Consider the following 47,901-nt stretch of genomic DNA (forward strand, 5'->3'; position numbering starts at 1 on the left):
CGCTCTAGTGGGAGGCCGCGAGCCCCGGCCCGATGCCGCACTCGGTATCACTGGAGAGAATATCACCGTATTCTAGTAGAACTGGCGTATGTGCATATTCCGTGCTTGCCAAGGTTGGGGTCGAGGGTTCGAATCCCTTCGCCCGCTCCAACACTATAGTGCTTCTGGCGATCGGGCTCAGTCCCGAACGCCAGAAAGCGTGCCAAGATCCCATTCATCATGATCTTCGTCTCGCCGCGGCGCTCGCCGGGGAGAACGTCGATCGACTGGATCATGGGACGCAGGACGGCCATCGCCTCCCGCCGGGCCTGGTCATCACCCTCCATCAGCCGCGATAGCTCGCCGACCGCCTTTTTATAGGCGTCGACCGCGCGCGGGTGCAGCAGCACCACGTTGTCCTCTTCCTCGATGGTGGCCAGCTTGGCGGTGACGTCGTCGCGCTCGCGCTCGAGCTTGGCCAGCCGATCGCCCAAGACCTTGGAATAGCCGTGCTCGGCGATGGCGTCGGCGAGGTTGGCGATCTCCTTCTCCAGCGCCGGCAGCCGCTTCTTCAGGTCGGCCTGGCGGCGCCCGCTCTCGACCTGCAGGCGCTTGCGCTCCTCATGATAGGTCTTGAGGTATTCGGCCAGAACCTCGGGCGCCAGCAGCTTGGCGGTGATGCCGTCGAGCACGCGCTGCTCGAGGTCGGCGATCCTGATCGTGTGTCCATTCGAGCATGCCTCGGCGCCGGCTTCCTTGCGGCGGGTACAGGCCATGCGGTCGCGATTGTTGACGGTATAGGAAGCGCCGCAGCAGCCGCAGCGCACCAGGCCCGACAGGATGTGCTTCGGCCGCCGCAGCCGATGCGTGGGGTAATGCTTGTTCTGCTGCTTCAGGCGCTGCACGCGCTCCCACAGGGCGTCGGGGATGATGCGCAGCTCGGGCATCTCCTTGACCACCCACTTGTCGGGCGGGTTCATGCGGATCTGGTACTTGCCGGTCTCGGGATCCTTGAACTTGCTCGAGCGGTTGAACACCATCCGGCCGGTGTAGAGTTCGTTGTAGAGGAAGCCCGTCTGGCGTTGACGGTTTCCGTTGATGGTCGACGCGAACCATTCGCCGCCGCTCGGCGCCGGGATGCCGCGGCGGTTGAGGTCGGCGGCGATGGCGCGCGGGCTTTCCCCCCTGGCGAAGCGGTCGAAGATCTCGAAGACGACGGGCCCCTGCTCCGGGTGGATCTCGCGCAGGCCCTTGATGACCTCGCCCCTGGCGTCGAACTCGCGCTTCAGGCGGTAGCCGTAGGCCAAGCCTGCCTGCGCCAGCCCCGCCTCGGCGCGCCCGATCTGGCCGCGCTTCACCTTGGCGGCCAGCTGCTTCAGGAACAGGGCGTTCATGGTGCCCTTGAGCCCGATGTGCAGCTCGTTGATCTCGCCTTCTTCGGAAGTGAACAGCTTGACGCCGAGGAACTCCAGCCGCTGGTAGATGGTGGCGGTGTCCGCCTGGTTGCGCGACACGCGGTCGAGGGCCTCGGCCATCACCGCGTCGAAGCGCCCGCTCTTGGCGTCCTCGAGCAACCGCATGCAGGTCGGCCGGGTGATCAGGGCGCCGCCCGAAATGGCGTATTCGGGATAGACCTCGGCGACCTCGCCCCCCATCTCGGCGATCTTGGCGCGGCACAGCCGCACCTGATCGTCGATCGAGTGCTCACTCTGGTTGTCGTCGGAATAGCGGGCGTAGATGGCGAAACGCATGAACGGTTAGTCCCGGGTGGTGGCCAGCTTCCGGGCCTCCTCCTCCTCGCGATGATGAGCCCGTGCCACCGCACGCGCAATGATCCTGGCGAGCTCAAGGATGCCCTGCTCGGGATCTGGCGGCGGCGACACGGGGTCCGCAAGGGGAGAAGTGACACGACGGGGCATGGTGGGTGGGCCTACTCCGCCGCCGCCGAGGCCGCGATCGCGGCATCCTCGATGTCACGCTGCGCCGGCAGCAGGATCTCGGGGATGGCGACCTGATAGTGACGGGCCAGCGCCACCACCAAGGGCGAGATCCCGCCTTCGCTCCAATAGGCGACGTTGAAGCCGGCGGCGATCGTCTCGGCGATCGCGGTGGCCATCGCCTCTTCCGGCATCTGCAGCAGGATCGCCCATATGGTCGCGGGATCGCTGTCTTCCTTGAAGTTGTGGCGGCCCGACCACTGAGCGACGGGTCCGACATGGCCGGCGAGTTTCGACAATGCGCCGCCGTTGACGAGGTTCTTCAGGAGCCCGTCCCCGCTCAGTCCGCGCGCCGGCGACTTGTGCCGATGAGTGGCCCCGAGTTCGTAGAAGTAGAGCCGCATGGCCATGGCCGGGTCGGATGCGATAAGGGGCTGCAGGTCGGCCCGCAGGCGCTCGCACGCCTTCTGTCGGGCTTCCTGCTGCTCCTGCTCCGCGCGGCGCCGTTCGACCTCGGCCGGGTCTTCGTGGCGGTTCTCCCTCTTGGCAAGGCCCTTATGGATTTCGACGATGCCGCTGTAGTTGCTGAAATGGACCACGGCGCCGGCGGTCCCGTCATCGACCTGGTCGTAGCGGTAATGCGAGAACGAGTAGCTCTCCTCGAACTCGGCCCATGCCCACACCTTCTTCAGCTCGGCGGCTTTGGCCTTGGCAGCGGCCCGCTGCAGCTCCATGAACTGCTTCTTGTCGGCGAAGTACCGCGTTCCCGTCTCGGGGTTCTCGACGATCTGGCCGGTGTATGCGGCTTCCTCGAACACGGCCCGGCTCACCGGCACCAGGTCGCCGGTGATCGCTTCGCGCAGGCGCTCGGCGCTCCAGGCTCCGACGCCCTTCTTCAGCAGGTCCCTCTGCTGTTTGAAGTCGGCCATGGTGAGGTGGCGCGCATGGGTGAAGGTGATCTTTCCATCGCGCAGCGCCTGCTGGATCTCGGGCGCCAGCCGCTCGACCAGCGCGAGGCGCTGCTGGACGAACCGCTGGCCCTTGGGCTTGCCGATCGCCTCGGCGATAGTGCGGGTGGTCCACTTCGCCGGATCCAGCTGCTGCAGTTGGGCGAACGCGGCAGCTTCCTCCATCGGGTTGACATCGACGCGCTGCAGGTTCTCGAGCAGCGCCAACGCCAGATGCTGGGCGGCGTCGGCCTGAATGATCCGAACGGGCACCCCGTTGTCGCGGATCTCGATGGGGAGGCGGGCTTCGCTGGCCATCAGCTCGAGGGCTCGCCAGCGGCGCTCGCCGGCGACGATGCGGAAGAGGTCGGGCTTCTCCTCATCGGGTCGCACGACCAGGTTCTGCAGCAACCCCTGGGCGGCGATGCTGGCGGCAAGGTCGCGGATGCCTTCGTCGTCGAAGGTGCGGCGCGGGTTTAGGAGCGACGGCTGGATCTGCAGCAGGGGAATGCGCCGCAGGGCGGGATCGCTGGTCGCGGCCGCCGGCGCGGGGGTGTCGCCGGCGGGGGCGTACTTGCCGTGGCGCAGGCGGGAGATCAGCGAGGCGTCGACGCCGTATTCCTTGGCGAGGCCGGCATTGGTGAGGTCGGGGTCGGCGGCCAAACGGGCGCGGATCTCGTCCATCTGTTCGGGGGTGAGCTTGCTCTTGGGAGGCATGGTCGGTCTCCTAGCGAACGGCGTTCGCCGGGTCGGCGTCGGCGTTGAGGGTGACGGGGCGGCGGGCCTGCATGGCGAGGGCCGCCGGGTAGAGGTCGCGGATCTCGTCGGGGTGGAAACCGCGGCGCTGCAGGGCGGCGTCGGTGACGGTGCCGTGCAGGAACAGCTCGGCCGAGATGGCGGCGGCCAGGTCGCGGGCGCGGGCGTAGCGGTTGGCGGGGAGCTTCGTCATGGCGCGCCTACCAGCCCGGATACAGGGCGACCAGCTGGTGCCAGTCGGCACGGGCCTGGTCGTCGGCGCGGATGACCGGCAGCGCCTCGGCGGCGTGCCAGTTGGACCAGCGGCCGAGCCAGGTCTTGTCGTCGGCCGCGCCGCGGTACAGCGTCACGATGGTCGCCACCAGCATGCGCTGCAGATCGCTCATCCCCTTGATGGCGGCCTTGAAGGCCTGCATGTCGCGGTCGCCCTGGGCGCCCTCGGCGTAGCCCAAGGGGCGGAAGGTCTCCAACCGCTTGGGCTGGTCGGGTTCGAAGTAGAAGCAGCCCCACAGCTGGTGACGGTTGCACAGCTGGGCGAGATGCGCCGCGAACGGCCCGCGGTTGCTCCAGAACGGGGGCTCGACCTTGGCGCCGCCGATCGCGGCCAGGGCCATGGCCTCGTCCTCGTCCATGTGCGGCCGCTTGGCGACCAGGTCGACCAGGCGCGTCTTGGGAAAGCGGCCGCGGGCGAAGGCCGGGCTGATGGCGGCGATGGCGGCCAGCGCCACGGGCATGCGGGAGTGATGGACGTAAGCGGTCTCGGCTAGGCTCATGTCGGTGAACTCGAGCGAGCCGTCGTCCTGCAGCTCGATGCCGAACTCGGCAAGGATGTCTTCGGTGCTCATGGTCGTGTTGCCCCTCCGTGGGCGAAAGCGGGTCCCCTACTGGAAAAGAAGCCCCCGGCAACGTCCGTTGGTACGCCGGGCGGCGAAAAAAATTTTCAGCCGGGGTTGGTGGTGGCGGGTCGGGGCCTATGGCCCCGGGCCCGGAGATTGACCTGGGTGGCGAAGGCATCGGCTTCGCGCGGGCTGAGGCAGGCCATCTTGATGACGGGGCCGTCCCCGTCGGGCGACGGCCACCAGGTCAAGAGCCCGGCCGCCTGCAGCTGGGCGAGCGAGGCCTCGACATAGACGAGGCCCCGATCGGTGATGACCCGGGCGGTCATGCGCCGGCGTCCTTACCGGGCTCGACGCCGTCCATGGCATCGAGAGCGGCGTTGTATTCCACCCAGGTTTGGAGCGACCACGGGCGCGCGCCCGTTGCGTCCTCCTTCAGGCAGTTGCCGTGGTAGGCGGCCATGAACGCCCGCAGCCCGTGCTTCCCGTAGTGAGCGGGATTGGCCTTGGCCGCTGCCAGGAATTCCCGGAGCGGGGCCGTCATCAGGCCCTCGCCGCGCGGCCCACATGGCAGGCCGTGCCCGACGCCGGTTTCCATGCGTCCGAGGTGGCCCGGATTGTCGGTCCACCAGCAGGTGTTCATAGCGAAGTACGCCGTCGGCTGAACGCTGCGCTTCACCTGGTCGAAATCGACTATTGGGACGATGAGGATCATGCGAAGAACCAGTCCAGAGGGCGGCCGACGGCGGTCGCGATGGCGTGAAGGCGGGACGCCGAGACGCGGTTGCGGCCGCGCTCGTACATCCGCACCTGAGCCCAGGTGACGCCGCATTCGCGGCCGAGGCGGTCGAGGGTGAGCCCGCTGGCGATGCGGGCCTCCCGGATGCGGGCGCCGATCTGCCGGTCGACCGGGCCGACGCGCGGGATGAAGGGGCGCTTGCGCTCCATGGGCTCCCCCTATTCGCCCTCGGCGACCGGCCCCGCCTCATCGGCGGAGACGATCTCGACGCGTTCGACCGGGTATCGCAGGATGTTCCCATCCTCGAACTCGACCAGGTCGCCAGCCAGCCAGTCCGGGTCGCCGGACGCGGGCGCCACCTGGCGGCCGTTCCAGCACCATCCCTGGAAGGGCTGGGTGTCGACGATCTTCCCGCCCTCGATGTCGAAGCGCAGGAAGTCCTGGCCGTGGTCGGCCAGGTGCAGCCGGATGCGATCTCCCATGGCTCGCCCCTACTCGGCCGGCGCCGGCGTGGGCGCCAGCGACTTAATCAGGGAGTAGATGCCATCGCGGGTGTTCTCGTCGGCGATGGACTTGAAGTTTCGCACCAGTTCGAGGGTGCGACGGTCGGCGAACTCGCCGCCGTCGAAGGTGTGCGACGGCGGCGCGGTGCCGGCGACCACGGCGGCCGGGCTGGCGGCGGCGACGGCGGCCGGCATGTCGTCGAAGAAGAAGCTGACGGGCACGTCCAGCACCCGGGCCAGATCCCACAGGCGCGAACCGGAGCAACGGTTGGCGCCGCGCTCGTACTTCTGCACCTGTTGGAACGTCAGCCCCAGCTTGTGGCCGAGGGCCTCCTGGCTGATCCCCAGCAGCACCCGACGCAGCCGGATGCGCGAGCCGATATGGACGTCGACGGGGTTGGGGGCGCCGTCATCGAGACGGCCGCGAGAGGTGCGACGGCGCTTGGACGCAACCGGCACACGCGACGGGACAGATGCGGACATGGAAACGGAACTCCATCAGGTTGTGATGGAGGGACAATGTCACGTTACGTGACACGCGGCAAGCGCCATTTGTCACCCTTTGTGACATTGGGCTCGCCACGGTGTGGTGATCCGCTTTGAGCCCGATAGCGCCTTATGGGAAGTTCAACCATCAATAACCGTTTGGGTGAATGCGATGGTGATCCCGGACCTATTTAGGTTCAGGCGAGAGTTCCCTCTCATTCGGACCTTCTTTGTGAAGCTGGGTCTGGTGCAGCGCTCGACGCACGTAGTTGGGCTGTCGCTCGAAGCTAACAACGGTGAGCTGCGCCTGCGGAACTACACTCGAGACAGTGAATACGCCAGCGATCGCGCGGCGCAAGAGGCGCGACGTCTGCTGGCGGCTCAGTATGTCGTCATCCCAAATGACCGTGAGATATTGGACCAGCTAGGCCGATGGTTCATTGACCTGGCTAAGCGCGACTGAGCTGCCTTACCCGCCAGCCTGGGAAGATCTGGACAATAGAGGTTCGATCTTGGTGGCCAGCGAATGGGGCATGCCGCCGAGCTGCCCTCGGTAGATCCAATCCAGCGTCACGCCGTACCTGTCAGCTAGGCGCACCACTGCCAGCGGATCTGGCATGCGGTCGCCTCGCTCCCAGTTGGTGTAGGCCGTGCGCGTTACGCCGATGCTGAGTGCCAGCTGTTCCTGCGTCAATCCGAGCGCTTCCCGCGTCGCTCGCAGACGCTGGCCAATCACCCGCATGGCGTCTGGTTTGTCCATATCTTGGGGCATGCTCACAAACTGTGACACCCCATCTTGAGGCGCACGCCACTTTTTTGTGTTGCCTGATGTCACAATGGGTGACATGTATATTGCCCATGCAGACTATAACCTTCGACGATCTGGTGCGCTCCTTCGGTGGCCCCGCCCGCATGGCGGAGACGCTGGGACTTGTCCGCACCGCAATCCCAAACTGGCGTCGGCGTGGTCGCATTCCACCCTCGCAATGGGCGGCAATTGTCGATGCTGCTGAAGCGCTTGGTATCCCCGGGGTGTCATACGACGCCCTTCGGCACATTCGGTACATGCCCGAGCCAGCGCAGGAGGTGGCTGCATGAGCTTCGCCGCTGTCGAGATGACGGGGGTTGCCGCCCCCGCCGATCCCATCAACCGCAACCACAACCGCGTTCGAGCATGGAACAACGCGGGCGGAACTTCGATGGGAAACTCCACGGTCACTTTGCGCAACCATGAGGAGTGCCCGGGCGACCGCTGGGCGGCGGCGCTGCGGCGTCGCTTCCCCGGCCAGCGGCCGGGCACCCTCGACACCAAGGCCTGCGCCATCGCCTTCGGGGTGTCGGCGCGCACCGCCGAAGGATGGGGCGGCGGGCAGGCTCCCAACCTCAAGCACCTGGTGCGGGCGTGGCGCCTGTTCGGGTGGGGCGTCGTCGCCGAGGTCCTGGGGGATGACGCCGCCGACGCCAGCCTGGCGCTCGACCGCGAGCTCGCCGAGCTCGAGGGAAGGCTGAAGCTGCTTCGCCACAATCTCGGCCAGGTTGGCACGAGGACGCGCCGATGATCGGCGTTTGGCGATGGGCGTTGGCCACCGCGCTGGCGCTGGTGGTCCTGCGGGACCGGGCCGCGCTGGCGCTGGCCAAGGGCTTTGCGGCCGCCGCCGCCGCGTTGGAGCGGGGGGTTCGCCGCCGGAAGGGAGGGGACGCATGTCGAAGGGACGCTGGCAAGCGTTGACCTCGGCCGGGACGGTCGGCACCTACGCCACCCGCCAGGCCGCGATGAACGATCTCACTCGGATGCGCCGATTGAGCGGTGCCGTGGTGCGCCATCTCGGGACCGGCGAGCGCTGGGAATGGCGGCGTGGCACCTGGATCAAGACCGATGCCGGTCGGAAGGCGGGCGCGGCATGAACCTCTCCGATCCGGCAGCCTTCCCCACGGCAATCGTGGCCCTCCTGCTCGCTCTTGCGGGGTGTCTGCTATGAGCGCGGGATTGAAAGAGGGCGCCGGCCGCCCCGCCAACCCCGGCGCCACCCACGCCGAAATCGTCGCCCTTGCCTGCCGCAAGGGCATCACCTTCCAGGCGGCGCTCCGCCTGGTGGCCAGCCGGTCCGATGAGGATGCCGGGGCGAACAGGGGGGATGCCGCATCCCCCAGCACACCAAGTCGGCCTGCGCGGCCGGCGCCGCGAGGGCGGGCGCCGGTGCGTGTCACTCCCACCCCGGCTGCCGAGGGCGTGCCCCCGGCGGACATGGGCAAGGCCGACATTGCGGCGACCTCTGCGCAAACTGCGGCCGGCGGGGGAGGCCCACGTTCGGAAGGGCACGGTGCTCCCGCCGCCGGCCGGCTTCTCACCCCCGAGGATCTCGACGCCATCGTCGAGCGGGCGTGGCGACGGACCATGGCGCGGCTGCGGCCCGACCTGGCGATCGCAGTGGGCGTGCCGGTGGAACCTACCCCCCCCGGCGGCGCTTGCGAGCCGGAGGCGGAAGGGCCGGCGAACGCCGTTCGCGTGGAAGAGCCCGCATCGGCGCCGCGTGTCCAGCTGGATCCCGACGCCGTGGCGCTGGCCGTGGTTGACCATAGCGATCTGCACCTCGCCGAGCCGCCCCCGATCGTTCGGGCGGTTCCGCCGGCTGCGGTGGTGGAGGCGTCTTGCCACCAGAAAAAAACCAAGCGATGCGGCGGTGGGGCACCGCCAGGCCAGGACAAGCCGGGGCGCCGAGCCCGGCCCGCGGAACAGGCGGGCGACGCGCACGGCTTGACCGGGACGGCCGCATCAAAGCCAGCCGGGACCGATCCCGGCCCGCAGCCGACCATTTCCGACGTCGTGGATACCGTCTCCTGTCTGGCGGCGTCGGAGCCGGAGGTGGCGCGTCCTTCGCCACCTCCGGCAACCATCCTGGATCTGCCGCCGGCGCCTCCGCCGCCGGTCGCGCCCGACGTCGTCAAGCCCGATCGTGCGGCCGAACTGGCGCAGATCGAAGCCTTCCTGGCGACCAAGGGCGCCAGCCGGGAGCCCGATTTCGGCGAGCTGCAGGAGGCCTATCGCGTCCTGAAGCGCCACGGCTACTGGCTGGCCAAGGCACCACGGGCCAGCCGCGGGCCGGTCATCTACCTGGTCAACGGCGGCGGGCGCTATCTGGCGAAGGAAGTCCGTGCCCTGGCGGCCAAACTGGAAAAGGAGCACGCGCGTGGAACGACAGCGGCTGCCTAATCGGCGCCTGTGCCTGACCGAGACCCTGGAATGGTGCGAGCACACCTGGCTGATGAATGTCGGCTTCGACGTCGATGGCCGGGTGCGCGAGGTCTTCATCGACGGCAACAAGGTAGGGTCGCTGTTCGAGGGCCTGCTCGACGACGCCTGCGTGCTGGTGTCGCACCTGCTGCAGATAGGGCGCACGCCCGCCGACCTGGTGCGGCGCCTGGGCGGATCGGAAGCCGAGCCCGCCAGCCCGATCGGCCTGGTCGCCCGCCAGCTGGCGCGGCTCGAGGCCGATGCCGGCGTCATCGTGCGCGAGGTCTATGCCCTCGCCGGCCAGCGGGGAGCGGCGGAATGACCGATTTCGACCCCACGGGCTTCGCCATCACCGAGCAGCGGCCCGGCGAGCTGCACCGTTTCTTCAACCACGCCTCGCGCCTGGTCATCGCCGCCGTCGTCGAGAGCGCCCGCCGCGGCCGGGTGTGGCCCGAGCTGCAGCGCGCGCTCGAGGACGCCGGCTTCGAGATCCGGCGCCGGCAGCAATAGGGGGGCATCATGAACCCGATCCTGATCGTTAAAGATGCTGGTCACGGCACCGCCCCACCCTGCCCTGCCGCGAAATTCGGCCCGGGCGATGTCGTCAAGGTGCGTCGGCGAGCCCACCTCAAGCACCTGCCCGGGCAAGCGGCCATCGCGGTCGTGGTGCCGCCCGGCTTCCCGGCCGAGCACGCCTTGGCGGATGCGCGTCATGAGCCGCGGCCGCTGATGACCACCATCCCGTCTCGTTCAATCACCTACATCGTCGCCTTCGACGGCAACCCCACCCCGCATCTGTTGCGGGAGACAGACTTGATCGCGACTGGCCTGCCAAAGGTGCCTGTGGGTTGGGCGGACGAGCCCGCAATCGACGCCTCGATGGAGGCTTCGGCATGACCGCCTTTTCCCACGTTATGGTCGACCTGGAAACTATGGGCGCAGCTCCCGGGTGCGCCATCCTTTCCATCGGCGCAGTGGCCTTCGATCCGGTCAATGGGCGGATGGGGCCCGACTTCTACACCGCCTTGTCGCTAGACAACTGCGTCACCTGGGGTTTGACCATCGAGCCAGGGACGGTGCTGTGGTGGATGAGGCAGTCGGAAGCCGCCCGCAACGAAGCCATGGGCGGCGACCAGATGTTACCCCTGGCGCTGGCCGACTTCGCCGCCTGGTTTTCCGAATATATCGGCGCCCAGTATTTCTGGTGCCATGGGGCAACCTTCGACGCTCCCATTCTCAGTGCGGCCTACCAATGTGTGGGGCGGGAAACACCGTGGAAGTTCTGGGACGTGCGGGACACCAGAACATTGTACGACCTTGCGAGGGTGAAGCCCGACCGCGCGATCGGCACCCATCACAATGCCCTCGACGATGCCCGTGCCCAAGCGATGGCGGTAGTCGAGGCATATCGCCGCCTCGGCCTCGTGCCGACCACCTGTGCGGGGGCGGCCAATGCGTGACCTTTACCTCGTCGACGCGTTTCGCGACACCAGCCCGGCGGTCATCGCCCATTTCGGCTGGGGGGGGGATGGCACCTGCGGGGTGTTCATCGTCTCCTCTCCGGTCGACCGGGCGCCGCTGCGGGTGATCGCCAGTGTGGGCGAAGGATGGGACCATGTGTCCGTCAGCCGGCGCAACCGCTGTCCCAACTGGACCGAGATGGAGCACGTCAAGCGCCTGTTCTTCCGCGAGGACGAAACGGCCATGCAGTTGCACGTCCCGCCGGCCGACCACGTCAATCTGCATCCCCACTGCCTGCACCTGTGGCGCCCCCACAACGTCGAGATCCCGCGTCCTCCGGCCGACATGGTCGGTCCTGTCGGCGGGTGAGCCATGGACGCGCTTGAGCTCCTCGAGCAGCGGTCGGTGCTGCAGCGCTGGGTCGAGACCTATACCGGCACGCAGGGGCGGGCGCCGTTCGTGCGTGAGGCGGCGGCCGCCCTGCGGATGACCGAGGCTGCGATCGCCGAGCTGGTCGACGACGCTTTCTGGATGTACCTGGCCCATCCCGGCCGGGCGCTGGGCGCGCGCACCATCGAGCTCGAGGGGGAATGATGGCCGCTACCCCCCCCTGCCGCGGTACCGCCCGCCGAGAAAATCCAATCTTTTGCCTGTCACGGCCGAAAGGAGAGACAGGCATGGCCATTGGTAGCGGGTCGGGGGTGTCGTTGCGATGACGCCCGCGGACTGGCAGGAACTCTATGACCTGGGATTTTCCATCTTCCCCCTGCAGCCCAAGGGGAAGCGCCCGGCGCTGAAGTGGGAAGAGTACCAGGCGCGGCGGCCGACCGAGCAGGAGGTGGCGCGCTGGGCGTCGGGCGCCGGCCGGCCGAACGCGTTCAACGTGGCGGTGGCCACCGGGCAGATCTCGGGCGTCATCGTGCTCGACACCGACACCGAGGAGGCCGAAGAGGAGGTGGCCAAGCGGGGCACGCCGGCGACGCCGACCGTGCGCACCGCCAAGGGCCGCCACCGCTATTACCGCCATCCCGGCTTTGAGGTCCGCAACTTCGCCCGCCGCATCCCCGGCACCGACCTGCGCGGCGACGGCGGCTATGTGGTGGCGGCCGGCTCGATCCACGAGACCGGCGTGGTCTATGAATGGGAGGTCCATCCCCGCGACGTTCCCTTCGCCGATCCGCCCGACTGGCTGCTCGAGCTGCTGAAGCCCGCTCCGGTGTCGGAGCCCCCCCCTCCCCCGGCTCGGCCGACCAATGAGAACGCCTATGCCGAGGCGGCCTTCGACAAGGAATTGTCCAGCCTGCGCCGGGCCCAGCAGGGCGGCCGCAACGACCAGCTGAACCGCTCGGCCTTCAACCTTGGCCAGCTGGTCGGCGCCGGCGCGCTCGAGCGCGGCATCGTCGAGCGGCACCTGCTGTCTGCGGCGATGGCCATCGGCCTGACCGAGGACGAAAGCCTGGCCACCATCAAGAGCGGCATCGAGGACGGCATGGCCGATCCGCGCCGCATCCCCGAGCGTACGGCCCGGCGCCAGCGCGTCGGCGGGGTGATGGCGCCCTATCCCGACGAACCGCCGCCCGATTATGAGGAGCCGCCCCGGGGTGGCGGCGGCTATTCGCAGACCTATTCGCCGCCGGCACCGGTGGCCGACATCGAGGAAGAGCGGCGCCGGCGGCGGCCGCCGGGCCCCGAGCCGGTGCGGCTGACGGCGCTGGATCCGATCGCCTGGGCGGGCAAGCTGCCGCCCGACCGCCAGTGGATCGCGCACGACTGGATCCCGTGCCACACCACCACGGCGCTGTACGGCGACGGCGGCGTCGGCAAGACGCTGCTGGCGCAGCAGCTGCTGACGGCGGTGGCCAGCAACCGCGCCTGGTGCGGCCTGCAGGTGAAGCAGGTCAAGGCCATCGGCTTCTTCTGCGAGGACAGCGCCGACGAACTGCACCGCCGGCAGGACGCCATCTGCCGCGGCCTCGACCTCGGCCTCGGCGATCTCGAGGACTTGCGGTTCTTCTCGCGCGTCGCCGACGACAACCTGCTGATGACCTTCGACGCCGACGGCACCGGCCGGCGCACGCCGCTGTGGGAGGCGTTCCGCCGCGCGGTCCTCGACTTCGGTGCCCAGCTGGTGGTGGTCGACACGGCAGCCGACGTGTTCGGCGGCAACGAGAACATCCGCAACCAGGTGCGCCAGTTCATCGCCATGCTGACGTCGCTGGCCATGGAGATCGACGGCTCGGTCATCCTGTGCGCCCATCCCTCGGTGTCGGGCATCGCCAGCGGGCACGGCTTCGCCGGCTCGACCGCCTGGAACAACTCGGTGCGCTCGCGCCTCTATCTCACCCGCCCGGGCGACGAAGGCGACCAGGAGGACGCCGACACCAACGAACGCATCCTCACCCGCATGAAGGCCAACTATGCCGCCTCGGGCGAGGCCATCCGCCTGAAATGGGACGATGGCGCGCTGATGCCGATCGAGCGCGAGACCGGCTTCTTCGGGGCGATGGAGCGCGGCCGCGCCGAGACCGCGTTCATCGAGGCGCTGCGCAAGCTGGAGAAGCAGGGGCGCGAGGCCTCGCCCAGCGTCAACGCCGGCTCTTACGCGCCCAAGCTGATCAAGGCCATGCCCGAGGGCAAGGGCCACCGCCTGGAGGATCTGCGGCGGGCGATGGAGACCCTGTTCGCCGACGGCCGCATCACCGTGGTCGAGGTCGGGCGCCACAAGTCGAAGAGGATCGTCGTATGCGACAAGAAGTGACCTTGGCGCGAACGGCGTTCGCCTCCCTGCTCCGGTGTGCTCCGGTGTGTTTCCAACATCCTGAAGGCACAGGAGTTTTCGGCTTTGCCCGGGGCCGCTCCGGTGTCCGCCGCCCCCGCCCGGCCGCTGGCTTCCGGGGTCTCCTGCAAGCCATTGATCGGGCTGGCCTTTCCGCCTCGGACTGGGGGCTTCCGCTCCGGTGTCGGGCGCCCGCCCGCTCGGCCCGCTGTCTGGTGGTTGCCGGGGTCGGATTGCAAGCCATTGAGCGGGCTGCGTTTCCGGCGATGCACGCTCCGCGCGAGGATGGGGCGGGGGCGGCTTGGGACAGGAGTCCGGTGTTCCGCAAGCCGTTGATTTCGTTCTGTTCCGCTGTGTCTCGCCGGAATGCTCCGGTGTCTCGCAAGCCCTTGTTTTTCCTTAACAATCCTATGCTCCGGTGTGTCCCTATAGATACTACGTATCTATTACCAGGGGCCCGCCCATGTTGCGGCGGGGCCCCTTGTGCCTCCGTGGATACAGGGCGCTCGGCCGGAGCGAATAAAAAATGGGGGTGATATTCGGATGACCGACATCGCCAAGGGCATGAAGACGGCCGTCGCCACCGTCGCCGATCCGGCGGCACCGCCGGTCGAGGCGCCGCAGCAGGCTCTCCTGCCGCTGCTGCCCGCCGACCAGGTGGCGGAGCTTCCCGAGGGCACAGCGGAGCGGCGGGCGGCCATCGCCAACGCACCGCGCGGCCGGGGCCGGCCTCCCGGGGCAATCAACAAGACGACGGCGGCGTGGCGGGACTACCTGCTGTCGCGCTACCGCTCGCCGCTGGAGGCGCTGGCCGAAACCTACTCGCGGCCCGTCGAGGACCTGGCGCAGCAGCTCCAGTGCAAGCCGGTCGAGGCCTTCAAGATCCAGGTCCAGGCGGCGGCCGAGCTGGCGCCCTACCTGCACGGCAAGATGCCGGTCGAGGTCAACCTGCAGGGATCGGCGCCTATCTTGCAGATCGTGGCGCCCGAGGCGGCGATGGCCTTCTACCAGGTGCAGGGCGGTGGCGCCGGGCCGCTGCTCGACATGCCGGTCGGCGAGGTGGTCGACGGTACAACCGCGCGTGCTTCCGAGGGGGATGATGATGCGTCCGGGCAACAGTAAAGGGCAAGTGAAACACCAGGGCGCCTCGGCCTCGGCGGAGGTGCTTTTACTGGCCTTGCGCGGGGTGTCGCGCCTGGGCGCCGTCGAGGACTTCGCGGGCACTTCGCGAGGACTTCGCGTTCGGCGACATAATAGCCATTATGACGTCTACCTTCGAGCGAGCAGCGACGACCTGGCGCCGGCCGCGCCCGACCTGGCTCGCCTTGATGCGGCCGGGCGATGCCGGGCGAACGCGGAGCGGGCGACCCCCCCCAATCGCCGAGGCCGGTTGTCTTCCCCCCGGGGAAAAAGGGCCCCGGAATTTCCGGGGGACCTGACCGACCGGACACCGGAGCCCCTGGGCACCGGAGAGCGGAGCGGCCTGCCGGCGAACGGCGTTCGCACAGCGGAGCGGGGCCGGTCATGAGCGGGCAACGCAAACCCTACATGCCGCCGGGCCCGGTGAGCTCGGCCTTCTACGGCTCCCGCGCCTTCATCGAGTTCGTCCAGGGGCCGCTGGGCTCGGGCAAGTCGACGGTCTGCGGCGCCAAAGGGGTGCTGGTGACGCAGTGGCAGAACCCGTCGCCGGTCGACCGGGTCAAGCGGGCGAAGATCATGGTGGTGCGCGACACCTACCGGAACCTGGAAAAGACCACTCTGCCGACCTGGTTCAAGCTGGTGCCGAAGGATGTCGGGCACTTCACCGGCGGATCCGGCGGCGTGCCGGCCGTCCACACCATCCGCTGGGACTTCCCCGAGGGTGGCCCGGCCCGGGCGGCCGAGATGACGATGGAGTTCGTCGGCGTGGGCGAGCATCGCGCCGAGGACGTGTTCTCCTCATGGGAAGGCACCGCCGTCTGGATCAACGAGGCCAACCTCGTGCCCGAGGAGGTGATGAACTACGCCCTGCAGCGCCCGGGCCGCTATCCCGGCGCCGACCACGGGCTGTGCAATTGGTGGGGGGTGTGGGCGGATTTCAACGCCCCCTCGGTGACGAACTGGACCTACCGCTGGATTAGCCGCGGCCAGTCGGGCGGGCTCGAGAAGCAGCTGCGCGACGCCGGCGTCGACCTCGACGCCCTGCTCAAGACCCACACCAAGGTGTTCGAGTATTTCCGCCAGCCCGGCTGGGGCGAGCCCGGCACCGAGAACCTGCAGCACCTGCCCGAGAACTACTACGCCCTGCAGGCGGCGATCTTCACCATGAACGGGCAGACCCACTACATCACCACCAAGCTCAAGAACCAGTTCGGCCCCGACCGTTCGGGCAAGGTGGTGTTCCCCGAATTCGCCGACCATCGCCATGTGGCGCCCGAGGCCCTGGCGCCGATCCCCGACACCGTGCTGAAGATCGGCGCCGACGCCGGTCTCACCCCCGGCGCCGTCATCACCCAGGAAGACCCGAAGGGGCGCATCCTGGCTCTCGACGAACTGGCGCCGCCGTCCGGCGAGGTGTGGGGTGCCAAGCGCTTCGGCGAGGAGCTCAACCGGCTGCTGGCCCGCAAGTATCGCGGCTGGCGGTGCGAGGGCTGGTGCGACCCGGCTGCCGGCGCCCGGTCGTCCACCGATGAGCGCTCGTGGGTCGACGTCATGCGCTCCGTCACCGGCATCGCCTGGCGGCTGGCCCCCACCAACGGCCTGCTGAAGCGCCTCGAGGCGGTGCGCGCGCCGCTGTCGCGGCTGATCGACGGCGACGTCGCCTTCCTGCTCTCCCCCACCTGCGAGCGGCTGCGCGAAGGTTTCAACAGCACCTACCGCTTCCGCAAGCTGCAGGGCTCCGAGGAGAACTACACCGAGGAGCCCGAGAAGGGCCCGGCCTCGCACCTCCAGGACGCGTTGCAATACGCCATGCTCGGCCATGGCCAGCACCTCGAGGCCGAGGGGCGCCGCGGCGCGGCGGCGGGCAACAGCCGCCCGGTGCAGGCCTCCGTCGACTGGGATCCGCTGGCATGACGCGCTGGCTCATCGTCTTCTGCGACGCCAAGGCCGCCCCAGGAAATGCGCGGCTTTCGCTGCGCGACCATATGATCGAAATCATGTTCCGCCGCATGCGGCCGGGCTTCGGACATTGCTTCGCCGCCCGGCCCCTTCCCGGCGGCCCGTGGTTGGTCGTCGAGCCGTTGTCGGTCGGGCTCGACGTCCACATCGCTTCGGCCGACTTCCCCCACTGGTTCGACGGCGAGCTCGCCGCCGGCCGCTTCCGTGCCGTCTGGGCGAACGCCGTTCGCCAGGTCGAGGCCCGCTTCCTGGGTCTCGGCGTCCTGTCCTGTGTCCGTGTCGTCGAGGCCTTGCTGGGCCGCAAGACGGGTGCCCTCACCCCCTACCAGCTCTACCGCAACCTGACCCGAGAGGAGGAACCCATGGGTGGTTTCTTTGGCGGCGCTCCCAAGGCGCCGGAACCCGATACCAGCTACATCGACGAACAGCGGGCGAAGAACGCCGAGAAGGAGGCGCAGCTCGAGCGCGAGAACGACGCCCGCCGCCGGTCCCGCCGCGGCCGCGCCGGCGCCGGCCGCAACCTGCTGCGCTTCGATCCCGAGGCCGGTGCCCCGGCGTCGACCGGCGACACCGACAAGATCGGCGGTTGACCGTGTCCGCCGCCAAGCCCGGCAGCTCCGCTGCCTTTGGACGGTCGGGCGGCTCCGCCGCCGGGGCCGCCCGGGATCCCGTGTTGCGCCGCTACGACAAGGCCAAGGGCCGGCGCGACGCCTTCAACGCCCTGTTGCAGGACGGCTACGACCTGGCCCTGCCCGGCGCCGACCCGACCGGCACCCGTCCCGAGGGCGCCAAGTCGGACGTCCAGCTCTACGAGGGCCAGGGCATGCGCTCCGTCACCACCCGGCGGGCGCGCATGCACAACCAGCTGTTCCCGCCCTTCGACGACGCCATCGTCGAGTTCGAGCTCGAAGGCCTCGACGCCGACGACATCGAGGACGATGCGCTGTTCGAGAAGGTGCAGGAGCATCTCGCCAAGCAGGCCCGCAAGGCGCAGCGCGCCGTCACCAACTCGAACTTCCATCTCGAGATCCCGCTGGCGCTGGGCGACAGCCTGGTGAGCACCGGGGCGCTGATGGTCAACCAGGGGCCGTCGCTGCTGCGTCCCCTGGTGTGCGAGGCGGTGCCGATCGCCCAGCTGGTGCCCGAGGAAGGGACCTTCGGCATCCTCGAGACGGTGTTCCGGCCGCGGTCGGTGCCGTTCCGCGACATCGAGATCCTGTGGGACGACGCCGCGATCCCGGCCGAACTGGCCGAGAAACACAAGGATGATCCCGACGCCAACGTCGCGGTGCTCGAATGCCAGATCCACGATCCGCGGAAGGAGACCTACCAGTACTTGGTCTACGTGGCCGAGGGCGAGCGGCGCATCGTCGAGCGCACCTACACCTCGCCGCCGATCATCGCCTTCCGCATGGGCAAGTTCACCGGCGAGGTCCTCGGGCGCGGGCCGGTGTTGTGGTGCCGGGCCGACCTGAAGACGGCCAACGCGGTCAAGAAGATGCACCTGCAGCATCTCTCGATCGCCGCCGCCGGGATCTGGCAGGCCGACGACGATGGGGTGATCAACGTCTCGAACATTCGCCTGGTGCCGGGAACCATCATCCCCAAGGCGGTCGGCTCCCAGGGCCTGCAGCCCCTGCAGTCGCCGGCCCGCTTCGACGTGTCGCAGATGCACCTCGAAGAGCTGCGCCGGGGCATCAAGGAAACCATCGAAGGGCCGCCGCTCCCCGGCTACGACCAGGACCGCCCGGTCGCCTACGCCTTCCAGGCGGCGGAACGCAATCGCGCCGAGGTCGAGGTGCCGCAACACCTGCGGCTCTATTTCGAGCTCGACATGCGGTTCTGGCGCCGGGTCATCGACATCCTGTCGAACCCCGCCATGGCCGGCAGCCCCTACGCCATCGAGCTGTTCGAGCTGGATGGGCGGATGGTCCGGCCGATCCCCAAGAACCCCCTGGTGCGCCTGCAGGAGAACCAGAAGGCGCTCCAGGCCATGCAGGCCCTGCTTGAGGTCCTGCAGATCGCGCCGAACGCGGCGCAGCAGCTGGCGGACACGCCCAAGTTCCTGCGCCGCTACCTGCTGATGCGGGGCTTCCCCGCCGACTGCCTGGTCACCGCCGACAAGCTGCGAGAGCTCCAGCAGCAGGCCGAGCGCGAGCGGGCCGCGATGATGGCCGGCGCCCAGCAGGGGTTCTCGGCGGCGGCGCAGATCGGCGGCACCCCCGAGGGCCAGGCGGTGGTGCAGACCGCCGCCAAGGCCATGGGGGGCGCCAATGGCTGACGTCGATCCCTGGCTGTTCCCCGAGGCCGGCGAGACCGCCGAACTCGAGCAGGGCTTCCGCGATCTCGCCCGGCTGTTCGCCCGGGTGTTCCGCGGCAAGGACGGCAAGGAAGCCCTCGCCTGGATCCGGGGTGTCACCATCGAGAAGGTGACGGGCCCGGGCTACGACCAAGCCGCGCTCAAGCATCTCGAAGGCCAGCGTTTCCTGGCCGCGCGCATCATCAAACTGGTTGAGGAAGGACGGAAGGAATGAGCGAAGAAGCCATGGTTGACCTCGGCGCCGCCGAGGCCCCGAACCCCGCGGCGGCCGATGCGGTCGCCACCCCCACTGCCGCCGCGGCCGCGGCCGGCGATGCCGCCAGCGCCGGGGCCGCCGCTGCGTCGCCGCGCACCATCGAGGTCGAGGGGCAGCAGTTCGAAGTCCCCGAGCAATACTGGGACGCCAAGGCCAACGCCCCCAACATCGGCGCCCTGGTCAAGGCCAACCAGGACATGCGCACCAAGCTCGCCGCCCGGGCGCCGGAAGCCTACGACCTGACGGTGCCGGAGGAGTACAAGGCCGCGCTCAACCTCGACCCCAAGGATACCCTGGTCGCCGAGGGCCTGGGCATCCTGAAGGAGGGCAACGTCGACCAGGCCACCGCCTCGAAGCTGCTGGCCTGGATGGGCAAGCGCGAGGCGGCGATGGCGCAAGCCGACGCCGAGGCTGAGGCGGCGGCGGCCGCAGCCAAGACCAAGCTGGTCGAGACCTTGGGTGGCGAGGCGCAGGTCGCCGACCTCAACAAGTGGCTGACGGCGGTCGCCGGCGGCCAGCCGGTGCGCACCACCATCGAGGGCGCGCTCGCCCTGGCCAAGTGGCGCGCCAGCCTCGGCGAAAAGGGGGTGCCGTCTGCCCGCGACGTCCCCGGGGCGGCGGCGCCGCTCTCCCAGGAGCAGCTGCGGGCCATCATGGCCGAGCCGGATTACTGGTCCAACCCGGCCAAGCAGAAGCAGGTCGCCGAAGGCTATGAACGGCTCTTTCCCTCGGGTGGCGCCGACAGCCTCAAGCCCGGGGTGCTGTAGGGGCTTGACAGCCGCCTGAAAGTTTGAAACGAGGCGGATAGCGGCCCTATCCGCCTCGCCGGACCCGCCACCCCTCCGCAGGGGGTCAAACCTGCGGCCGCGGCATATCGAGGCATGCGACCCGCGCGTACCTGCCCGCCAGTCCCGGCGTCACGGGACCAGCAAGGGGGTCGGTGCGCGCGGGTTTCCCGTCTCCGGCCCTTCAGGTCAACCACCCGAGGGCAATGCCATGAGCACCAGTATCATCAACGCCTTCTCCAAGCAGTACGGAGACCAGGTGCATGTCGCCTACCAGCGGCAGGGCACCAAGCTGCGCAACACCGTGCGCCAGCGCAACAACGTCAAGGGCGCCATCGCCGTCTTCCAGAAGGTCGGCAAGGGCTCGGCCAGCACCAAGGCCCGCCACGGCAAGGTGCCGGTGATGAACGTCGACCACACCCCGGTCGAATGCCAGCTGTACGACTATTACGCCGGCGACTGGGTCGACCGCCTGGACGAGATCAAGGCCGACGTCGACGAGCAGAAGGTTCTCACCGACGCCGGCGCCTACGCGCTCGGCCGCAAGACCGACGAAATCATCATCGCCGAGCTCGACAAGTCCACCAACTACGCGCTGGACGGCACCACCGGCCTGACCAAGGCCAAGGTCCTCGAGGCCATGGAGATGCTCGGCAATGCCGACGTCCCCGACGACGGCCAGCGCACCGCCGTGGTCGGCTGGTCGCAGTGGGCCGAGCTGCTGCAGATCCCCGAATTCGCCGATGCCGATTTCGTCGGCGACAAGGATTTGCCGTGGAAGGGCACCCAGGCCAAGAACTGGCTGGGCACCCTGTGGATGCCCCATTCCGGCCTGACCAAGTCGGGCAGCGTCCGCTACTGCTACTGGTACCACAAGACCGCCATCGGCCACGCCTGCGGCGCCGAGGTGAAGTCGGAAATCACCTACCACGGCGACCGCGCCGCCTGGTTCGTCAACAACATGATGAGCCAGGGCTCGGTCCTGATCGATCCCACCGGGGTCGTCAGCCTGCGCTGCCTGGAAGCGTAAGGGAGGGCGGAACGATGGCTTTTCTGATCAAGGATCTTTCCCTCCTCGCCTATGCCAACGGCTTCAACCTGTGGCACTACACCACGGCCGACACGGCGGCGACCGTCGACACGGCCGGCTACTTCAACCTCGCCTCCTCCATGGTCCGCGTCGGCGACATCATCATCGCCAACGTGGAGACCGGCGGCACCATGAAGGCCGGCCTGTTCTTCGTCTCCTCCAACGCGGGCGGCGTGGTCGACGTCAACGATCTGACGCAGATCGGCAGCGCCGACACCGACTAAGGGCGATGGCCAAGCGTGACAAGTCCCCGGCGGCGAAGGCTGCCGGGGCACCCTCGCCCGATCCGGTGGCGTCCGCGCCGGATCTGCAGACCCTCACCGGCGGCACCGCTGGCGAAGCCGGCCTCTCGGCCGATCGGCCCGCCTCCGGCGGGACGGATGCCGACCTGCCCGACCCGGCGAACGCCGTTCGCCGGCCGGTCGTTGCCCGCGTCGGGCGCACCGAGGCGATCCGCCATCGCAACATCACGTTCGTGGGGAGGGCCGGCTGATGGCCCTCTCTTCCATCGCCCTCTGCGCCCGCGCCCTGCTCAAGCTCGGCTGCGCCACCATCGCCAGCTTCGATGAAGGCACCGCCGAAAGCGAGGTGGCGGCCAACCTCTACCCCAGCACCCGCGATGCCCTGCTGTCCGCCCATCGATGGACCTTCGCCCTTGGGCAGGCGACCTTGCCCCGCCTCTCCGGGGTGCCCGTCGCCGATTACGACTACGCCTATCAGCTCCCGGCCGATTTCCTGCGGGTCATCTCCGCCGGCGCCGACCGCGGCCGCGGCCTCGACTACCGCCTCATGGAGCGCCGGCTGCACACCAATGCCGACCAGGTCGTGCTGACCTACATCTTCCGGCCCGACGAAATGGCCTTCCCGCCCTTCTTCGACCAGGTGCTGATCGCGCGCCTGGCGGCCGAGTTCTGCATCCCGCTCACCGAAAGCCCGACCCGGGCCGAGGCGCTCTACCGCATCGCCAACGACGAGTTCGCCCGCGCCAAGGGCATCGACGGCCAGCAGCAGCCACCGGCCGCCATTGAAGAGTTCCCCCTGCTGGAGGCGCGCAACTGATGGCGAAGGCGCCCGTTCAGGTCTTTGGCTTCCCCTATGGCCAGCTGGATCCCGAGCTGGTGGCCCGGCCCGACCTCAAGCTCTACTACCTCGGCGGCAAGACGGTGCTCAACATGGCGCCCCGGGCCGGCGGCGGCCTCGACCGACGCCCTGGTCTCGCCTTCGACGCCGAGCTCGCCGATGCCGCCGCCGGCGCCCGGCTCGAGGAATTCGAGGGCGACAGCGGCGCCTACCTGATCGTCTTCACCAACCTCAAAGTCCATGTCTTCGCCGGCGGCGTGAAGACCTGGGAGGGCGCCACCCCCTACACGGCGGCGCAGCTCGAGGATCTGGACTGGGCGCAGGGCGAGGACACCATGATCCTCTTCCACCCCGACCACGAGCCCCGCAAGCTGGTGCGGCAAGGTGCCGACGACAATTGGGCCGTCAGCACCCTCGCCTTCAAGAACCCTCCCTCCCACCAGTTCGGGGTTGACACCACCGGCAGCGCCACCCCCTCGGCCAAATCGGGCTCCGTCACCGTCACGTCCTCGGCGACGGATTTCGCCAGCGCCGACGTCGGCTGGACGGTGGATCTCGGCAGCGGCCACGGCACCATCACCGCCAAGGCCTCCTCCGCCAGCGTGACGGTGAACCTGGTCGACGACCTGAAGGACACCACGGCCGTTCCCGCCGGCGACTGGGTGATCCAGGAGCCCGCCTGGTCGACGGCCCGCGGCTGGCCGGGTTGCGGCACCTTCCACGAGGACCGCCTGTTCATCGCCGGCGCCAAGTCGCGCAAGCGCACCGTCTGGGGTTCGCGCTCCGGCTATTACTTCGACTTCAAATGGACCGACGAGGCCCTCGACGACGAAGCCGTCGAGGTGACGCTGCTGGACAAGCGCGCGAACCACGTTCGCCGGCTCTACTCGGCCCAAAAGCTCTTCGCGCTCACCACCGGCGGCCCGTTCGTGTTCGTCGAGAGCCCCATCACCCCCGGCAACTTCTTCGCCAAGCGGCAGGGCGAGATCGGCGCCAGCAAGATCCGGCCGGCCGAACTGGACGGCGTGGTGGTCTACGTCTCCGACGGCGCCGACGGCGCCCACATGTCCGTGTTCGAGCTGGTGCCGAACGACCTGGCCGACGCCTACACCCTGAACGACGTCGCCGAGTTCGCCGCCAGCCTGGTGCGCCGGCCGGTCGACCTGGCGGCGCGGCGCGGGACCGACCGCAACTCGGCCGCCTACCTCTTCGTCATCAACGAGGACGGCACCGCCGGCGTCCTGCATTCGCGGCGCTCGCAGAAAGTCACCGCCTGGACGCTGTGGCAGACCGCCGGCCAGATGCTGTCGACCGCCGTGGTCGGCAACACCTGCTATTGCCTGGTCAAGCGCACCATCGCCGGCGCCACCCGCTACTTCATCGAGCATTTCGACGCCGACCATCTCGGCGACTGCTCGAAGCGCCTGACCGCCGGCGCTCCCCAGACCGTCTGGTCGGGGCTCGGCCATCTCGAGGGGCACGAGGTCCATGTGGTCGCCGACGGCGCCGCCGCCGGCCGCTTCGTCGTCACCGGCGGCGCCGTCACGCTGCCCGAGCCGGCGAGCGTGGTCGAGGTGGGGCTGCCTTTCTCGTGGAAGGTCGAGACCATGCCCATCGAGGCGCAGCTGCAGGATGGCACGCTGGTGGGCAAGAACGCCCGGCTTTACCGCGCCGTGGTCAAGGTCATGGACACTTCAGAAATGTGGGTCGAGGGCCAGCTCCAAGTATTCCGCCGCTTCGGCGCCGCCCATTTCGACGCGCCGGCGCCGCGCTTCACCGGCGAGGTCCCGGTGCGCCTGCTCGGCCGCGGTCGAAGCCGCACCGTCACCGTCGAGGGGCACGGCATGTCGCCCGCGACCATCCTTTCCATCACCGCTTTCGTTGCCGACTAGGAGGACGTCATGGGTGGACGTGCTGGTGTCATCCTTCCCCTGCTGGCCTTGGGTGCCGTCGGTGTCGCCACCGGCGGCTTCGGCCTGGCGGGCGCCGGTGCCGCGGCTGCCGAAGGGGCCGGCGCCGCCGCCGCAGCCGGTGCCGGCGCGGCCGAGGGCCTTGCTGCCGGTACCGCCGCCGGCGAACTGGCGGCGGGCGCCGGTGCCGAAATACTGGCGGGCGGCGCCGGCGCGGACCTGCTGGCCAGCGACGTGGTGCTGTCGGCGGCGGCCGACAACGCCCTCTACGGCAGCCTCGCCTCGCAGGCCGGGATGACCGGCACCGAGCTGGCCTCGGCGATGACGGCGCAATCCATGGCCAACGTCGCCCCGATGGTGACGACCGGCGTCACCGACGCCGCCGGCCTGTCGATCGGCGGCGTGATGCCGGCGGCGCCCGAGGCCGCCAGCGGCGGCTTCTTCACCGACCTGCTGGGCGGCCCGCTGATCGGAAGTGCCAAGGAAGGTGCGGTGCTGGGCTACGGTGAGGCGGCAGGGCTCGGCCTCACCGGGGCCAAAGCCGTGGGCTCGGCCGGACAGGCCGCCGCCCTGGCCAGCCAGCAGGAGGCGCAGCTGGAGCTGCAGCGCAAGGAAGCCGAGCTGGCGATCTCCGAGCGCGAGCTCGCCAGCCAGCAGCGGCTGCGCAAGGTGCTGGCCAGCCAGACCGTGATGTTCGGCGCTCTGGGGGTCGATCCGACCACGGGTTCCCCCGCCGCCCTGGCCTCGCAGGCGGAAGCCGACGCCGAGAACGACATGATGTCGGTGCGCACCGACGCCTACACCACCGCCGCCGCAGTCGGCTTGAAGCGCTCAGGGCTCCGGCAGGCACGCCGCGGCGCCATGGTGGGCGGGCTGATCGATTTCGGCGAGGGCGCCTGGAACGTCGCCAATTACCGCCGCCGCATCGGAGCCTGACGCCATGCGCCTCCGACCCAGCGGCACCGCCATCCCCACCTTCGAGCGGCTCGAGCGCCGCCGCATGTCGCTCGCCAACCTCGGCGCCGAGCAGGGCCCCGGCGCACCGATCGCCGCCTTCCTCGGGCGGCTCGCCGGCGGGCTGATGGAGGGCGACGCCCAGGACCGCGCCCGGGCCGTCGCCGACCAGGCCGCCCAGGCGGGCACCGCCGAAGGCGCCGCCGCCGCCGCCGAGATGCGGGCACCGGCGCTCAAGGGCGGCGATACCGTTGCCGACCGCGCCTATGATCAGGCGAACCTCGCCGCCTACGTGGCCCGGCTCGACGTCACCGTCGCCGAGCAGGCCGATCGGTTCGCGCGCGAGCACGGCACCGACGTCGCCGGCTTCACCGCCAAGTGGGACGGCATGGCCAAGGGCCTGCTCGACCAGATGCCGGGCAACCTGCGCCCCATGCTGTCGGTCGAGCTCGACAAGCGCAAGGTGCAGCACCTGCACCCGATCTGGCAGGCCGAGCGCCGCAAGACCGAGGATGCGGCCAATGCCGATCTGCTGTCCGGCATGAACCGGGCCCATCTCGACGCCTCGAATGCCTGGCGCAAGGGCGATGCCGCCGCCGCCCAGGAGGCCAGCCAGCGGTTCCTCGGCTATCTCGGCAACCGCACCGATCTTGACGAACGGGGCAAGGTGCAGGCGCGCGAGGCCTACCGCCTCGACATGCGCCGCAACGCCGTGCTGGGCGAGTTCGATCGCGAGCTCTCGCGCGGCGGCCCGGCCTCGGCCGAGCGCTTCATCGCCCACTTCGCCGCCCCCGGCATGCAGCCCGACCTGGATCCCGACCACGTCAAGAAGATCGCCGGCGAGATGGGCGTGCGCTTGCGCGACGTCGTCGACCGCAGCGAGCGGGCGCAGGCAGCCGCCGACAAAGCGAACGATCTCGCCCGCTCGCACTGGTATTCGGATTTCACCATTCGCCTGAACCGCGGCGAGCTGGGCTACGGCGACATCGAGCGGGCCTACGAGAAAGGGCTGCTGAAGCCGCACGAGCGCTCGGACGCCGTCATCAAGTTGGACAAGCGTCGTGAAAAGGATACCGAGGCCGCTGCGGCGATCGCCCGAGTGACGACAGCCTTCGCCGGCGCCGGCACGGTGCTCGATCCCAAGTCCGATGACGATCGCAAGGCCGTCAATGCCCATTTCGGCGCCTTGGCGAGCGGCTGGCAGAACCTGGATGTCGGTACCGTGACCGAGAAGACGGTCGATTACGCCCGCCGGGTCGGCATCGTGCCCGACCCGGTGAAGTCGCAGGTGCGTGGCTGGCTGAGGGCGGGCTCCGAGGATCAGAAGGTCGCCGCGTCCCAGCTGGTGCAGCAGCTGCGCAACGCCAACCCGCAGCTGCTGAAGGATTTCGCCGACGAAGATCTGCGGCAGGCCGACCTGGTCAACACCTTCTCGGGCTACGGCGTGCCGCCCGCCGACGCCGTGCGCAAGGCCGAGGAAGCCATGCGCCGGCCCAAGGGTGAGGCTGATGCGCTCCGGCAGCAATACGAGGCGGTCACCAAGTCGGACCTGCCCGAAACGTGGCTGAAGAAGCAGCTGCAACCGTCCTGGTTCGGCAATGCCGCCCTGCCTCCCGTCTTGTCCGAAGAGTTCAGCGCGTTGGCACGCGAGGAATACACCCTGCACGGCAACATGGATGCCGCGCGGGCCACCGCGCTTTCGCGCCTGCAGCGCGTCTGGGGTGTCTCCAACCTCACCAACCAGGCCGGCGCCGCCCAGTTCGCGCGCTTCGCCCCCGAGAAGTTCTACGCGGTCGGCGATGCCCCGCCGGCCGAGCAGTCCAAGTGGATGAAGGAGCAGCTGCTCGCCGATCTGCAGGGCCAGGACGGCCTGTGGGATCCGGGCACGCCGCTGGACGGCCGTCTGTGGCTGATCCCCAACCCCGACGGCGCCGCCGATCGCGAGACCGGCCTACCCCTCTACGGCGTCATGGTGCGCGCCACCGACGGTACCACGCACCTGATGCGCAAGTCGGACGGCCGGGCGCTGCTGTGGAAGCCGGACTGGGCGACCTCGCCGGCGGGCAAGCGCGCCGCCGCCGAGCAGCAGGAGGGTGTGTCCCGGGCCCGCGCGGTCCGCGCCGGGCGAGGCGCCCCCGCTGCCCTTCCCATGATGCCGTGAGGCCGCCATGCCGTTTCTCGCCGACGACGACACCTCCCCCCAAGGTCTGCCGCCCCAGCTGGAGCCCCCGCGCGACGCCCCGCGTCCCGCCTTCTGGCGCGAGACCGTGCCGGCGGCCCTGTCGCTGAACAACTCGGTGGTTTCGGTCTCCAATTGGGCGGCCGATCGCTTCCGGCCGGACACGCTCTACGACGCCCCGGCCGATCCCGGCTTCGATCCCTTCGACCACATCCAGGGCTATGAAGCCTTCGCCGACAGCTTCGTCGACGCCGATACCTTCGACGACGTCGCCCGCATCAAGCGGCGCATCGACCGCGAACAGCAAGCCCGAGCCACCCTCGGCGCGGCCGGCTGGCAGGGTGTGGTCGCGGGGATCGGCGCCGGCGTCTTCGACCCCATCAACGCCATCCCCGTGGGCGGGCAGGTCGCCAAGGGGCTTTCGGTCGGCCGGACGGCGATGGAGAGCGCCCTGGCCACCGCCCGCGCCGGCGCCCTCGGCAGCGCCGCGCAGACGGGCGTTCTGTACGCCACCCAGGAAACCAAGACGCCCGCCGAGGCGGTCGAGGAAATCGGCCTCGGCACGGTGATCGCCGGCGCGCTTGGCGGTGCCGCGCCGCTGGTCAAGGCCGCCTGGGGGCGCCTGGTCGCCGATGCCGGCGATTTCCACCCCCCGGCCTCGGGCTGGGATTACGACACGGGCGCCTTCGCCGCCGGGCAGACCCGCTCGGCGGCCGATGTCATGCCGTTCGTGCGCGAGCATGTGGTCGGCAAGCCCAAGGGCGAGCACATCCCGACCCCGGCCTTCCATCTCGGCGGCATCGAGGACGCCTGGCATGGCCGCCTCGCCCGGGTCAATCCCGATTTCGCCGCCGTGCCGCCCGACATGTTCGTGTCGGGGCGGGTGCTGAAGCACATCGAGGAGCAGCGTCCCGGCCTCCTGGAACGCCTCGGCGGCATCGACGGGGTGTGGGCCAAGGGCGGCCGCATCCTCCCGAACCCCACGGCCGAAGAGCCCTGGGCGCGCCCCTGGCTGGTGATCGACCTCGATCCGGCGACCGCCCTGGTGGCGGAGGTGCGGGCCAACGGCCGCGGCATCGATCTGGTCAACATCATCGCCCCGGTCGAGCGCTCGCGCGTCAGCAAGGCCGAAAAACGCCTGGCGGCTTTGGGGATCAACGGTGACGATCTGAGGGTACCCGGGCCGGAGGGACGCACGCTTCCCTCATCCTCATCGGCATCGTCCATGGACGATGCCTCACGCGGCCTGCGATTTTCCGACGGTCGGCCCGGTGAGGAAAGTATAGGCACGGCGGCCGCCGGCGGCAAGGCCCGGCCGGAGACCTTCGACGAATGGAAGGCGCGCCAGCTGCGCCATTCGCTCGACTACGTGCGCGAGCAGGAAGCGACCTGGCAGGCCCTGGCGAAGGGCGAAATCGATCGTGTCGAGGCGGGCCGGCGCCTGGATGCCGAGCTGAAATGGACCACGCCCGACGACATCAAGGCGCGGCTGGCCGAACTCGGCGAGATGCGCGCCCGCCTCGAGCGCGGCGATCTGGGAACCGCCGACGACGCCCTGCGCATGATCTACGACGACCATGCCGCGAACGGCACCCTGCGGACGGTCGGCGAGCCCGGGCCCGGCGCCGGCGGATCGGTCGGCGCCGCCCTGGCCGACGACACCAATCTTGCCGCCGAAACCCTGAAGGGGGCGCTCGGGGTTGAGAACTTGCCCGGCGTCCGCCACCAGGATCCGCTGATCCGCCTCATCCATTCGCCGTCGCTGGCCGCCCGGCGCATCATCCAGCGCCTGGCCGAGAACCCGCTGATGATGGCCAAGAACGCTGAAGGCAAGGCCTCGGCGGTGGCGGTCGAGACCAGGATCAAGATGTGGCAATCCAACCTGGCCCGGGCCGTCACCGCGATGGACGATGCCTTCGTGCGGCACCGCCTGGGGCGCGAACGGCGTTCGCTGGACATCGCCCGCATCGGCGCCGCCGACACGTTTGGACAGGTCCCTCAGGGCAAGCTGTCGCGCCGCCAGTTCAGCGAGGAGGTTGCCCGCGCCATGCGGCGCGACGACCGGCACCCGGTCCCCGAAGTCGCCGAGGCGGCGGCCGCCATGCGCCGCGAGGTCTTCGATCCGCTCAAGGAGCAGGCCATCGATCTCGGCCTGCTGCCGGAGGGCGTCTCGGTCGAGACCGCCGCCTCCTACCTGATGCGCGTCTACAACAGCGAGAAGATTTCGGCCCGCCGCCACGAATGGCGCGCCATCGTCACCCGCTGGCTGGGCGAGGAGCAGACGGTCAAGGATGGCATCCGCCAGCGCGTGACCGAGCTGCTCGACCAGCATGGCGAGCTGACGCGGGCGATCCGCAAGCTCGAGGGCCAGATCGAGGGGCGGCAGGGCACGCTCGAGAAGGTCGAGGCCCGTCGCGAGGTTGCCTCGCGGCTCAATCAGTTCGCCTGGCGGCGCTCCGAGCGGATGTCCGAGCCGCTCGACCGGCTGCACGCCGAAATCGTGCGGATCGGCGAGGCGGTCGCCCCGGTGATGGCCAAGCTGGGCGAGCTTGCCGACGCCATCCGGGCCGAGAAGAACCTGCACCCCGAACTGAAGCAGATCGAGGCGACCATGTATCGCCTGATCGGTGCCAACCGGAAGCTGGCCGAGGGGCGCGAGATCATCGACCTGGTCGAGGGCGTCGAGGATTACGCCCGGGCCATCGAGGAGATGCGCGGCGGCTTCGCCGAGGGGATCAAGTCGGCGCGGCAGCAATCCCGCCTGGCGCGCCACGCCCTCGGCCTCGACGACCTGGTGCAGCTGGAGAAGGCCCGGGCCGACCTCGGCAAGTCCATCCGGCCGTACCGCAAGGCGCTCGACAAGGCGACCAAGGAATACCGGCAGATCCGCGAGCGTCGTATCGACCAGGCGCGCGGCGGGGCCGTCTTCGAGACCCGGATCCGCCAGGAGGTCAACAGCCTCGCCGACCAGGCCTCGGGCAAGGCGCATGCCGTCGGCACGCTCGAGGCCAAGCTGGCGGAAAAGCAGGCGCGTCTGGACCGGGTACGCGCCGACATCGAGAAGGCGGTCGGCGAGTGGAACGGCAACACCTCGAAGGGGGCGAAGAAGGCGCTTCAGCGGCGCGGGGAGAAGGAGGCCAGCCGTTCCCCCGACAAGCCGCGGCTGAAGGAAGCGGACAAGACGGTGCTGAAGGCGGCACGCGGCATCACCCGGGCGATGACCCGGATGGAGCTGCAGGAGCTCGAGGACCTGGCGGACGAAATCACCGACCGCATTCTCGGCACTCCCGCCGGGCGGCTGCCCTATGACGCCCACAAGGCTGACGCCGGCGGCGGGCACGGGGGGCGGACCGACACGCGCGGGCCGCTCAAGGCTCGCACCTTCGCCATCCCCGACCACCTGATCGAGGATTTCCTCGAGAACGACGTCGACGTGCTGGCCAGGATCTACACCCGCACCATGGCCACCGACACCGAGCTGGTTCGCCAGTTCGGCACCACCGACCTGGTCGACCAGCTGGGCGACGTGCGGCGCGAATACGCGCAAGCCATCGCCCGGGCCGACAGCGAGGTCGCGCGCACCAAGCTCAAGGCTCGCATGGATGCCGACATCCGCGATCTCGCCGCCATCCGCGACCGGCTGCGCGGTACCTTCGCGTTGCCGGCCAATCCCGACGGGATGATCGTCCGTGCCTCGCGCGTGGTGCGGAACATCAACTACCTGCGCCTGATGGGCGGCATGACCATCTCCGCGATCCCCGACCTGGGGCGCGCCGTCATGGTGCATGGGTTCTCACGGGTGTTCGGCGACGGCCTGCAGCCGCTGCTGGCCAACATGAAGGGCTTCAAGCTCGCGGCCGAGGAAGCGCGTCTCGCCGGCGCCGGCCTCGACCTGGTGCTCGACAGCCGCGCCATGCAGCTGGCCGATGTCTGGGACGATTACGGCCGCCACTCCAAGTTCGAGCGCGGCGTCCAGGCGCTCACCAACCAGTACGGCCTGGTCACGCTGATGGCGCCGTGGAACGCGGCCATGAAGCAGTTCGCCGGGGTCGTCACGCAGACCCGGATGCTGAAGGCCATCCAGGCGGTCGCCGCCGGGCATCCGGTCGCGGCCGAGGCCGAGCGGCTCGCCTTCCTCGGCATTGACCGCGACATGGCCGCGCGGATCGCCGAGCAGTTCGCCGGGCATGGCCAGAAGCAGGCGGGCGGCGTCCTGTGGGCCAACACCCTGGGATGGACCGACCGCGAGGCCGTCGATGCCTTCCGCGCCGGCGTGCTGAAGGAGGTCGACCGCATCATCGTCACCCCGGGCCAGGATCGGCCGCTGTGGATGTCGACCGAACTCGGCAAGCTGATCGGGCAGTTCAAGACGTTCTCGCTGGCCTCGACGCAGCGCGTCGCCCTGGCGGCCCTGCAGCAGCGGGATGCGGCGGCGCTCAACGGCACGCTGCTGTCGGTCGGGCTCGGCATGATGTCCTACGCCACCTATTCGGCCTTCAGCGGCCGAGATCTGTCCGACGATCCCAAGGATTGGGTGGTCGAGGGCGTCAATCGCTCCGGCGTGCTGTTCTGGCTCACCGACGTCATGGCCACGGGCGGCAAGCTGGCGGGCTTTTCCGGCGGCAGCCGCTATGCCAGCCGCTCCTCGACCGAGGCCCTGCTGGGGCCGACCCTCGGCGCCGGCCTCGACAACACCGTGCGCGTGGTCCATGCCGGCGCCAGCGGCGAATGGAAGGCCGGCGACACCCGGGCGCTGCGCCGGCTGCTCCCCTATCAGAACCTCTTCTTCCTGCGCCGGGTTTTCGACAAGGCGGAAGAGGGCCTGAACGACGCGCTGGGGGTGCCGGCGCGATGAGGGAGAGCCGCCGCTGGACACGGAGCGAGGATCGCGCGCTGGCGCTGAAGGTGGCCGGGGGGGTTCCCTATCGCGCCATCGCGTCGGAGCTCGACCGCCCCTACCACGGCGTCAAGAACAGGGTGAAGGTGCTGTTTCAGGCCGGCGTGCTGCGCAAGGAATGGGGCTTCCGCGACGGCGCCCGGATCCGAAACGGGATCATCACCAAGTCCTACGAATACGAGGTTGCCGACATCCGGCTGATCGATGAGCTTCATCGGCAGGTGGAAGCCCGTTGGGTCGAAAGCCACGGCAGCTACACGGCCGAAGAGGACGCGATCATCATCGAGATGTTCGCTGCTGGCGCGCCGATCGGAAAGATCGCCGCCCGGCTGACGGCCATTACCAACCGCTCGCGCAACGCCCGCTCCGTCACCGGCCGCCTGATCCGCCTGCGAGAGGAAGGGCGGGTCGGCTATCGCATCGACCCTCCCCCCTTCGCCGGCGAGGCGCGGCCGGTGTGGGCGCCCGAGGAAGAGCAGGTCCTGCGCTTCCTCGCCGCCAAGCGCATCCCCTACGACCTCATCGCGTTCTGTCTGGATCGTCCCTTCGACCAGGTCGCCGGCAAGATCAAGCGCCTCGGCCTGCACTTCCGCAACCACCAGGAGGGCACCATGCCGCCGTTCCCCATCACTCCCGGCACCAAGCCGGTGAAGATCCCGAAAAGCCCCGAGCCGCCGGCACCGGCGCCCGAGGGCGTCTGAAATGGAGGGCGCAGTCCTCTGGCAGGTCCTGATCGTCATCGTCTTCCCCCTGGGCGCCGGGGCGTTCCTCTTCCTCTACAACCGCGGGGAAAAGCACGCCGACGACGTCTGGAAGGCGGTCAACGCGATCCGCGCCGACCTCACGCACCACAAGGTCGAGGTCGAGCGCCGCTTCGTCACCGGCGAGGACATCGAGAAGCTCCGTCGCGAGCTGCTCGAGCACCTGGTGCGCATCGAAACCAAGCTCGACCGCAAGCCGGCTCGGGCAACCAGCTAAGGAGGATCGAATGGACGATTTTCTGCCTGAACTGGTCGAGGACCTTCGTCGCGACGAAGGCTTTCGATCGAAGCCTTACCACTGCCCGGCCGGCAAGCTGACGATCGGCTACGGGCGCAACATCGAGGACAACGGCATCACCGAGCGCGAGGCCCGCGTCCTGCTGGGCAACGACGCCGTCGCCGCCATCCAGGAGCTGCGGCAGCATCTCGGCTGGTTCGATGGCCTCTCGCCCGCGCGGAAGCGTGCGCTGGCCAACATGGCCTTCAATCTGGGCTGGCCTCGCCTGTCGGGCTTTCGCAACATGCTGGCGGCGATGGCCGAGGGCGACTTCGGCCGTGCGGCCACCGAGGCCGAGAACAGCGCCTGGTTTCGCCAGGTCGGCGATCGCGCCCGTCGCATCGTCGCGATGATCCGGGAGGGCTGACGCCATGGCCCTCCCCCTCATCCCGCTCGCCCTCAGGCTGGCGGCCGAGTTCGCTCCGGGCCTGGTGCGCTCCCTCGCCGGCGACAAGGCGGCCGACGTGGCTGGCCAAGTCATCAAGGCGGCCGAGACGGCGACCGGCGTCACCTTCGCCGATCCGGCCGACGGCGACCGCGCAATGGCCATCCTGCGCGAGCGCCCCGAGCTGCTGACGCAGTTCAAGCGCGACATGGCCACCCTGGAAGTCGAGCTCGAGAAGGCCTATCTGGCGGATCGACAGGACGCACGATCGCGCGACGTCGAGCTGGCCAAGGTCGGGCGAAAGAACGTCCGGGCGGATGCCATGGTGATCGTCGCCTTCGTGGCGGTGGTTGCGATCGCCGCCCTGCTGGCCTTGGGCAAGGTCGACGGCAACACGGCGGCCGGCGGGTTCCTGATCTCGGTCGGCGGCATGTTCGCCCGGAACATCGGCACGGCTTTCGATTTCGAGTTCGGCAGCTCGCGCGGCTCGGAGCAGAAGAACATGTTGCTTGCGCAAGCACCCTCGATTGGCGGAAAGTGAGGCCGCCAGCCACCTAGCAGGCGATGGGTATGATGCACTGTATTGACCAACACCCCTCGCCCGCTCCAAAGTCTCCGCAGAAATGCGAGCAATATCAACGGGCTGGGCAGAGTTGTCCGGCCTTTTCGCGTTTCTGCGCCTGGTTAACCCACCACCCCGCGCAGCAGGCTGCCGTCGCGGCTGCCCAGCAGCACCTTTCCGTCGGGCAAAGGCAGCACGAACGGCCGGCAGCCGGTGGGCGCCTTGAATCGCGCCGTTTCGGCGCCGTCGTGGCGCGACAGCAGGTGCAGGGTGTCGCCCATGTCGAGCGCGAACAGGTGGTCCGCGGCGGTGACCAGTTCCGCCATCAGCGGTCCCCAATTGCCGGCGCTGCCGCGGTAATCGGTGGTGCGATGGCGCCACCGCAGGCCGCCGCTCCGGATATCGAGAGCGAACACCCACCCGGTCGGTGACCACAGATAGGCGGCACCGTCGGCGACATGGTGGGAATTGATGAAGTTGCCGGCATAGAAGCTCCACAGCTCGCGCCCGTCCATGACGTCGAAGCCGTGCAGGGTTTCCTGATAGGCTCCGGCGACCAGGATGCCCCCATCGACGTGAAGCTGGCGCAGGTACTGCCAGCGCTTCATCCCATCGACCTGCCAGCGCAGCCGGCCGTCGCGTTTGTCGAGCCCATAGAGGCGACCGTCGCCGGGACCGACCAGCAGGGTGTCGCCGGCCACCGCCGGGGCGTAGCTGGCGATGGTGTCGGCAACCGTATTGAAGGACCACAGCGGCGCGCCGGAGGCGGCGTCGATGGCGACGATGCGGTCGCCATCGCCGCAATAGAGGCGGCCGTCGTCGAGCAGCGGCGTCCCAAACTGCTTGCCCGGCGACAGCTGCCACAGCGGCCGACCGTCATCGCTGGCCCACGCCGCCAGCCCGGCGCCGGAGCCGCAGATCAGCACGGAATCGGCGATGCGGGGCCGGAAGACGCAGCCCCGGCCCGCCGCCAGGGATTGGCGCCAGGCCAGTGACTCTGCCCCTAAATCAACCGCCCCCACCGCCTGGTCGCCGGCGAAATAGGCCCTGCCGCCGGACAGAGTCGCCGGCGTCAGGGTGGCGTTTCCGGTGCTCCAGCGACCATCCACCGTCAACGGCCGCACCGGCGCGCCGGTTGCCGCCCATGCCATCATAGGCACGGGCAGACCACCGGCGGCGGCGATCAGGAAGCGGCGCCGCCCGATCAGTTGCACTTGGCGCCTTGCGCCACCCAGCGGAACAAAAGCTGGGTATTGGGATGGTCGCGCTCCGACGAGGGATCGATGCCCGGCGGCATGCGGTTCTCGACCAGATGCTGGAACACGCCGCTCTCCTCCGGGTTGCCGGGGACAATCACCTTGGTGGCATTGTTGACGCCCTTGGCGACCGAATCCGCCCCCAGCATGATGCCCTCGTAGGTGGACAGGTTGAGCTCGTGGAAGCTGGGCGGCTCCTGGTTCGACATGTGACACTCGATACAGGCCGGCGTATCCGGAGCGAAGGAATTCGGCTTGCTGAACAGCGGCAGCACGCTCTTCTTGAAGTGGTCGTCGTTCTTGGCGCCGTTGGAAATCCAGTTCTTCACCAGGTGGATGGCCGGACTGTCGGTGGGCACGTTGAACTTCACCCCCAGCGGCATACGGTTGTTCCGCAGCATGCGACCGAGCACATCTCGTTTCGGATTGGTGCCGGGGGTGATGATCTTGCGCACCGGCGGCTCGGTCGAGCCGTTGATGATGCCCTGGCAGGTCGACAGGTCGAGGCCGCGGTAGCTGGTGGCCGGATCGGCCGAGCCGTGGCAGACGATGCAGGCGGGGCCCTCACCGAACGCGTTCGGCGCCCGCATCAGGATGGAGATGTATTCGTACTTGATGGGAATGTCGCGCTTGATCACCAGTTCGTTGACCGCCGCGTGATCGCCCTCGACCTCGATCTTGCCCTGGCGGATATCGTCCAGGAGCTGCTTGGTCAGGCTGTCCTTGCGGATCTCCATCTCACCCTTTTCGTCGGCGAGGGCCTCCGGGCTCCAGCCGGCCACCATCCCGAAAGCAAATGCGCCCACCGCGCAAATGCGAATCATCGTCATTACCGCATTCATTGTTTCCCCCTGTCGTTGGACCTGCCCCTTCTTGGTCTTTCACCCACAAGTATTCATAATGACCGAGGGCTATTCAACGACAATCAACAAATCCAGCACCGCGCCCGATGCTGCGGTGCGATAATGATTGTGCCGGGGCGCCACAGACAAAGGCGCACGACTTCGCTGCGGGAGCGGACGTCTCGCCTTCGCCCGCTCGACTTGAAGGCCGCGACTTTCGGCGCCCTTCGTCATTCCGGCGAAGGCCTCAGCCGCCGAACACCTTCTTCAGCAGATCGGTCGACCGTTTCGCCGGGTCGCGACGGATGGCCGCCTCTTCCTGGCCGAGATAGGTGAAGATGCCGGCCAGGGCATGGTCCAGCACGTGATCGGTGAGCATGCCCGGCCCCGCCTGGGCCGCCTGGCCGGCCAGCGGCAGCGCGCCGGCGGCGGCGGTGGCGTTCTTGTAGGCGGCGACGGCGCCGCTGCCGGCCACGGTGCGATCGACCACCGGCCGCATGGCGGTCTTCAGGTCGGGACTCATGCTGCGCTTGAAATACTGGGTGGCGGCGTCGTCGGGTCCGTTCAGGATGCCCCGGGCATCGTCCAGGCTCATGCGGTTGACGGCGTCCCAGAAGATCTTCCTGGCCTGCGGCGTGGCGGCCTCGGCGGCGCGGTTGAGCTTCACCTCGAGGTCGTCGAGCAGGCCCGATTGGCCGGCCATCTTCAGCCCCGACTGTGCCGCCTTGAGGCTGCCGGGGAGCGGGATGTGCACCGCCGGGTCGGCGTTGAAGCCATCGGTACCGCCCAGCCGGCCGGTCACCCGCTCGGACGCCACCTTCAGCGCCTCCTTCAGGCCCGAGGCGATGTCGGCGGCGCCAAGGCCGGCGCCGCGGCTGCCGGTGGCGGGCGCGCCGCCGCCCTGGCCCAGCCGCTCCTGCAGCATGCCCTTGCCCATCTCCATCAGGCCGCCCTGGGCCGCCGCCGGCCCCGTCGCCAGGCATGCCGCCACAATGATCGCCACCGCCTTCATTCCCGCCTCCCTGCTTGGTCCGGAAGGCAGTCTAGGCCAGCCACCGCCCCGCCGCCAGGGCGGCCTGCAGCAGCGCGCCCACCACCATCACCGAGGCCAGGGAGAGGCCGTGCCCCAGCGCCACCAGGGCGCCGTCGCGCACCGCCAGTCCGCCGGCCAGGGCCAGGATGGCGGCGGCCGGCGGCAGGTTGCCGAAGGGAATGGGAGCGGCCAGCACCACCCCCTGGACGGCGATGCCCAGGGTGGCGAGGACGGCGCCCGGGCCGGTGGCCAGCGGCGTCAGCCGCACCTTGGCCCGCCGCTCCATCCGCCGCAGCACCGGCACCAGCCGGCCGAGCGCGGCGTCGAGCACCGGGCGGGGCAGGCGCCGGCCGGCCAGCACCGCCGGCAGGCGGGGCGGGGTGGCGCTCCAAAGCCGGCCAAGGCTCAGCCAGACGACCAGCAGGCCGGTGATCATGCCGAGCGGCAGGCCGGGCGACGGCACCATTCCCAGCGCCGCCAGCAGCAGCAGCATGACCAGCACGGACCGCTCGGACAGCGCCTCGGCAGCCTCGGCCAGGGTGGCGCCGCCGGCGCCGCCCAGGCGCCTCAATCCGGCCAGCTCGAGGGCCAGCGACCGCCGCCTCACGGGTTTTGACCGGCCGCGCGGCGGGTCCGCCACAGCGAGGCGCCGATGCCGCCGGCGAGGAGCAGGGCGGTCACCGACAGCGTCACCATCGGGTCGGGCTTGCCCACCAGCTGGGTCCAGAAGATCTTGCCGCCGATGAAGACCAGGATCAGCGACAGCGACAGCTTCAGGTAGACGAACCGGTGCATCATCGCGGCCAGGGCGAAGTAGAGGGCGCGCAGGCCAAGGATGGCGAAGATGTTCGAGGTGTAGACGATGTAGGGGTCGGTGGTGATGGCGAAGATGGCGGGCACGCTATCGACGGCGAACACCAGATCGACCAGCTCGATGGTGACCAGACACAGCAGCAACGGCGTCGCCCACCAGCGCAGACGCCCGGTCTCGTCGGCCCGACGGACGACGAAGCGGTCGCCCTCCAGCTGGTCGGTGACCCGCAGATGGCGGCGCAGGAAGGCGATGGCGCGGTTGCCGCCGAAGCCCTCGGCGGGACGATCGGCGGACACCAGCATCTTCATCCCGGTAATCACCAGGAAGGCCCCGAACAACCACAGCACCCAGGCGAAGTGCTGGACCAGGGCGGTGCCGACCCCGATCATCACGCCGCGCAGGACGATCACGCCCAGGATGCCCCAGAACAGCACCCGGTGCTGATATACCCGCGGCACCGCGAAATAGGCGAAGATCAGGGATATGACGAAGATGTTGTCGAGCGCCAGGCTCTTCTCGATGACGAAGCCGGTCAGGTAGTTGAGCCCGGCCTCGCGACCCATCTCGAACCAGACCCAGGCGCCGAAGCCCAAGCCGACCGCGATGTAGGCGGCGCTGAGCAGCAGGCTTTCGCCCACCTCGATGGCCCGGCGTTGCCCGGTGCGCGGATCGGGACGGTGCAGCACACCGAGGTCGAGCACCAGCAGCACCGCCACCAGTGCCATGAACACCAGCCACACCCAGGCTTCCTTGCCCAGAAAGGTCGTGGCCGCTAACAGCGACAGCCAGTCCATGGCACCCCTCCCCGCAGGCGGTTACGAGCCGGCTTCCTCCTCGGCGATGAGCGAAAGCAGCTTCAGGCGGATCTCCTCGGCCCCGACGCTGCCGGCGGGAAGATCGGCCATCAGCCGGGCGATGACGTCGTCGTCGCCGGGAAGCTCGAAATCCGTCTCCACCAGCGAGCGGGCATAGGACTCGGCCTCGGCTCCGGCCAATCCCAGCCGCCCGGCCGCCCACTGCCCGAGGGCGCGGACGGCGCGGATGCGGGCGCGGAAGGCGCGGTCCTGGTCATGGCTGAACTTGGCGTCGTGCCGGGTGGCGGGTCCGTCCATGGTGGTCTCCTTTGTTGACGGGGGCGGAAGGCCCCTGCGCAAAGGATTTAGGGCGCCAGACTGACAATAAAATGACGCAAAATTATATGAAGCTGATAGGCGTATCCTATCAATGAACGCCGGGATGATGCGCACATCCCGCTTCGGCTAGAGTGGCGCAGCCCCCACAACGAGGTTGTCCATGCGCCGCTTTCTGCCCGCCCTGTTGCTGCTTCTCTGCGCCCAGCCCGCCGCCGCCGCCGACAAGAACTACGACCTCGGCTTCGCCCGACCCGGCATGATGCAGGGGCAGTTCCGCTTCGCCGCCTGGCCGGCGGGAATGAACGTCTATTGCAGCGACGACCCCGACCGGCCGGGCACGCTGGGGCGGCTGCTGGCCTTGCCCGGACAGATGGTATCCGTCGGGGCCAGCCGCTGCGCGCTGCTGTCGGTGGACGACAAGGGGGTGTGGAGCCAGGCGGCGCGCAAGGTGGCCGGCCATCCCGCCCGCATGACCGCCACCTTCGGCCCCGACCGGGCCGGCACCAGCCGTCTGGTGCAGTTCTTCATGGAGGTTCCGCGCGCCGGCTACGAGGATGTGGGCAAATTCCTGGTTGGCCGCTTCGGCCCGCCCACCGAGCAAGGCGATTCCATGCTGCGCTGGCGCAACGCGAGGCAGGAGGCGGTGCTGGTCCATGAAGGGGCCGAGAGCGCTTTGCTGATCATGATCGATCTGGCGCTGCAGGAGGCCATGAACTCCAGGATGCCGGGCATGGGCAAGCGTTGAGCCGCTGGTTGAGAACAGGCTGAAACCATTATAAAAGTAGGGTTTTTCCTTGATTTGCGGCCCCGCATGTTTTACTCGAACAAGCGAAGCTGCGGAAGCGCCGCTCGCCGCATAATTGTGGAATGCCGAGCCATGCTGCGTCGGGTTTTCCTCGCCGCCGGTCTCGCTCTGGCCTGGACATGTCCTGGCCAGGCCGAGCCCCTGCTGCTGCGCATCTCCACCGAGAATTCGCCCGATCACGTCCAGACCCGCGCGGTGGCGCGCTTCGCCGACGCACTGGCGCAGCGCGCGGCGGGGCGGCTGTCGGTGTCGCATCACTCCGGCGCCGCCCTGTTCCGCGACGCCGACGTGGTCAAGGCGCTGCGCCAGGGCCGGATCGAGATGGCGGTGCCCGGCACCTGGCACCTGGACCGGCTGGAGCCCAGCGTCGGCCTCTACCTGCTGCCCGCCTTCCATGGCCGCGACGCCGCAATCCAGACCCGGCTGCAGGACGGCCCATTGGGTGACGAAATCAATGCCCGTCTGCAGGCCACCCTGGGCGTCACCGTGCTGGGGCGCTGGATCGACCTCGGCTTCGCCCATCTCTACGGCGTGCGGCGGGTGATCCGCGACGCCGAGGATGTCCGCGGCATGCGCATCCGCGTCGCCGGCGGCGAGGCCAATCTGCGCCGCCTGGCCGCCATGGGCGCCGAGCCCCGGATCGTGCCGTGGCCCGACCTGCCTCAGGCCATGGCCGCCGGCACCATCGACGGCATCCTCACCACCCACGAGACGGTGGCCAGCGGGCGCCTGTGGGAAAAGGGCATCGGTTCGGCCTACGAGGACCATCAGTACTTTCCCCGCTACGTGCCGCTGGTCTCCGGGCAGTTCTGGCGCCGGCTGCCCGATGATCTCAAGGCGGTGATGGCCGAGGTCTGGGAGGCCGGCGTCGACTCCGCCCGGGCCGATGCCGCCCGCGCCCAGGATGCCGCCCGCGCCGCCCTGCTCGCCAACGGCATCGTCGTCACCCGCCCGGAACCGCCGCGCCTGGCCGCCCAGCGTCAGGCGCTGATGGCGGACCAGCCGGCCATCGTCGCCGCCCTGGGGATCGAACCCGGCCTGGTGGCCGAGGCCATGGCCGCCCTCGCCGGGGAGTCCCGGCCCTGACCCGCCCGCGCCCGCAATTCGTGATTCTTGCCACGCTCGGGCTGCTGCTGGTGCTCGGCCTGGCGGCGGCGCTGTGGGTCGTGGTGGCGCAGGACCGCCGGGCCGAGCTCGACCGCGCCGGGCTGCGCCTCTACCAGCAGGCCCGGCTGGCCGGCGACGCCGCCTCGCGGGCGCTGGAAACCGCCGATCTGGCGCTGGTCGCCATCGTCGCCGAGGGACGGATCGACGGGCGCGCCGCCGCCTCCCTGCTTCCCTACATGCCGTTCACCGACGCCGTCGAGGTGTGGGGCGCCGACGCCCGGCTGCGCCATCGGGTCCCGGACCGGGCCGGCCCGCCGGCGGTGCCCGGGGCCTTCCTCGCCCACCACCGCGACCGTGCCGAAAGCTTCCTCCTCCAGCCCATCCACCCGCCCGGCGACGGGGCGCCCTGGCGGCTGGGGGTAAGCCGCCGGATCGATACCCCCGGCGGGGCCTTCGCCGGGATCGCCCGCGCACTGATCTCGACCGAGTTGCTGGGCGACGCCTTCGCCGCGGAATTCGCCACCGACGCCGACCGCCTGCTGCTGATCGATGCCGACCGTCTGGTCCTGGCCGATTCGGCGCCGCGCGGCCGCCGGGCCGTGGGTCGCCCGCTCGACGCGGCGCTGCCGATGCTGTCCGCCACCGCCGTTTCCCAGCCCGGGGAAACCGAGTCCGCCCTGGTGGCCTGGTACCGTCTGCACGACTTCCCGCTGCAGGTGGTGGCGGTGCGCCACAAGGACGCGCTGTTGGCCCGCTGGCGCAAGGTGGCGGCCGGATACGCGGCGGCGGCGGCAGCGCTGCTGGCCGCGTCCCTGCTCGCTGCCGCCTTGTTCTACCGGCAGGAGCGGCGCCAGGCGACGATCGCGGCGACCCTGCGCCTGCATGACCGCGCCATGGATGCCGCCAACGACGGCATCATCATCACCGAACGCCGCGACGGGCATTTTCCCATCATCTACTGCAACCCGGCGTTCGAACGCATCACCGGCTATGCCGCCGCCGAGCTGCGGGGCAAGGATCCCGGCCTGCTGCACCGGGACGAGGACGAGCAGCCCGAGGTGGCGCAGATCCGCGCCGCCGCCGCCGCCGAGACCGGCACCACGGTGGAGCTGCGCAACTACCGCAAGGACGGCACTCCCTATTGGGCGGAAATGCGCATCACCCCGGTGCGTGACCGCGACGGGACCGTCACCCATTTTCTCGGCATCCACCGCGACGTCACCACGCGCCGCCGCGCCGCCGAGGAGCTGCTGCGGACCAATGCCGAGCTGGTCGCCTCCAACGCCGAGCTGGAGCAGTTCGCCTACGTCGCCTCCCACGACCTGCAGGAACCTTTGCGCCACGTCGCCGCCTATGTGCAGATGCTGGAACGGCGCTACCAGGGCAAGCTGGATGCCGAGGCGCACGACTACATCGGCTACGCCGTGTCCGGGGTGAAGCGGATGCAGGCGCTGATCGTCGATCTGCTGGAATACTCCCGCGTCACCCGCCAGGGGCGGCCATTCGGCCGCATCGACCTGGGCGCCTGCCTCGACCAGGCCCTCGCCGACGTCGCCCAGGCGATCAGGGAAAGCGGTGCCACCGTCGCGGCCGCCGAGCTGCCCGCGGCCTGGGGCGACCAGGGCCAGATCACCCGCCTGTTCGCCAATCTGATCGGCAACGCGGTGAAGTACCGCAAGCCGGACGTCGCCCCGGTCATATCGATTTCGGTACAACCCGCCGGAGACCGATGGGAGATCACCGTGGCGGATAACGGCATCGGCATCGACCCGGCCTATGCCGACCGCATCTTCGCCCTGTTCCAGCGCCTGCACCCGGTCGGCCAGTATTCCGGCACCGGCATCGGGTTGACCATCTGCAAGCGCATCGTCGAACGCCACGGCGGCACCATCCGCTGCGAGTCCGAGGGCGAGGGCGAGGGCGCGCGGCTGGTCTTCACCCTGCCCCCGGGTCCGGCGGAGTAGGCATCGCTCCTATCGCCTGAGCACCGCGAAGGGCGAATCCGTGTTCGCCGGCTTGCGGCCGCGCGGGGCTGGCTTCGGCCGGGTCGGGGCCAGCCAGGGGGCGGCCTCGCCGCCGCCGCGGCGGAAGCCGAGGGCGGCCAGCACCAAGGCGGCCTCGGTGGCCGACAGCCCGAGCAGCGACAGCAGGGCCGGCGGCGGCAGGAACCCGGCCGGGGCCTCGCGCGCCAGGCGCCGCGCCTCGGCGGCGAAGCGTTCGAGCATGTCGGCCCGCACGGCGCGCGGACCGGCCAGGCGGTAGCCCACCGCCTCGTAGAAGCCGGCGGGAATGCCGGCCAGCGGCGCCACCGCCACCCGTTCGCCCGGCGGCGGCGGCGGCGCGCAGCCGGCCCGCACCCCCCACAGCACCGCCCGCACCCGCTGCGCGCCCGGCTTCAGCAGGGCCGGAAAGAACACGGTTTCTGTTCCGAAACGAATACCGAGGGCGGCCAAAGCGGCGCGGTCCTCGGCGGCAAGGGCGTCGAGCTGGGCGGCGACCGCGGGCCGCGCCGCCGACCCCAGCCCCTCGGCCAGCTGGTGCACCAGTCCCCGCGCCGCGCCCTTGAGCGGCGCCGCCCGCGCCCGTGCCAGCGGCCGGAAGGCGTCGTCGAGGGCGGCGGCCAGCCAGTCCCCCAGGCGCCGCCGGATCGTTTCGCGGGCGGCGGGCTCCAGCACATCGGCGCCCGGCGGCTCCACCTGTGGCCGCAGCGGTTCGGCGCCGGGCACCAGCCGGGCCACCGCCTCGCCCCGCCACAGCACGGCGCCGTCGTCGCCCAGCGCGAAGGCTTCGTCGCCGTCGGCGGCCAGGCGGGCGACGCGGGCGGCGATCTCGGATTTCAGCGCCCGGGCGGCGGCGGCGGCGACGGCGCGGGCGGCGCTGGCCCCCTCGGCGGCATCGGGCTCGAAGCGGAAGCCGGCCAGGCGGCCGACATACTGGCCCTCGACCAGCACCTCGCCGGTGCGGTTGACCGCCGACAGCAATTCGCCCTCCTCGCGCATGGCGCGGACCAGGACGGCGGTGCGGCGGTCGACGAAGCGTTGGGTCAGGCGTTCGTGCAGGGCGTCGCTGAGGCGGTCCTCGACGGCGCGGGCCTCGCCTTGCCAGTGGGCGGCGTCGGCGACCCAGTCGGCGCGGTGGGAGACGTAGGTCCAGGTGCGGATGCCGGCGATGCGGGCCACCAGGGTGTCCAGCTCGCCGTCGGTGCGGTCGAGGCGGCGGATGTGGTTGGCCAGCCAGTCGGCGGGCAGCCGCCGCCCCGGCCCGGTGAGGTGGCGGAACACCTGGCCCAGCAGGCGGGTGTGGCTGTCGGCCATGACCTTGCGGAAATCGGGAATCTGGCAGACCTCCCACAGCAGCCGCACCCGCTCGGGGTGGTTGGCCACCCGCATCACCTCGGGGTCGCGGGCGAGGTGGGCCAGCGCCACCTGGTCGTCGGCCTCGCGGGCGCGCACCAGGCCGGGGGACGGCGGCGGCCGCTCCAGCGACGCGGCCAGCGCCTCGACGCTGGCGAAGCGCAGCTCGGAATTGCGCCACGACAGCGCCTTCAGCGGCGGGAAGGCGTGGTTCTCCACCGCCTCGACCAGTTCGGCGTCGATGCCGGCCAGATCGGCCGTCGCCCCGAAGGTGCCGTCGTTCATGTGCCGCCCGGCGCGCCCGGCGATCTGGGCCAGTTCGGCCGCCGCCAGCGGCCGTGGGGCGCGGCCGTCGAACTTGCGCAAGGACGCGAAGGCGACGTGGTCCACATCCATGTTGAGACCCATGCCGATGGCGTCGGTGGCGACGATGGTATCGACCTCGCCGGCCTGGAACAGCCCGATCTGGGCGTTGCGGGTGCGCGGGGACAGCGCCCCCAGCACCACCGCCGCCCCGCCCTTCTGGCGGCGGACGAACTCGGCCATGGCGTAGACCTCGGCGGCCGAGAACGCCACCACGGCGGCGCGCGACGGCAGCCGCGCCAGCTTGCGCGGACCGGCATACTCAAGGCGCGAGAAGCGCGGCCGGGTGACGAATTCGGTGCCGGGCACCAGGCGCCGCAGCAGCGGCCGGATGGTCTCGGCCCCCAGGAACACCGTCTCCTCGGTGCCGCGGGCGTTGAGCAGGCGGTCGGTGAAGACGTGGCCGCGCTCGGGATCGGCGCATAGCTGGATCTCGTCCACCGCCAGGAACGCCACCCGCCGGTCCAGCGGCATGGATTCCACCGTGCAGACGAACCAGCGCGGCCTGGGCGGGATGATGCGCTCCTCGCCGGTGATCAGCGCCACCGCCTCGGCCCCCTTGGCCCGGGCGATGCGGTCGTAGTTCTCGCGCGCCAGCAGGCGCAGGGGAAAGCCGATCATGCCGCTGGCATGGCCGAGCATGCGCTCGAGCGCGAAATGGGTCTTGCCGGTGTTGGTCGGGCCGAGGACGGCCAGCACGCGGCCGCGGCCGGAAGAGGTGGACATGACGTCTTATACCAAATCCGAATGAGTCATTCGGATTTCAAAGCCCTCGCCGGGCGCCCGCGTCCCGCGGGCTTGGCCGCGGCCTCAATGGCCGCTGGATCCGAAATCCGGAAGCGATCTTCCGGATTTCGTATTAGAGGGTCGGTGCCGGCGCGCCGGGAATCAAGGGGTTCGATGGCGGCGGCAGGGCCGCCGCCCGGGGGCAGGACACTAGAACTGCTCCAGCTCGGTGTCCCAGTACAGGAAGTCGCGCCAGGACTGGTGCAGGAAGTTGGGCGGGAACGAGCGGCCGTTCTCCTGCAGCTCGAAGGTCGAGGGCTCGGTCGGCCAGCGGCGCAGATGCATGCCGGCCTGGCGCGGCAGCCGGGCGCCCTTCCTCAGGTTGCACGGGCTGCAGGCGGCGACCACGTTGGCCCAGGTGGTGCGCCCGCCCAGGGCGCGGGGCACCACGTGGTCGAAGGTCAGGTCGTGGGCCGGCAGCTCGTCGCCGCAATACTGGCAGGCGAAGCGGTCGCGCAGGAACACGTTGAAGCGGGTGAAGGCCGGGCGCCGGGCCGCCGGGATGTACTCTTTCAGCGAGATGACGCTGGGCAGGCGCATGGCCCAATTGGGCGAGTGGACCTCGCGCTCGTATACGGAGACCACGTTGACGCGCTCGGAAACGACCGCCTTCACCGCCTCCTGCCAGGACCACAGCGAGAGCGGGAAATAGCTGAGCGGCCGGAAATCGGCATTCAGCACCAGGGCGGGATAGCTTTCCAGCGCTACCAATACCCTCTCCATCGGAGTTTGGCCGCAAAATATAGGAGTCCGGCCCCGAAATCCATCCCCCCGATGGTGACGGTTCGGCGAAATCGGCGGGAATCCGGCGGTTGGCTGAAATATGGTATGGTCGCGGCCATGGACCAATCCTCGCGTCCCGCCGGAATCGTCACTCGCTTCGCGCCCAGCCCGACCGGCCTGCTGCATCTCGGCCACGCCTTTTCGGCGCTGGTGGCCCATGGCCGCGCCCGCGCCGCCGGCGGGCGCTTCCTGGTGCGCATCGAGGACATCGACCCCGGCCGCTGCCGCCCCGACTTCGAGGCCGCCATCCTGGCCGATCTGGCCTGGCTGGGCCTGGACTGGGACGGGCCGGTGCGGCGCCAGTCGGCGCATCTGGACGATTACCGCGACGCGCTGGCCCGCCTCGATGGCCTGGGATTGCTGTATCCCTGCTTCTGCACCCGCCGGGACATCCAGGACGAGGTGGCCCGCGCCGGCCACGCCCCGCACGGACCCGACGGCGTGCTCTATCCCGGCACCTGCCGCCGCCTGGGCGCCGCCGAGCGACGGGAACGGATGGACTCGGGTGCTCCCTATGCCCTGCGCCTCGACGTGGCGGCGGCGGTGGCGCTGGCCGGGCCGCTAGGCTGGCGCGACGAGGAGGCGGGCGTGGTGGCCGCCACGCCGGAGATCTTCGGCGACGTGGTGCTGGCGCGCAAGGACGTGCCGACCAGCTATCACCTGGCGGTGACGGTGGACGATGCGCTGCAGGATGTGACCCTGGTCACACGCGGCGCCGATCTGTTCGCCGCCACCCATGTCCACCGCCTGCTGCAGGCGCTGCTGGAGCTGCCGGTGCCGGCCTACGCCCATCACCGGCTGCTGACCGACCCGAGCGGGCGGCGCTATGCCAAGCGCGACCGCGCGCTCACCCTCGCCGCCCTGCGCGAGGCGGGGCGGAGTCCGGGCGAGGTGCGGACCATGGCGGGGTTTTAAAGCTCTTTCAGCGAGCTGAAATGCATGAAGGCGAGCAGGCCGAGCCAGCCGATGCCGACCACGGCGGCACCCAGCACCACCGGCCAGTACTCGGCCGACGGCACCTTGGAAATGGCGCCCAGCGTGGCGATGGCGATGACGCCGCCGACGTTGTAGACGACCGAGCCGATCACGAACAGTTCCTTGGCGGTCATCGCTCCCTCCTGAGACCCGGGCGGCCATCGGCCGCATTTTTACATGATGATATACGAATACGGCGCAGACTCCACCCCTAACCCGTCCTATTCATGACAGCGGTTCCAGCCTGCATACAATCCGGCAGGGCTGAGGCTGGGCGCGTGTTGTCGCGACGGCCGCTTGGTCGTCGGTTTGGTTTCGGTTGGGCGGGTCGTGAGATTGAGGCCGAGATGGGGTGTCTGGGGCGATGGCGGCCCCGCGGGTCACGGCCCGTCTGGCATCAGCGCCATGGCGATGTGGCGGATGAGGGTCGCCTCGGGACATGAA

Annotated in this window: 53 protein-coding genes; 34 read left to right on the top strand and 19 right to left on the bottom strand. The window is 69.6% G+C overall.

From position 1 onward, the window contains the following. Positions 1-62 precede the first annotated feature (62 nt). From MTBUT4_RS08645 to MTBUT4_RS08685, 9 genes are all read right to left on the bottom strand, one after another. A complete protein-coding gene (locus MTBUT4_RS08645; protein WP_173979280.1) occupies positions 63-1,730 on the bottom strand; it encodes a recombinase family protein in 1,668 nt (555 codons plus the stop codon). A gap of 179 nt (positions 1,731-1,909) precedes the next feature. After that, positions 1,910-3,580 (bottom strand): ParB/RepB/Spo0J family partition protein, encoded by a 1,671-nt coding sequence (locus MTBUT4_RS08650; protein WP_173979281.1) that lies wholly within the window; start codon positions 3,578-3,580, stop codon positions 1,910-1,912. Between the two features lie 10 nt (positions 3,581-3,590). Continuing rightward, complete coding sequence (locus tag MTBUT4_RS19800; protein WP_173979282.1) at positions 3,591-3,812, bottom strand: hypothetical protein; 222 nt, start codon at positions 3,810-3,812, stop codon at positions 3,591-3,593. A 7-nt stretch (positions 3,813-3,819) separates the two neighbouring features. Next, on the bottom strand, positions 3,820-4,464 hold the full coding sequence (locus MTBUT4_RS08660; protein ID WP_173979283.1) for a hypothetical protein: 645 nt from the start codon (positions 4,462-4,464) through the stop codon (positions 3,820-3,822). Between the two features lie 95 nt (positions 4,465-4,559). Next, positions 4,560-4,784 carry a hypothetical protein gene (locus tag MTBUT4_RS08665; protein WP_173979284.1) on the bottom strand — a complete coding sequence of 75 codons (225 nt, stop codon included), beginning with the start codon at positions 4,782-4,784 and terminating at the stop codon, positions 4,560-4,562. Further along, positions 4,781-5,170, bottom strand: coding sequence for a hypothetical protein (locus tag MTBUT4_RS08670; RefSeq protein ID WP_173979285.1), 390 nt, complete (start codon positions 5,168-5,170; stop codon positions 4,781-4,783). The genes MTBUT4_RS08665 and MTBUT4_RS08670 overlap by 4 nt, the downstream gene beginning before the upstream one ends. After that, positions 5,167-5,403, bottom strand: coding sequence for a helix-turn-helix domain-containing protein (locus MTBUT4_RS08675; protein WP_173979286.1), 237 nt, complete (start codon positions 5,401-5,403; stop codon positions 5,167-5,169). Before MTBUT4_RS08675 ends, MTBUT4_RS08670 begins: the two co-directional genes overlap by 4 nt. A 9-nt stretch (positions 5,404-5,412) precedes the next feature. Beyond that, positions 5,413-5,676, bottom strand: a complete 264-nt coding sequence (locus tag MTBUT4_RS08680) for a hypothetical protein (protein WP_173979287.1) — start codon at positions 5,674-5,676, stop codon at positions 5,413-5,415. Between the two features lie 9 nt (positions 5,677-5,685). After that, positions 5,686-6,180, bottom strand: a complete 495-nt coding sequence (locus MTBUT4_RS08685) for a helix-turn-helix domain-containing protein (protein WP_173979288.1) — start codon at positions 6,178-6,180, stop codon at positions 5,686-5,688. A 175-nt stretch (positions 6,181-6,355) separates the two neighbouring features. Between MTBUT4_RS08685 and MTBUT4_RS08690 the strand changes: the two genes are divergently transcribed. Further along, complete coding sequence (locus MTBUT4_RS08690; RefSeq protein ID WP_173979289.1) at positions 6,356-6,646, top strand: hypothetical protein; 291 nt, start codon at positions 6,356-6,358, stop codon at positions 6,644-6,646. Between the two features lie 6 nt (positions 6,647-6,652). On the opposite strand, the gene MTBUT4_RS08695 is transcribed toward MTBUT4_RS08690, so the two are convergent. Then, positions 6,653-7,030, bottom strand: a complete 378-nt coding sequence (locus MTBUT4_RS08695) for a helix-turn-helix domain-containing protein (RefSeq protein WP_173979290.1) — start codon at positions 7,028-7,030, stop codon at positions 6,653-6,655. A gap of 11 nt (positions 7,031-7,041) precedes the next feature. Between MTBUT4_RS08695 and MTBUT4_RS19900 the strand changes: the two genes are divergently transcribed. The 29 genes from MTBUT4_RS19900 (at position 7,042) to MTBUT4_RS08835 (ending at position 34,186) form a co-directional block, all read left to right on the top strand. Continuing rightward, on the top strand, positions 7,042-7,281 hold the full coding sequence (locus MTBUT4_RS19900) for a carph-isopro domain-containing protein (RefSeq protein WP_371737713.1): 240 nt from the start codon (positions 7,042-7,044) through the stop codon (positions 7,279-7,281). Beyond that, complete coding sequence (locus MTBUT4_RS08700; RefSeq protein ID WP_173979291.1) at positions 7,278-7,742, top strand: hypothetical protein; 465 nt, start codon at positions 7,278-7,280, stop codon at positions 7,740-7,742. Before MTBUT4_RS19900 ends, MTBUT4_RS08700 begins: the two co-directional genes overlap by 4 nt. A 142-nt stretch (positions 7,743-7,884) precedes the next feature. Then, positions 7,885-8,088, top strand: coding sequence for a hypothetical protein (locus MTBUT4_RS08705; RefSeq protein ID WP_173979292.1), 204 nt, complete (start codon positions 7,885-7,887; stop codon positions 8,086-8,088). Between the two features lie 70 nt (positions 8,089-8,158). Then, positions 8,159-9,394, top strand: a complete 1,236-nt coding sequence (locus MTBUT4_RS08710; protein WP_173979293.1) for a hypothetical protein — start codon at positions 8,159-8,161, stop codon at positions 9,392-9,394. Beyond that, positions 9,372-9,737 (top strand): ribonucleotide reductase, encoded by a 366-nt coding sequence (locus MTBUT4_RS08715; RefSeq protein WP_173979294.1) that lies wholly within the window; start codon positions 9,372-9,374, stop codon positions 9,735-9,737. The genes MTBUT4_RS08710 and MTBUT4_RS08715 overlap by 23 nt, the downstream gene beginning before the upstream one ends. Further along, positions 9,734-9,925: a hypothetical protein gene (locus MTBUT4_RS08720; RefSeq protein WP_173979295.1), complete on the top strand. Its 192-nt coding sequence runs from the start codon at positions 9,734-9,736 to the stop codon at positions 9,923-9,925. The genes MTBUT4_RS08715 and MTBUT4_RS08720 overlap by 4 nt, the downstream gene beginning before the upstream one ends. Before the next feature lie 9 nt (positions 9,926-9,934). Next, complete coding sequence (locus MTBUT4_RS08725) at positions 9,935-10,312, top strand: hypothetical protein (protein WP_173979296.1); 378 nt, start codon at positions 9,935-9,937, stop codon at positions 10,310-10,312. Continuing rightward, positions 10,309-10,875 (top strand): 3'-5' exonuclease, encoded by a 567-nt coding sequence (locus MTBUT4_RS08730; protein WP_173979297.1) that lies wholly within the window; start codon positions 10,309-10,311, stop codon positions 10,873-10,875. Before MTBUT4_RS08725 ends, MTBUT4_RS08730 begins: the two co-directional genes overlap by 4 nt. Then, positions 10,868-11,245, top strand: a complete 378-nt coding sequence (locus MTBUT4_RS08735) for a hypothetical protein (protein ID WP_173979278.1) — start codon at positions 10,868-10,870, stop codon at positions 11,243-11,245. The genes MTBUT4_RS08730 and MTBUT4_RS08735 overlap by 8 nt, the downstream gene beginning before the upstream one ends. Before the next feature lie 3 nt (positions 11,246-11,248). Continuing rightward, complete coding sequence (locus MTBUT4_RS08740; protein WP_173979298.1) at positions 11,249-11,470, top strand: hypothetical protein; 222 nt, start codon at positions 11,249-11,251, stop codon at positions 11,468-11,470. A gap of 118 nt (positions 11,471-11,588) precedes the next feature. Beyond that, positions 11,589-13,634: a bifunctional DNA primase/polymerase gene (locus MTBUT4_RS08745; RefSeq protein WP_173979299.1), complete on the top strand. Its 2,046-nt coding sequence runs from the start codon at positions 11,589-11,591 to the stop codon at positions 13,632-13,634. Between the two features lie 561 nt (positions 13,635-14,195). Continuing rightward, positions 14,196-14,774 carry a hypothetical protein gene (locus MTBUT4_RS08750; protein WP_173979300.1) on the top strand — a complete coding sequence of 193 codons (579 nt, stop codon included), beginning with the start codon at positions 14,196-14,198 and terminating at the stop codon, positions 14,772-14,774. Between the two features lie 402 nt (positions 14,775-15,176). Then, entirely contained in the window at positions 15,177-16,706 is a 1,530-nt protein-coding gene (locus MTBUT4_RS08755) for a hypothetical protein (protein WP_173979301.1), read from the top strand. After that, positions 16,703-17,341: a hypothetical protein gene (locus MTBUT4_RS08760; protein ID WP_173979302.1), complete on the top strand. Its 639-nt coding sequence runs from the start codon at positions 16,703-16,705 to the stop codon at positions 17,339-17,341. The genes MTBUT4_RS08755 and MTBUT4_RS08760 overlap by 4 nt, the downstream gene beginning before the upstream one ends. 2 nt (positions 17,342-17,343) lie before the next feature. Beyond that, positions 17,344-19,032 carry a portal protein gene (locus MTBUT4_RS08765; protein WP_254434793.1) on the top strand — a complete coding sequence of 563 codons (1,689 nt, stop codon included), beginning with the start codon at positions 17,344-17,346 and terminating at the stop codon, positions 19,030-19,032. Next, positions 19,025-19,285, top strand: coding sequence for a hypothetical protein (locus tag MTBUT4_RS08770; protein ID WP_173979304.1), 261 nt, complete (start codon positions 19,025-19,027; stop codon positions 19,283-19,285). Before MTBUT4_RS08765 ends, MTBUT4_RS08770 begins: the two co-directional genes overlap by 8 nt. Next, positions 19,282-20,094 (top strand): hypothetical protein, encoded by an 813-nt coding sequence (locus MTBUT4_RS08775; protein ID WP_173979305.1) that lies wholly within the window; start codon positions 19,282-19,284, stop codon positions 20,092-20,094. Before MTBUT4_RS08770 ends, MTBUT4_RS08775 begins: the two co-directional genes overlap by 4 nt. A 229-nt stretch (positions 20,095-20,323) precedes the next feature. After that, positions 20,324-21,142: a phage capsid protein gene (locus tag MTBUT4_RS08780; RefSeq protein WP_173979306.1), complete on the top strand. Its 819-nt coding sequence runs from the start codon at positions 20,324-20,326 to the stop codon at positions 21,140-21,142. A 14-nt stretch (positions 21,143-21,156) separates the two neighbouring features. After that, positions 21,157-21,426, top strand: coding sequence for a hypothetical protein (locus MTBUT4_RS08785; protein ID WP_173979307.1), 270 nt, complete (start codon positions 21,157-21,159; stop codon positions 21,424-21,426). Between the two features lie 5 nt (positions 21,427-21,431). After that, on the top strand, positions 21,432-21,695 hold the full coding sequence (locus MTBUT4_RS08790) for a hypothetical protein (RefSeq protein WP_173979308.1): 264 nt from the start codon (positions 21,432-21,434) through the stop codon (positions 21,693-21,695). Further along, positions 21,695-22,261 (top strand): hypothetical protein, encoded by a 567-nt coding sequence (locus MTBUT4_RS08795; protein ID WP_173979309.1) that lies wholly within the window; start codon positions 21,695-21,697, stop codon positions 22,259-22,261. Before MTBUT4_RS08790 ends, MTBUT4_RS08795 begins: the two co-directional genes overlap by 1 nt. Continuing rightward, complete coding sequence (locus MTBUT4_RS08800; RefSeq protein ID WP_173979310.1) at positions 22,261-24,174, top strand: hypothetical protein; 1,914 nt, start codon at positions 22,261-22,263, stop codon at positions 24,172-24,174. The genes MTBUT4_RS08795 and MTBUT4_RS08800 overlap by 1 nt, the downstream gene beginning before the upstream one ends. A 9-nt stretch (positions 24,175-24,183) precedes the next feature. After that, complete coding sequence (locus MTBUT4_RS08805; protein ID WP_173979279.1) at positions 24,184-25,128, top strand: hypothetical protein; 945 nt, start codon at positions 24,184-24,186, stop codon at positions 25,126-25,128. Positions 25,129-25,132: 4 nt separating this feature from the next. Continuing rightward, positions 25,133-27,307 carry a hypothetical protein gene (locus MTBUT4_RS08810; protein ID WP_173979311.1) on the top strand — a complete coding sequence of 725 codons (2,175 nt, stop codon included), beginning with the start codon at positions 25,133-25,135 and terminating at the stop codon, positions 27,305-27,307. A gap of 7 nt (positions 27,308-27,314) precedes the next feature. Next, positions 27,315-32,180 (top strand): hypothetical protein, encoded by a 4,866-nt coding sequence (locus MTBUT4_RS19265; protein ID WP_217424137.1) that lies wholly within the window; start codon positions 27,315-27,317, stop codon positions 32,178-32,180. Continuing rightward, positions 32,177-32,923, top strand: coding sequence for a hypothetical protein (locus MTBUT4_RS08820; protein WP_173979312.1), 747 nt, complete (start codon positions 32,177-32,179; stop codon positions 32,921-32,923). The genes MTBUT4_RS19265 and MTBUT4_RS08820 overlap by 4 nt, the downstream gene beginning before the upstream one ends. 1 nt (position 32,924) lies before the next feature. After that, entirely contained in the window at positions 32,925-33,200 is a 276-nt protein-coding gene (locus tag MTBUT4_RS08825) for a hypothetical protein (protein ID WP_173979313.1), read from the top strand. A 10-nt stretch (positions 33,201-33,210) separates the two neighbouring features. Next, positions 33,211-33,627, top strand: a complete 417-nt coding sequence (locus tag MTBUT4_RS08830) for a glycoside hydrolase family protein (RefSeq protein WP_173979314.1) — start codon at positions 33,211-33,213, stop codon at positions 33,625-33,627. A 4-nt stretch (positions 33,628-33,631) separates the two neighbouring features. Beyond that, positions 33,632-34,186 carry a hypothetical protein gene (locus MTBUT4_RS08835; protein ID WP_173979315.1) on the top strand — a complete coding sequence of 185 codons (555 nt, stop codon included), beginning with the start codon at positions 33,632-33,634 and terminating at the stop codon, positions 34,184-34,186. A 143-nt stretch (positions 34,187-34,329) separates the two neighbouring features. Here MTBUT4_RS08835 and MTBUT4_RS08840 read toward each other — a convergent pair whose 3' ends face one another. The 6 genes from MTBUT4_RS08840 to MTBUT4_RS08865 all read right to left on the bottom strand — a co-directional run bounded on the left by MTBUT4_RS08840 (position 34,330) and on the right by MTBUT4_RS08865 (position 39,264). Next, a complete protein-coding gene (locus MTBUT4_RS08840) occupies positions 34,330-35,421 on the bottom strand; it encodes a PQQ-like beta-propeller repeat protein (protein ID WP_173979316.1) in 1,092 nt (363 codons plus the stop codon). Next, on the bottom strand, positions 35,412-36,287 hold the full coding sequence (locus tag MTBUT4_RS08845) for a hypothetical protein (RefSeq protein WP_217424138.1): 876 nt from the start codon (positions 36,285-36,287) through the stop codon (positions 35,412-35,414). The genes MTBUT4_RS08840 and MTBUT4_RS08845 overlap by 10 nt, the downstream gene beginning before the upstream one ends. Before the next feature lie 265 nt (positions 36,288-36,552). Beyond that, entirely contained in the window at positions 36,553-37,317 is a 765-nt protein-coding gene (locus tag MTBUT4_RS08850) for a DUF4197 domain-containing protein (protein WP_173979317.1), read from the bottom strand. Positions 37,318-37,348: 31 nt separating this feature from the next. Then, a complete protein-coding gene (locus tag MTBUT4_RS08855; RefSeq protein WP_173979318.1) occupies positions 37,349-37,945 on the bottom strand; it encodes an exopolysaccharide biosynthesis protein in 597 nt (198 codons plus the stop codon). Further along, positions 37,942-38,946, bottom strand: a complete 1,005-nt coding sequence (locus MTBUT4_RS08860; protein ID WP_173979319.1) for a TerC family protein — start codon at positions 38,944-38,946, stop codon at positions 37,942-37,944. Before MTBUT4_RS08860 ends, MTBUT4_RS08855 begins: the two co-directional genes overlap by 4 nt. Before the next feature lie 21 nt (positions 38,947-38,967). Beyond that, complete coding sequence (locus MTBUT4_RS08865) at positions 38,968-39,264, bottom strand: DUF1476 domain-containing protein (protein ID WP_173979320.1); 297 nt, start codon at positions 39,262-39,264, stop codon at positions 38,968-38,970. Positions 39,265-39,445: 181 nt separating this feature from the next. On the opposite strand from MTBUT4_RS08865, the gene MTBUT4_RS08870 reads away from it, so the two are divergent. From MTBUT4_RS08870 to MTBUT4_RS08880, 3 genes are all read left to right on the top strand, one after another. Then, complete coding sequence (locus tag MTBUT4_RS08870) at positions 39,446-40,030, top strand: hypothetical protein (RefSeq protein WP_173979321.1); 585 nt, start codon at positions 39,446-39,448, stop codon at positions 40,028-40,030. Between the two features lie 132 nt (positions 40,031-40,162). Then, on the top strand, positions 40,163-41,176 hold the full coding sequence (gene dctP / locus MTBUT4_RS08875) for a TRAP transporter substrate-binding protein DctP (RefSeq protein WP_173979322.1): 1,014 nt from the start codon (positions 40,163-40,165) through the stop codon (positions 41,174-41,176). A 20-nt stretch (positions 41,177-41,196) separates the two neighbouring features. Beyond that, entirely contained in the window at positions 41,197-43,161 is a 1,965-nt protein-coding gene (locus MTBUT4_RS08880) for an ATP-binding protein (protein WP_173979323.1), read from the top strand. 9 nt (positions 43,162-43,170) lie between these two features. Here MTBUT4_RS08880 and MTBUT4_RS08885 read toward each other — a convergent pair whose 3' ends face one another. Both MTBUT4_RS08885 and MTBUT4_RS08890 read right to left on the bottom strand, forming a co-directional pair. Next, the gene (locus MTBUT4_RS08885; protein WP_173979324.1) at positions 43,171-45,639 is read right to left on the bottom strand and encodes a helicase-related protein; all 2,469 of its coding nucleotides are present in this window, start codon (positions 45,637-45,639) and stop codon (positions 43,171-43,173) included. 210 nt (positions 45,640-45,849) lie between these two features. Then, positions 45,850-46,410: an HNH endonuclease gene (locus tag MTBUT4_RS08890; RefSeq protein ID WP_254434791.1), complete on the bottom strand. Its 561-nt coding sequence runs from the start codon at positions 46,408-46,410 to the stop codon at positions 45,850-45,852. A 117-nt stretch (positions 46,411-46,527) separates the two neighbouring features. Between MTBUT4_RS08890 and gluQRS the strand changes: the two genes are divergently transcribed. Continuing rightward, entirely contained in the window at positions 46,528-47,397 is an 870-nt protein-coding gene (gene gluQRS / locus MTBUT4_RS08895) for a tRNA glutamyl-Q(34) synthetase GluQRS (RefSeq protein ID WP_254434792.1), read from the top strand. Here the strand turns inward: gluQRS and MTBUT4_RS08900 are convergent. After that, positions 47,394-47,591: a hypothetical protein gene (locus tag MTBUT4_RS08900; protein ID WP_173979326.1), complete on the bottom strand. Its 198-nt coding sequence runs from the start codon at positions 47,589-47,591 to the stop codon at positions 47,394-47,396. The two genes, gluQRS and MTBUT4_RS08900, sit on opposite strands and share 4 nt — an antisense overlap. Between the last annotated feature and the right edge of the window lie 310 nt (positions 47,592-47,901).

The organism is Magnetospirillum sp. UT-4, from assembly GCF_902729435.1.
Taxonomy (GTDB): domain Bacteria; phylum Pseudomonadota; class Alphaproteobacteria; order Rhodospirillales; family Magnetospirillaceae; genus Magnetospirillum.

Bases quoted from the DNA above. Each gene is read 5' to 3' on its own strand.
- MTBUT4_RS08645 (WP_173979280.1), bottom strand. From the start codon at position 1,730: ATGCGTTTCGCCATCTACGCCCGCTATTCCGACGACAACCAGAGTGAG.
- MTBUT4_RS08650 (WP_173979281.1), bottom strand. From the start codon at position 3,580: ATGCCTCCCAAGAGCAAGCTCACCCCCGAACAGATGGACGAGATCCGC.
- MTBUT4_RS19800 (WP_173979282.1), bottom strand. From the start codon at position 3,812: ATGACGAAGCTCCCCGCCAACCGCTACGCCCGCGCCCGCGACCTGGCC.
- MTBUT4_RS08660 (WP_173979283.1), bottom strand. From the start codon at position 4,464: ATGAGCACCGAAGACATCCTTGCCGAGTTCGGCATCGAGCTGCAGGAC.
- MTBUT4_RS08665 (WP_173979284.1), bottom strand. From the start codon at position 4,784: ATGACCGCCCGGGTCATCACCGATCGGGGCCTCGTCTATGTCGAGGCC.
- MTBUT4_RS08670 (WP_173979285.1), bottom strand. From the start codon at position 5,170: ATGATCCTCATCGTCCCAATAGTCGATTTCGACCAGGTGAAGCGCAGC.
- MTBUT4_RS08675 (WP_173979286.1), bottom strand. From the start codon at position 5,403: ATGGAGCGCAAGCGCCCCTTCATCCCGCGCGTCGGCCCGGTCGACCGG.
- MTBUT4_RS08680 (WP_173979287.1), bottom strand. From the start codon at position 5,676: ATGGGAGATCGCATCCGGCTGCACCTGGCCGACCACGGCCAGGACTTC.
- MTBUT4_RS08685 (WP_173979288.1), bottom strand. From the start codon at position 6,180: ATGTCCGCATCTGTCCCGTCGCGTGTGCCGGTTGCGTCCAAGCGCCGT.
- MTBUT4_RS08690 (WP_173979289.1), top strand. From the start codon at position 6,356: ATGGTGATCCCGGACCTATTTAGGTTCAGGCGAGAGTTCCCTCTCATT.
- MTBUT4_RS08695 (WP_173979290.1), bottom strand. From the start codon at position 7,030: ATGTCACCCATTGTGACATCAGGCAACACAAAAAAGTGGCGTGCGCCT.
- MTBUT4_RS19900 (WP_371737713.1), top strand. From the start codon at position 7,042: ATGCAGACTATAACCTTCGACGATCTGGTGCGCTCCTTCGGTGGCCCC.
- MTBUT4_RS08700 (WP_173979291.1), top strand. From the start codon at position 7,278: ATGAGCTTCGCCGCTGTCGAGATGACGGGGGTTGCCGCCCCCGCCGAT.
- MTBUT4_RS08705 (WP_173979292.1), top strand. From the start codon at position 7,885: ATGTCGAAGGGACGCTGGCAAGCGTTGACCTCGGCCGGGACGGTCGGC.
- MTBUT4_RS08710 (WP_173979293.1), top strand. From the start codon at position 8,159: ATGAGCGCGGGATTGAAAGAGGGCGCCGGCCGCCCCGCCAACCCCGGC.
- MTBUT4_RS08720 (WP_173979295.1), top strand. From the start codon at position 9,734: ATGACCGATTTCGACCCCACGGGCTTCGCCATCACCGAGCAGCGGCCC.
- MTBUT4_RS08725 (WP_173979296.1), top strand. From the start codon at position 9,935: ATGAACCCGATCCTGATCGTTAAAGATGCTGGTCACGGCACCGCCCCA.
- MTBUT4_RS08730 (WP_173979297.1), top strand. From the start codon at position 10,309: ATGACCGCCTTTTCCCACGTTATGGTCGACCTGGAAACTATGGGCGCA.
- MTBUT4_RS08735 (WP_173979278.1), top strand. From the start codon at position 10,868: ATGCGTGACCTTTACCTCGTCGACGCGTTTCGCGACACCAGCCCGGCG.
- MTBUT4_RS08740 (WP_173979298.1), top strand. From the start codon at position 11,249: ATGGACGCGCTTGAGCTCCTCGAGCAGCGGTCGGTGCTGCAGCGCTGG.
- MTBUT4_RS08745 (WP_173979299.1), top strand. From the start codon at position 11,589: ATGACGCCCGCGGACTGGCAGGAACTCTATGACCTGGGATTTTCCATC.
- MTBUT4_RS08750 (WP_173979300.1), top strand. From the start codon at position 14,196: ATGACCGACATCGCCAAGGGCATGAAGACGGCCGTCGCCACCGTCGCC.
- MTBUT4_RS08755 (WP_173979301.1), top strand. From the start codon at position 15,177: ATGAGCGGGCAACGCAAACCCTACATGCCGCCGGGCCCGGTGAGCTCG.
- MTBUT4_RS08760 (WP_173979302.1), top strand. From the start codon at position 16,703: ATGACGCGCTGGCTCATCGTCTTCTGCGACGCCAAGGCCGCCCCAGGA.
- MTBUT4_RS08770 (WP_173979304.1), top strand. From the start codon at position 19,025: ATGGCTGACGTCGATCCCTGGCTGTTCCCCGAGGCCGGCGAGACCGCC.
- MTBUT4_RS08775 (WP_173979305.1), top strand. From the start codon at position 19,282: ATGAGCGAAGAAGCCATGGTTGACCTCGGCGCCGCCGAGGCCCCGAAC.
- MTBUT4_RS08780 (WP_173979306.1), top strand. From the start codon at position 20,324: ATGAGCACCAGTATCATCAACGCCTTCTCCAAGCAGTACGGAGACCAG.
- MTBUT4_RS08785 (WP_173979307.1), top strand. From the start codon at position 21,157: ATGGCTTTTCTGATCAAGGATCTTTCCCTCCTCGCCTATGCCAACGGC.
- MTBUT4_RS08790 (WP_173979308.1), top strand. From the start codon at position 21,432: ATGGCCAAGCGTGACAAGTCCCCGGCGGCGAAGGCTGCCGGGGCACCC.
- MTBUT4_RS08795 (WP_173979309.1), top strand. From the start codon at position 21,695: ATGGCCCTCTCTTCCATCGCCCTCTGCGCCCGCGCCCTGCTCAAGCTC.
- MTBUT4_RS08800 (WP_173979310.1), top strand. From the start codon at position 22,261: ATGGCGAAGGCGCCCGTTCAGGTCTTTGGCTTCCCCTATGGCCAGCTG.
- MTBUT4_RS08805 (WP_173979279.1), top strand. From the start codon at position 24,184: ATGGGTGGACGTGCTGGTGTCATCCTTCCCCTGCTGGCCTTGGGTGCC.
- MTBUT4_RS08810 (WP_173979311.1), top strand. From the start codon at position 25,133: ATGCGCCTCCGACCCAGCGGCACCGCCATCCCCACCTTCGAGCGGCTC.
- MTBUT4_RS19265 (WP_217424137.1), top strand. From the start codon at position 27,315: ATGCCGTTTCTCGCCGACGACGACACCTCCCCCCAAGGTCTGCCGCCC.
- MTBUT4_RS08820 (WP_173979312.1), top strand. From the start codon at position 32,177: ATGAGGGAGAGCCGCCGCTGGACACGGAGCGAGGATCGCGCGCTGGCG.
- MTBUT4_RS08825 (WP_173979313.1), top strand. From the start codon at position 32,925: ATGGAGGGCGCAGTCCTCTGGCAGGTCCTGATCGTCATCGTCTTCCCC.
- MTBUT4_RS08830 (WP_173979314.1), top strand. From the start codon at position 33,211: ATGGACGATTTTCTGCCTGAACTGGTCGAGGACCTTCGTCGCGACGAA.
- MTBUT4_RS08835 (WP_173979315.1), top strand. From the start codon at position 33,632: ATGGCCCTCCCCCTCATCCCGCTCGCCCTCAGGCTGGCGGCCGAGTTC.
- MTBUT4_RS08845 (WP_217424138.1), bottom strand. From the start codon at position 36,287: ATGATTCGCATTTGCGCGGTGGGCGCATTTGCTTTCGGGATGGTGGCC.
- MTBUT4_RS08850 (WP_173979317.1), bottom strand. From the start codon at position 37,317: ATGAAGGCGGTGGCGATCATTGTGGCGGCATGCCTGGCGACGGGGCCG.
- MTBUT4_RS08860 (WP_173979319.1), bottom strand. From the start codon at position 38,946: ATGGACTGGCTGTCGCTGTTAGCGGCCACGACCTTTCTGGGCAAGGAA.
- MTBUT4_RS08865 (WP_173979320.1), bottom strand. From the start codon at position 39,264: ATGGACGGACCCGCCACCCGGCACGACGCCAAGTTCAGCCATGACCAG.
- MTBUT4_RS08870 (WP_173979321.1), top strand. From the start codon at position 39,446: ATGCGCCGCTTTCTGCCCGCCCTGTTGCTGCTTCTCTGCGCCCAGCCC.
- dctP (WP_173979322.1), top strand. From the start codon at position 40,163: ATGCTGCGTCGGGTTTTCCTCGCCGCCGGTCTCGCTCTGGCCTGGACA.
- MTBUT4_RS08885 (WP_173979324.1), bottom strand. From the start codon at position 45,639: ATGTCCACCTCTTCCGGCCGCGGCCGCGTGCTGGCCGTCCTCGGCCCG.
- gluQRS (WP_254434792.1), top strand. From the start codon at position 46,528: ATGGTCGCGGCCATGGACCAATCCTCGCGTCCCGCCGGAATCGTCACT.
- MTBUT4_RS08900 (WP_173979326.1), bottom strand. From the start codon at position 47,591: ATGACCGCCAAGGAACTGTTCGTGATCGGCTCGGTCGTCTACAACGTC.